The 41,991-nt window shown below is 60.4% G+C and carries 41 protein-coding genes, 1 tRNA gene and 3 pseudogenes (1 of these 45 cut by a window edge); 19 read left to right on the top strand and 26 right to left on the bottom strand.

Annotated features, from left to right (window positions below; translation table 11 throughout):
- Nucleotides 1-380: 380 nt before the first annotated feature.
- From FQ320_RS15335 to FQ320_RS15325, 3 genes are all read right to left on the bottom strand, one after another.
- The gene (locus FQ320_RS15335) at nt 381-1,502 is read right to left on the bottom strand and encodes an ABC transporter permease (protein ID WP_148473780.1); all 1,122 of its coding nucleotides are present in this window, start codon (nt 1,500-1,502) and stop codon (nt 381-383) included.
- A complete protein-coding gene (locus FQ320_RS15330; protein ID WP_370513076.1) occupies nt 1,499-2,626 on the bottom strand; it encodes an ABC transporter permease in 1,128 nt (375 codons plus the stop codon). Before FQ320_RS15330 ends, FQ320_RS15335 begins: the two co-directional genes overlap by 4 nt.
- 91 nt (nt 2,627-2,717) lie before the next feature.
- The gene (locus FQ320_RS15325) at nt 2,718-3,716 is read right to left on the bottom strand and encodes an HlyD family secretion protein (RefSeq protein WP_148473776.1); all 999 of its coding nucleotides are present in this window, start codon (nt 3,714-3,716) and stop codon (nt 2,718-2,720) included.
- A gap of 179 nt (nt 3,717-3,895) precedes the next feature.
- On the opposite strand from FQ320_RS15325, the gene FQ320_RS15320 reads away from it, so the two are divergent.
- Complete coding sequence (locus FQ320_RS15320; RefSeq protein ID WP_148473774.1) at nt 3,896-4,558, top strand: TetR/AcrR family transcriptional regulator; 663 nt, start codon at nt 3,896-3,898, stop codon at nt 4,556-4,558.
- 141 nt (nt 4,559-4,699) lie between these two features.
- Here the strand turns inward: FQ320_RS15320 and FQ320_RS15315 are convergent.
- Nucleotides 4,700-5,706: pseudogene (locus FQ320_RS15315) on the bottom strand (IS5 family transposase).
- Between the two features lie 176 nt (nt 5,707-5,882).
- On the opposite strand from FQ320_RS15315, the gene FQ320_RS26445 reads away from it, so the two are divergent.
- Both FQ320_RS26445 and FQ320_RS26440 read left to right on the top strand, forming a co-directional pair.
- On the top strand, nt 5,883-6,053 hold the full coding sequence (locus tag FQ320_RS26445) for a hypothetical protein (protein ID WP_255509531.1): 171 nt from the start codon (nt 5,883-5,885) through the stop codon (nt 6,051-6,053).
- Nucleotides 6,053-6,248: pseudogene (locus FQ320_RS26440) on the top strand (integrase core domain-containing protein); the annotation flags it as partial. The gene FQ320_RS26445 and the pseudogene FQ320_RS26440, both read left to right, overlap by 1 nt.
- A gap of 233 nt (nt 6,249-6,481) precedes the next feature.
- On the opposite strand, the gene FQ320_RS15305 reads toward FQ320_RS26440, so the two are convergent.
- The 3 genes from FQ320_RS15305 to FQ320_RS15295 all read right to left on the bottom strand — a co-directional run bounded on the left by FQ320_RS15305 (nt 6,482) and on the right by FQ320_RS15295 (nt 8,363).
- Nucleotides 6,482-7,534: a YeeE/YedE family protein gene (locus FQ320_RS15305; RefSeq protein ID WP_148473772.1), complete on the bottom strand. Its 1,053-nt coding sequence runs from the start codon at nt 7,532-7,534 to the stop codon at nt 6,482-6,484.
- Nucleotides 7,535-7,573: 39 nt separating this feature from the next.
- Nucleotides 7,574-7,909 (bottom strand): helix-turn-helix transcriptional regulator, encoded by a 336-nt coding sequence (locus tag FQ320_RS15300; protein WP_148473771.1) that lies wholly within the window; start codon nt 7,907-7,909, stop codon nt 7,574-7,576.
- Between the two features lie 94 nt (nt 7,910-8,003).
- Nucleotides 8,004-8,363 carry a hypothetical protein gene (locus FQ320_RS15295; RefSeq protein ID WP_148473769.1) on the bottom strand — a complete coding sequence of 120 codons (360 nt, stop codon included), beginning with the start codon at nt 8,361-8,363 and terminating at the stop codon, nt 8,004-8,006.
- 76 nt (nt 8,364-8,439) lie between these two features.
- Here FQ320_RS15295 and FQ320_RS15290 point away from each other — a divergent pair, with 76 nt between their 5' ends.
- From FQ320_RS15290 to FQ320_RS15235, 12 genes are all read left to right on the top strand, one after another.
- On the top strand, nt 8,440-9,177 hold the full coding sequence (locus tag FQ320_RS15290) for a cytochrome c biogenesis CcdA family protein (protein ID WP_148473767.1): 738 nt from the start codon (nt 8,440-8,442) through the stop codon (nt 9,175-9,177).
- 12 nt (nt 9,178-9,189) lie between these two features.
- Entirely contained in the window at nt 9,190-9,759 is a 570-nt protein-coding gene (locus tag FQ320_RS15285) for a thioredoxin family protein (RefSeq protein WP_148473765.1), read from the top strand.
- A 95-nt stretch (nt 9,760-9,854) separates the two neighbouring features.
- Nucleotides 9,855-10,328, top strand: a complete 474-nt coding sequence (gene soxX, locus FQ320_RS15280; RefSeq protein WP_148473763.1) for a sulfur oxidation c-type cytochrome SoxX — start codon at nt 9,855-9,857, stop codon at nt 10,326-10,328.
- A gap of 31 nt (nt 10,329-10,359) precedes the next feature.
- On the top strand, nt 10,360-10,779 hold the full coding sequence (gene soxY / locus FQ320_RS15275; protein WP_148473761.1) for a thiosulfate oxidation carrier protein SoxY: 420 nt from the start codon (nt 10,360-10,362) through the stop codon (nt 10,777-10,779).
- A 14-nt stretch (nt 10,780-10,793) separates the two neighbouring features.
- On the top strand, nt 10,794-11,123 hold the full coding sequence (gene soxZ, locus FQ320_RS15270; RefSeq protein ID WP_148473759.1) for a thiosulfate oxidation carrier complex protein SoxZ: 330 nt from the start codon (nt 10,794-10,796) through the stop codon (nt 11,121-11,123).
- Nucleotides 11,124-11,148: 25 nt separating this feature from the next.
- Nucleotides 11,149-11,994: a sulfur oxidation c-type cytochrome SoxA gene (gene soxA, locus FQ320_RS15265; protein ID WP_148473757.1), complete on the top strand. Its 846-nt coding sequence runs from the start codon at nt 11,149-11,151 to the stop codon at nt 11,992-11,994.
- 66 nt (nt 11,995-12,060) lie between these two features.
- On the top strand, nt 12,061-13,758 hold the full coding sequence (gene soxB / locus FQ320_RS15260; RefSeq protein WP_148473755.1) for a thiosulfohydrolase SoxB: 1,698 nt from the start codon (nt 12,061-12,063) through the stop codon (nt 13,756-13,758).
- A gap of 29 nt (nt 13,759-13,787) precedes the next feature.
- Nucleotides 13,788-14,222 carry a DsrE family protein gene (locus tag FQ320_RS15255; protein WP_148473753.1) on the top strand — a complete coding sequence of 145 codons (435 nt, stop codon included), beginning with the start codon at nt 13,788-13,790 and terminating at the stop codon, nt 14,220-14,222.
- Nucleotides 14,223-14,268: 46 nt separating this feature from the next.
- Nucleotides 14,269-15,537: a sulfite dehydrogenase gene (gene soxC / locus FQ320_RS15250; RefSeq protein ID WP_148473751.1), complete on the top strand. Its 1,269-nt coding sequence runs from the start codon at nt 14,269-14,271 to the stop codon at nt 15,535-15,537.
- Nucleotides 15,521-16,567, top strand: a complete 1,047-nt coding sequence (locus FQ320_RS15245; protein ID WP_148473749.1) for a c-type cytochrome — start codon at nt 15,521-15,523, stop codon at nt 16,565-16,567. The genes soxC and FQ320_RS15245 overlap by 17 nt, the downstream gene beginning before the upstream one ends.
- A 177-nt stretch (nt 16,568-16,744) precedes the next feature.
- Nucleotides 16,745-17,176, top strand: coding sequence for a DUF302 domain-containing protein (locus FQ320_RS15240; RefSeq protein WP_148473747.1), 432 nt, complete (start codon nt 16,745-16,747; stop codon nt 17,174-17,176).
- A 277-nt stretch (nt 17,177-17,453) separates the two neighbouring features.
- The gene (locus FQ320_RS15235; RefSeq protein ID WP_148473745.1) at nt 17,454-18,515 is read left to right on the top strand and encodes a YeeE/YedE family protein; all 1,062 of its coding nucleotides are present in this window, start codon (nt 17,454-17,456) and stop codon (nt 18,513-18,515) included.
- An 11-nt stretch (nt 18,516-18,526) separates the two neighbouring features.
- Here the strand turns inward: FQ320_RS15235 and FQ320_RS15230 are convergent, their stop codons facing one another.
- Nucleotides 18,527-19,468, bottom strand: a complete 942-nt coding sequence (locus FQ320_RS15230; RefSeq protein ID WP_148473743.1) for an MBL fold metallo-hydrolase — start codon at nt 19,466-19,468, stop codon at nt 18,527-18,529.
- The gene (locus tag FQ320_RS15225; RefSeq protein ID WP_148473741.1) at nt 19,468-20,385 is read right to left on the bottom strand and encodes an MBL fold metallo-hydrolase; all 918 of its coding nucleotides are present in this window, start codon (nt 20,383-20,385) and stop codon (nt 19,468-19,470) included. The genes FQ320_RS15230 and FQ320_RS15225 overlap by 1 nt, the downstream gene beginning before the upstream one ends.
- A gap of 183 nt (nt 20,386-20,568) precedes the next feature.
- Here FQ320_RS15225 and FQ320_RS15220 point away from each other — a divergent pair, with 183 nt between their 5' ends.
- Nucleotides 20,569-22,344 (top strand): SLC13 family permease, encoded by a 1,776-nt coding sequence (locus FQ320_RS15220; RefSeq protein WP_148473739.1) that lies wholly within the window; start codon nt 20,569-20,571, stop codon nt 22,342-22,344.
- A 77-nt stretch (nt 22,345-22,421) separates the two neighbouring features.
- Here FQ320_RS15220 and FQ320_RS15215 read toward each other — a convergent pair.
- Together FQ320_RS15215 and FQ320_RS15210 are read right to left on the bottom strand one after the other, a co-directional pair.
- A tRNA-Arg gene (locus FQ320_RS15215) sits at nt 22,422-22,498 on the bottom strand.
- 160 nt (nt 22,499-22,658) lie between these two features.
- Nucleotides 22,659-23,345: a fumarylacetoacetate hydrolase family protein gene (locus FQ320_RS15210; protein ID WP_148473737.1), complete on the bottom strand. Its 687-nt coding sequence runs from the start codon at nt 23,343-23,345 to the stop codon at nt 22,659-22,661.
- 266 nt (nt 23,346-23,611) lie between these two features.
- Between FQ320_RS15210 and FQ320_RS15205 the strand changes: the two genes are divergently transcribed.
- Together FQ320_RS15205 and FQ320_RS15200 are read left to right on the top strand one after the other, a co-directional pair.
- Nucleotides 23,612-24,355, top strand: a complete 744-nt coding sequence (locus tag FQ320_RS15205) for a sulfite exporter TauE/SafE family protein (RefSeq protein ID WP_148473735.1) — start codon at nt 23,612-23,614, stop codon at nt 24,353-24,355.
- 533 nt (nt 24,356-24,888) lie between these two features.
- Nucleotides 24,889-25,953 (top strand): patatin-like phospholipase family protein, encoded by a 1,065-nt coding sequence (locus FQ320_RS15200; RefSeq protein ID WP_255509530.1) that lies wholly within the window; start codon nt 24,889-24,891, stop codon nt 25,951-25,953.
- A 35-nt stretch (nt 25,954-25,988) separates the two neighbouring features.
- Here the strand turns inward: FQ320_RS15200 and FQ320_RS15195 are convergent, their stop codons facing one another.
- A complete protein-coding gene (locus FQ320_RS15195) occupies nt 25,989-26,663 on the bottom strand; it encodes a hypothetical protein (protein WP_148473731.1) in 675 nt (224 codons plus the stop codon).
- A 299-nt stretch (nt 26,664-26,962) separates the two neighbouring features.
- On the opposite strand from FQ320_RS15195, the gene FQ320_RS15190 reads away from it, so the two are divergent.
- The gene (locus FQ320_RS15190; RefSeq protein WP_148473729.1) at nt 26,963-27,274 is read left to right on the top strand and encodes a hypothetical protein; all 312 of its coding nucleotides are present in this window, start codon (nt 26,963-26,965) and stop codon (nt 27,272-27,274) included.
- A gap of 56 nt (nt 27,275-27,330) precedes the next feature.
- Here the strand turns inward: FQ320_RS15190 and FQ320_RS15185 are convergent, their stop codons facing one another.
- The 14 genes and pseudogenes from FQ320_RS15185 to FQ320_RS15120 form a co-directional block, all read right to left on the bottom strand.
- Nucleotides 27,331-27,981 carry an ATP-binding cassette domain-containing protein gene (locus tag FQ320_RS15185; RefSeq protein WP_148473727.1) on the bottom strand — a complete coding sequence of 217 codons (651 nt, stop codon included), beginning with the start codon at nt 27,979-27,981 and terminating at the stop codon, nt 27,331-27,333.
- The gene (locus tag FQ320_RS15180; protein WP_148473725.1) at nt 27,978-29,684 is read right to left on the bottom strand and encodes an ABC transporter permease; all 1,707 of its coding nucleotides are present in this window, start codon (nt 29,682-29,684) and stop codon (nt 27,978-27,980) included. Before FQ320_RS15180 ends, FQ320_RS15185 begins: the two co-directional genes overlap by 4 nt.
- Nucleotides 29,681-30,862 carry an ABC transporter substrate-binding protein gene (locus FQ320_RS15175; protein WP_148473723.1) on the bottom strand — a complete coding sequence of 394 codons (1,182 nt, stop codon included), beginning with the start codon at nt 30,860-30,862 and terminating at the stop codon, nt 29,681-29,683. Before FQ320_RS15175 ends, FQ320_RS15180 begins: the two co-directional genes overlap by 4 nt.
- A 72-nt stretch (nt 30,863-30,934) precedes the next feature.
- Nucleotides 30,935-31,549, bottom strand: coding sequence for a CDP-alcohol phosphatidyltransferase family protein (locus FQ320_RS15170; protein WP_148473721.1), 615 nt, complete (start codon nt 31,547-31,549; stop codon nt 30,935-30,937).
- A gap of 630 nt (nt 31,550-32,179) precedes the next feature.
- Nucleotides 32,180-33,124, bottom strand: a complete 945-nt coding sequence (locus FQ320_RS15165; RefSeq protein ID WP_148473719.1) for an ABC transporter permease — start codon at nt 33,122-33,124, stop codon at nt 32,180-32,182.
- A gap of 139 nt (nt 33,125-33,263) precedes the next feature.
- Nucleotides 33,264-34,292 (bottom strand): ABC transporter permease, encoded by a 1,029-nt coding sequence (locus FQ320_RS15160; RefSeq protein ID WP_148473717.1) that lies wholly within the window; start codon nt 34,290-34,292, stop codon nt 33,264-33,266.
- Complete coding sequence (locus FQ320_RS15155; RefSeq protein ID WP_148473715.1) at nt 34,282-35,841, bottom strand: ABC transporter ATP-binding protein; 1,560 nt, start codon at nt 35,839-35,841, stop codon at nt 34,282-34,284. Before FQ320_RS15155 ends, FQ320_RS15160 begins: the two co-directional genes overlap by 11 nt.
- A 58-nt stretch (nt 35,842-35,899) precedes the next feature.
- Complete coding sequence (locus tag FQ320_RS15150; protein WP_148473713.1) at nt 35,900-36,877, bottom strand: BMP family protein; 978 nt, start codon at nt 36,875-36,877, stop codon at nt 35,900-35,902.
- Nucleotides 36,874-38,187 carry an amidohydrolase family protein gene (locus FQ320_RS15145; RefSeq protein WP_148473711.1) on the bottom strand — a complete coding sequence of 438 codons (1,314 nt, stop codon included), beginning with the start codon at nt 38,185-38,187 and terminating at the stop codon, nt 36,874-36,876. Before FQ320_RS15145 ends, FQ320_RS15150 begins: the two co-directional genes overlap by 4 nt.
- 110 nt (nt 38,188-38,297) lie before the next feature.
- Nucleotides 38,298-38,468, bottom strand: a pseudogene (locus FQ320_RS15140) (tetracycline resistance MFS efflux pump); the annotation flags it as partial.
- A gap of 45 nt (nt 38,469-38,513) precedes the next feature.
- A complete protein-coding gene (locus FQ320_RS15135) occupies nt 38,514-39,839 on the bottom strand; it encodes a lyase family protein (protein WP_148473709.1) in 1,326 nt (441 codons plus the stop codon).
- Between the two features lie 171 nt (nt 39,840-40,010).
- The gene (gene pcaD / locus FQ320_RS15130; RefSeq protein WP_148473707.1) at nt 40,011-40,799 is read right to left on the bottom strand and encodes a 3-oxoadipate enol-lactonase; all 789 of its coding nucleotides are present in this window, start codon (nt 40,797-40,799) and stop codon (nt 40,011-40,013) included.
- A gap of 66 nt (nt 40,800-40,865) precedes the next feature.
- Entirely contained in the window at nt 40,866-41,189 is a 324-nt protein-coding gene (locus FQ320_RS15125) for a 5-aminolevulinate synthase (RefSeq protein WP_148473705.1), read from the bottom strand.
- 81 nt (nt 41,190-41,270) lie between these two features.
- Nucleotides 41,271-41,991: the 3' portion of a threonine/serine dehydratase gene (locus FQ320_RS15120; RefSeq protein ID WP_148473703.1), read on the bottom strand. The gene runs 251 nt beyond the window's last position; the window shows 721 of its 972 coding nt (coding positions 252-972); its start codon lies off the right edge, out of view; its stop codon occupies nt 41,271-41,273.

The raw sequence follows: 41,991 nt of genomic DNA, 5'->3' as shown, positions 1-41,991 counted from the left end.
CAGCCTCCTGCTCTTTGATCATCCCGATAATCTGCGCTTCGGTGAAACGGCTTTTCCTCATCTCGTCTGCTCCTTCAGGTTGGGCAGACTCTACATCAGACTGAGGGAACTTCCGGGGGGCAGGTCAGCAGCATAGAGTTTTTTAACAGGATGGGCGGAAAGCGGTCGTTCGCTGCAAGTGCTCGGGTCATACTTCTGTAAGGCGAATGCAGCCGATAAATGACCGAAGCAACTGGCTATTTTCGCCGCTACAAGCACTTAACGAAACATCCAAAATTGAAATTATTGCAGTTCCAAGAGCCTACCATGGTCGCGTAATTCTGAAAAAGCGCGTGGTCGGATCGACTTGTGCTCTCATTCTTTCGTCTGGCAATCAGCTGCTATCGCCTATTGCGGGGCAGTCGCGAAAGGGCGACTGCCAATGTCGAGTAGACGACCACGAGAACTATCTGCGTTTGAATCGCACCGGCCACATCCCGCGCCGAAGCGCCCATCTGATCTACCGCGACAAAGGCGGAAATGGCCGTCGATGATGGAACAAGCAGCGATAGAGTCCGCAGATGGTCAGGTATCATTTCGACTGGCCACGAGATGCCCGAAAGAAAGAACAGTGGCATCCCGATCACCACAAGTAAAAACACAACCCCTTCGCGCCAAGGAATTGCCATCGCGATGGCAAATCCCATTGCGATACAGGCACAGATAAATGGCACGGAGATCAACAGCAGCGTCGCCAAGTCGCCAGTGCGCGGAATACTGTAGAGATAGGGGATCAACATCTGCGTGAATGCAACCCAGACCATATACAGGGAAAAGTAGGCAGTAATCGTGGCCCACAAACGCTCGCCCGTTGGGGGCTTGCGCCCCGCATGCAGCAGTCCGATCCCCATCAATAACGTTTGCTGCAAGATCAGGACAAAAGCCGCCGGAATCACATAGCTGGCATAGCCGCCCTGTGGATTGAAAACGGCCACATTGGTTACAGCTACAGGCGACAGCATCGTGCGCGCCACGCCATCATCGACGCCGAGTCCGGTGAGACGCGCATAATTGACCTGCGCGCCCATTGTCCCTGCAACCGTGGCGACGGCCCGCATTACATTGGAGTAGATCAATAGATAGCTACCGTCACTATAGGCGGCCACGGGCGCGGGACGGCTGGCAAGGAGGTCAGCCTCGAAGCCCGCCGGAATAACGAAGATCCCGTAAACATCGCGCCGGTAAAAGGCATCCCGTGCGGTTTCCATATCCGGCGCGGACATGGTCACATCGACCAAGTCTGTCACGTCAATTGCACGCACAAGGGTCCGACTGGCGGTCGAGTTGTCTTGATCAATCACTACCACAGGAACATCGCGCAGCACCTCGCCCACATAAGGTTGCGGGTAAAGAACGCTGTAAATCAGAATGCCAACGATCATCGTAGACTTAGCACTGTCGTCGGCAAAGAGCGCCCGTATGACCCCGAATACCTCGGCAAGGAAATGGCGCAGCTTTCTCATGACTTACTCTCTTGAGTCTCGACGGTAGCGTTTTCAGAAACCGGTATTTGGGCCATTGTCTTGCGCGTCATGACCCACAACAGGACTGAGAAAACCAAAAGTTGGGCGAAAAGCCACCCCATTGTCGGCAGAGAATACTCTAAGGGCGCCCCACGCAGGGTCTGATCTGTCCGCAATTGCAGGTATGGGGTCAGCGGTATGATCGCACCCCAAATCTGCGAAAAGAGCGTCATCCCGAAACGGGGAAAGCTAACACCGGCAAACCCGAAAGACGGTGCCACGATTAGCCCCATCATCCCAAGGGCACCCGTCGTGTCCTTGGCAATCAGGGCGATAAGCGCACCCATGGCCTGACACGTTAGGATAAACATGAAACCATTGAGGAAAAACACAAAGACGTTGCCACGAAAGCTGGCATCAAAGACGTTAAACAACAACACATCCCCAAGCAGCAAAACGAACGTGCCCACAAAGGTATAGGGGAGCAGTTTTCCCAATATGGCGCGGGTTGGCGATAGTGCAATGCGCTGAAGGCGTGGCATGCCGTTTGGGGAATGGTGTTCGCGTGAAAACGAGAGAACCGCAGTGGCACAGATGAAAATCTGCAAGACGGTTGGCATGATCGCCGAAAGCAGAAACTGGATGTAATCGAGTGAGGGGTTGAACAACGGGCTTTGCTGTACGGGAATTGGCGTGATCAAATCCAGCGCCCGATCGGAACCGACCCCCTGGGCCTCAAGCAGACGCAACGACACACCCGCTGAAAACGTCGAAACTGTCGTGCTTAGGCTGCGCCCGACAATGCCGCCTGCCGTCAAAAACTGGCTGTTGGAAAACACCACAACTTCCGGCCTTTGCCCCAACAAGATATCATGTTCCAGACCGGCGGGGATCATTAAAACCGCATAGGCACGCTGTGCCACGAGCGCCTGTCGCGCCTCGCTAAGCGATGCAAGCTGCTCGACAACCTCAACATCAGCTGCCGCGTCGGCCATTCGCACGATCTGGCGCGACATCGTCGACCCATCAAGATCAACAACAGCCACGGGAAGATCGCGCGGCAAACCCGGCGCAAAAATCACAGCCAGCATAAGAAACAGGATCAGTGGTAGCGGCACCAACATAAAGGCAAGCGAAGGCCGCGTCGCAATCTGGCGGAACTCGCGACGCCAGATCCGTCGAAAACCGGGGGGAAGATGCGAGGGGGTCACAGGATCATTGACCGCTACGCACTGTGGCGGGCCAATCCACCAAAACGCTCATCCCGGGGCGTAATCCCTCGACTGCCGCAACAGGGTCAGCTCGCAGAGAAAAAGTCCGCAAATCAAAGTCCCCCGTCGCTTTGGTGGCGCGCCAATTGGCATAGCTGCCTTGGACATTAATCGATGTGATCGTCGCATCAATCAGGGCGGTATCATCGCCCAAAGCAGGAATACGGACTTTCAAGGGCTGGCCAACCTCCAGCCCCTCTAAAAGGTCTTCGCGCAAGTTAAATGTGAACCATGCGTGGTCCACATCCACGATGGAAATCAGGGGTGCACCTGCACTAAACAGCTTGCCCAATTCTGCAGTACGTGTCGTCACCTCACCGTCGATGGGGGATGCCACGATCATTTCATCCACGCTGGCTGTGGTCTGTAAAACGGATGCTTCAGCTTGCCTTACTTGGGCATCAGCCACGGCCTTTTGTTCGGGGCTCGCGCCATTGCGCGCCTGATCAAGGCTGGCCTGCGCTGCAGCTTGGGCTTGTATTGCAGCAGTCAGGTTGTTGGCCGCCTGATCAAGCGATGCCTGCGACACAACCGAGTCGCCTTGCAGTTTGTTTACTCGGTCGAAGTTGCTTTGCGCCAGCGTAACGCTTGAACGCGCCGATTCTAACTGGGCTTCAGCGGCGGCAATCGTTTCCGGGCGGGTGGAGTAAGTAAGGTCGCGGTTGGCCCGCGAAACGTCAAGCGCCGCGCGTGCTGCGGCAAGTTGCGCATCCAGTATCGCGCTTTCCATCCGTACAACAACATCTTCGGCGACGACACGGTCCCCGATATTGACGGGCGTTTCAGAAACACGCGCCGAAATCATCGCCGACAAATCTATGCGTGTCGCTTCTACTTCGCCCTGCACAAGGTAGGTCGCGGGTTGGCTCAGTATCCAAACCAGATAACCTGCCGCCGCAGCAACGGCGATCACTGAGACAGCCACGGTTTTGTTCAGTTTCATCGGGTATCCTTGACGTCGGCTTTATTTGGAAAATCTCAGTTTTCTAAATTTATTATCGACACTATGTCAATATCGAAATCCGTCATTCAAGACTTCGTGATGCGCGTGCGGAGGAGGCATTGCGCTTCGCTCTTGATTTACGAAAATTTCCGTTTTTATAAAGCGAGCGAGGAGCGGCGATGACAGAACAGAAAACGACCGAAGCAAAGCGGCCTCGCGGCCGTCCCTCTCTGCGTACGGAGCAGGAAACGCGTGCGCTCTTGATCAAGGCGGCGGCCGAAGTGTTCCTTAGCGAAGGATATGCAGGAACCAGTATCGAAGCCGTCGCCCGTAGGGCGGGCATGTCGACCAGAACGATCTATAAAACAGTTTCAAACAAGGCGAGCTTGTTTCGATTGGTCGCAGACGACGCTATCGAGACAGGCATTGCGCATCTCGATACGCCTTCAAACGTGACAACAGTTGAAGGCGCTGTTTTGGCGCTGTCGCGTGCCTATTCCCACCTCGTTCTCAGTAATGGGGGCATTTTGAATGCGCGAGCCGTGTTTGCAGGACAATCCCAATTCCCGGAGTTCCGCGATAACTACCTGTCTTCGATCGACACAGTGGCCGAGGCATTTGACCGCCGTTTCATCGCGATTCTTTCTGACTGCACGTTTCCGGAGGATGTTGATCTTTACGAAGCGGCTACCCTGCTGCGCAGCATGATTAACGGCGCGCAAAGGGAAGCCGTGCTTAACCCCAGTTATGATGGCACGGCCTCTGCTATATCTGCTTGGTCCGACAAATGTACGAACTTCGCCATAAAGGCGATGCGATCTTCGAAAGCGGCGAGCGGTTAGGTTTCCAACGGAAAGAATTTGGTGGCAATCGAGATTGACCGTTACGCGTTTTTCGTCGCGATCTGGTCCCTTCTTACACTGCAATTGGGCTTTGTTGCACAAATCAGTTTGAGGTTGGGCTTCCCCTTCCCCCAGACGGATTTAGTCTACGGCCACGGTGCGTGGTATGCCAAGCGCTGTGAAGGCGTTTAAGATCGCGGCGCGGATTTGTGTCTCCGCAACCTGCCGATCAAAGTCACGGGCTGAGAGGCGCTGCCCGAGTAATTTTATGCAGTGCATCTTGGTTTCGACGCGGCTTCGGCGGTGATATCCAGTCAACTGGCGCCACAGTGCCCGACCCAGATACTTTGATGATCGCCCGGCTTCATTTCGTGCTCTGGCCCCGGGTGTATCTGGCTTCCATAGCTTGGCGTTCTGACGCGGCGGTATGACAGCATGGGCATTTCGGGCTGCGATCGCATCGTGGCATTTTCGGGTGTCGTAAGCACCATCCACTGTCCGGCAGTGCATGTTTACATGCATGAGAGCGGGCAGTGACACTGCCGAGGTCTGGATCCGGTGGGATCTGATTGAGCAAGTCAGGCAACATGAGTGCGTCCCCGATCCCGCTGCTGGTGACCTCGACTGCCCGTATCTCCAGCGTTTCCTCGTCGATCCCTATATGTATCTTGCGCCAAAGGCGGCGTTTGGGACCACCATGTTTGCGCGCGTTCCACTCGCCTTCACCTTCAGCCTTGATGCCCGTGCTGTCCACTGCCCGGCAGTCGCTGCTTGCAGCGACGAGAGGGGATCAAGAGGTGCAGCGGCCCTGCTGACCCCTTGTACGGGATGGCAACAGACAACGTTCTTTGCCGCCGACACAAGGTGCTAAAGTCTGGCACTGACCAATCCAATCCGACAAGCTTCAGAAGACTTTCTACAAATCCAGTCGTCTGCCGGAACGGTAGCCCGAACAGCACTTTGAGGGTCAGGCAGGCTTGTATCGCCGCATCGCTATAGGCCTGCTGGCGACCTCGGCGGCCAGAACGCACTGCCTCCCACACCATCTCAGCATCAAACCAGATCGACAGCGATCCTCGTTGCTTCAGTGAAACGGTATACTCTGCCCCGTTCCGGATCTTATACTTCGTAGGGATCCAGTTGCTCATAAAAGCCGGCTATCACGCTGGATTCAGGCAGTGAATCCCGCCACGTGGCGATTTGTGCAACAAAGCTCAGTGGAGGTCCCGATTTCGGTGCCGCGTGACCGGGACGGCAGCTTCGAGCCCGAACTGATCAAGAAGGGTCAGACCCGGATCGAAGGCATGGATGACAAGAGTTCGCTATGGAAGCCGCCATCGCTCCGAAGCCCGTGGCGGACGGGCTCTGCGCCGCTGGTCTGACGGCGCGCGATATCCGCGACCATCGCGAGGATGTCTATGGGCTTCAGGTCTCGCCTGACCTCCCTCTCATCGCCGCAAGCGGCGGACTGCCGGGCAGTGGATCAGCAGCATGATCGAGCGGCTTTGGCGATCGCTGAAGTATGAATGCGTCTATCTGAACGCCTTTGAGATCGGCTCGGAAGGCCCGCAACGGGATCGGGGCCTGGATCCACTCCTACGTTGAGAACCCGCCGCACTCATCCCATGGGCTGCTGACGCCTGCCGAGGCCTATGATACCCACAACGAACATCTGGAAGCCGCCGTCTGACATGAAATCCATGCTGTAGGTTGGCCAGGCGGAAAGCGGGTCGAAAACCCAGGGCCACCTCTATCCACTTGATCTAAATCGGTGACTTTGAAGCACGTCTTCGATGCGGCCATTGAAAGCGCCACAGGTGGTGGCCCCGACATGGCTCATCCTGCAAACGGAATAAATCTCAATCCCGCAGCTTTGGGGGTTCCGCGCAATTCACGCTTTAACCGCAACGCTTTAGCAGCGGGTCATCCGAAGGACAGGCCTGCGATTAACTGACGCAAGCCAAGAGCAGCGCCGGTGAAAATCGACACAAAAACGATCGGTGCATTGATGGTGAGCAGCGAGAATGCCGAGATGCCCTGCCCGATGGTGCATCCCATCGCCAGGATTGCGCCAAACCCCATAAGAACCGCACCTAGAACCTGTCTCTTCAACTCCCGCGGATCCTCGCAGGCTTCCCAGCGGAAATGCCCCTTGAAAAGGCTACCGATAAACGCCCCGACCAGAACGCCGAAGACCGAGCCGACCCCAAAGGTAAGGCCGCCGCCACTGGACGTCATCAGATACAAAAGCGTTTCACCCAAAGGCGACGTAAATGTGTGGCTGTTGATGGGCGAAGCACTGAACCCGGTGTTGGCGACCCATTGGGTTCCGCCCCAACCACTGACAATCACGCAACCCACCAGCGCGCCCCAGAGGATTGCCTTCGGATTGCGAAGAAATTCGTGTGACCAGAGCGCGAAGCCGGTTATCGCTGCGCTGATCAAAAGTCCCAAGGGTACGATTGATATACCGGTCAGCTCACTCAGAATTTGCGGATAACTGCGGGTCTGGGTGGATATCTCGGTCAGGGCCAGTCCGGCCAGCCGCAGATGCGCCAGGGGGCCCGAAAGCATGACATAGCCGCTGATCCCCATGACGACCACGATCACAAAAGAGCGCAGATCGCCGCCGCCAAACCTTGCAAGAGCGCCGAACCCGCAATTGCCGGCCAGCGACATCCCATAACCAAACATAAGCCCACCGATGATCGCGAACGCAGGCGAAAATGGAGAGAGATGGTAGATCGTCTGGGTCGGATCCATCGCGCCAAGCCCCACAAGGGTGAATGCACCGATCCCGGCTATACCAATGGCCAGCCCCCACATCCGCAAACGCGTGTCGCTGCCCTGATAGAGAAAGTCTTCGATTGCCCCCAGGGTACAGAAACGCCCCAGCCGGGCGGCGAGTCCGAAGATAACGCCGCCACCAAGCCCGATCAGCGCAAGGATTGCGCCATCCGACAAATCATACAGCATATGGGTTCTCCCGCGAATCCACGGGGGTGGATTGTTGCACTACCCGTCCTTGCAGAACAGATCGTAGACAAGATCAAGTATCTGAACGGCACGGGGATCTGTCAAACGGTAATAGATTGCTTTGCCATCGCGTCGCGGTGCCACCAGCCCTTCGGTGCGTAGCCGCGAAAGTTGTTGGGACACGGCGGCCTGTCGTGCAGACAGCAAAGTCTCAAGCTCGGTCACTGATTTCTCGCCGGTTGCCAGATGGCACAGGATCATCAGGCGCCCTTCATGGCTGATCGCCTTGAGAAAGTTCGCTGCATTGCAGGCACTTTCCATCATCCGCTCAATTTCAGCGTCGGACATATCGTTGGTTAAGACTGGCAGTGTCATTTCAAATGACGGACCTCATTTAATCCCGAGTTGACTAGCTTTTGCATCGCCGCGTGGCAACACAGAACAAGGCGATGTCGCCTTCCATGCTTGATCAGGGATCGGTGCCTGCTTCAATTTCGTTGTCGTCCAGCAATTTGCCAAGAATAAACCAGAAGAATTCATCGCCCGCATAACCCTCCATGCGCCCCAACTCCTTGCCGTCTTCGACCAGAACGAATGTGGGTGTAAAAACCGGGCGGGAGGCAAAGTCGATGTCTTCGGGCAGATCATGTAAATCGACACGCAGCAGCGGCGCACGTCGCCCCTCGTCGGTCTTTGGGTAGATGTGCGAAATTTCAGCATTCCATTTCGCACAATAGATGCATCCTGGCTGCTCAACCATGAGAAGGTTGGCCGACAGTGCCGGCAGAGAAACAAGCCAAATGGCTGTGGCGAGGAAGAGACGCTTCATCAGAGTTCCAATTGACGGAATACTCACATAGAATATGTTGAATATGTAGGTTTCACAAGAGTCGGGGCGAAGCAGAGTGTTGGATGTTACCTTTCTTGGGGCTTTTATCGGTGGGCTGATCGTCTTCTTCTCACCGTGTGTCCTGCCGATTGTGCCCTTTTACCTTAGCTACATGGCCGGTGCGTCGATGTCCGAGATCAGTGCCGAAGGCGCCCTCGCACCCGGGGTTCGCAAACGTGCGTTTCTGGCCTCGATCATGTTTTCGCTGGGTATCGTCACGGTGTTTGTCCTGCTGGGCGCAGCGGCTTACGGTCTCAGCCAGACATTTCGCGGGATGCAAACCGAGTTCCGGCTGTTCGCGGCGCTGGTGGTTCTGATCATGGGGCTGCATTTTCTGGGGGTCATCCGGATTGGATTTTTGAACCGCGCCTTCCAGATGGATGCCGGTGATACCAAGAACATGTCTGTTCTTGGCGCCTACGTTGTCGGCTTCGCCTTTGCCGCCGGTTGGACGCCCTGCGTGGGTGGCGTGCTGACCGCGGTCGTGTTTGCCGCCAGCACCGAAGCGACCGCCTTGCGCGGACTGGCCCTTTTGCTTGTCTTCGGCATTGCAATGACCGCCCCTTTCGTCGTGGCGTCGCTGTTCATCGGGCCGTTCCTGAAGTTTGCCTCGCGCTTTCGACGTCACCTGCCCAAGGTCGAAAAGGCCATGGGCGTCCTGATGATCCTCTTTGCCGCGCTTATTGCCACCGACAGCGTCAACTACATTGCGCAGTGGATGCTTGAAGCCTTCCCCGCCTTTCAGAACATCTAGGGAGTTTGCCAAATGAAACGTCTGCTTGTCCTGCTGCTGCTGATATCCATGCCGGCCTATGGCGAATTGGGTGACGACGGGTTGCATAAAGAAGACTGGATGCGCGACACCTTCAAGGATCTGAACGAAGATCTTGCCGAGGCCAACGCGGAAGGGAAACGTCTGGTCGTGATGGTTGAACAGCGCGGCTGCATCTATTGCACCAAGATGCACAACGAAGTGTTTTCGCGCGAGGATGTGGCCGACTACATCCGTGAAAATTTCTTTGTGGTGCAGGTCAATCTGCACGGCGATACAGAGGTGACCGACTTTGATGGCGAAGTCCTGACCGAAAAACAGGCGACGCGCAAATGGGGGCTGCTTTTCACGCCGTCGATTCTTTTCCTGCCCGAAGAGGTCGACGAGGGTGCGACCGCGCAGACCGCATCTGTCGCGCTGATGCCAGGGGCGTTTGGTGCTGGCACCACGCTGGACATGTTCACTTGGGTCAAAGAAAAACGCTACGATCTTGATTCAGAAGAAGATTTTCAGCGTTATCATGCGCGCCGCATCCAAGAGCGGAGCAACGGCAAGACCGACTAGCAAGAATTCATATTCAGATTTCTGAACTTGTCCTTGATTGACACCAGCATCGTATTCTATGGTATGCCAAGACTTGAATGTGTTTGGGAGGACGCATGGAACGCAAATTCCTCATGATTTTAACTCTCGCCGCATCTACGGGTGCCGCGTTTGCAACAGAGATACCGCCATCTGACGTTATCTTTACCGACGGCGCTGTCGAAGCTTCGTTGACCGGCGTTGCTGGCGATCCGGAAAACGGGCGTCTGATTGTCGGTGACAAGGGGGTGGGCAACTGTGTCGCCTGCCACGAGATCAGCGACCTGGCGGACGTTCCCTTTCAGGGGACGGTCGGACCGATGCTTGACGGAACCGGAGCCCGTTGGAGCGAAGCGGAACTGCGCGGCATCGTATCGAATGCCAAGATGATGTTCGACGAAAGCATGATGCCGTCGTTCTACCGGGTCGATGGATTCACGCGCCCCGGCAATGAATATACTGGCGAAGCAGCTGACGATTCATTCGCCCCGCTTCTGGACGCCCAGAAAGTCGAAGATGTGGTGGCCTATCTGACCACCCTGAAAGAATAGCGGTCCTGACAGGATCAAAGGAGACTCTCACATGCAACTGACACGACGAAATGCAATCCTGATGGGGGCCGGCGCGGCGTTGGCGGCAGGCCTTCCCTTCAGCGTTGTTGCGGCAACGGGCGAAGAAGCCATCGCAGCCTTCACCGGCGGAGCCGAAGTCGGCGAAGGCGATATCAAGCTGACGGCGCCGGAAATCGCCGAGAACGGCAATACCGTTCCGATCGAAGTGTCTTCCGATACCGCAACCGAGATCATGGTGCTTGCCCTTGGCAATCCGACACCCGCAGTGGCGACCTTCAAGTACGGCCCGCTTTCCGCATCGCGCACGGCGTCAACGCGCATCCGCCTTGCCGGTACGCAGGACGTGATGGCGATCGCCAAACTTGCCGACGGTACGTTTGTGAAGGCATCTTCGACGGTTAAAGTCACAATCGGCGGCTGCGGCGGCTAATAGGAGTTAAGAAAATGGCAGAAGATGTCAAACCCCGCGTGAAAGTCCCGAAATCCGTTTCGGCGGGCGAAGCAATCACGATCAAGACGCTGATCAGCCACAAGATGGAATCCGGTCAGCGCAAGGATGATGACGGCAATCTCATTCCGCGGTCGATCATCAATCGCTTTACCTGCGATTTCAACGGCGAGAACGTCGTGGACGTGACGCTTGAACCGGCGATCTCGACAAATCCATATCTGGAATTCGAAGCGCTGGTCCCTGAAGCCGGTGAGTTCAAGTTCACTTGGTACGATGACGATGGGTCGGTGTACGAAGAAAGTAAAAAGATCGCCATTGAGTGATCAATGTTTCTTGGGAGGGACAGGGATGAAAAGACTGACAGCCGCTTTGACCGCCGGCCTCATGGCCGCGTCGATGGTCTCGGCAGATCCGGTGGACGATACGCTCGTACTGAACGGAGAGACCACGATTGTGACACGCATCAAAGCGCCGGAGGCCGTGGCGGATGTTTTTGACGAAGTAATCTCTGGCTGGCACTTTCGCGAAGAAGAGACCCGAGCCATGCAAGCGGACGATTTCGACAATCCCGGCATGATCTTCGCGGAGCTGGGTGAAGACCTTTGGAACACTGTCGAGGGGTCCGAAGATAAATCCTGCGCCAGTTGTCACGAGTCGCCCGATAACATGGCGGAGGTACGTCCCGGTTATCCCAAGTGGAACGAAGACGCGGGCGAGGTGCGCACACTCGAAATGCAGATCAATGACTGCCGCGAGAACCGCATGGGTGCAGAAAAGTGGAAATATACCGGTGGCGACATGGTCAACATGACCGCGCTTCTGGCCTCTGTATCTCGTGGTAGACCGGTCAATGTCGCAATCGACGGTCCGGCGCAATCGACTTGGGAGGCGGGCAAAGAACTCTATTACACCCGCTTTGGTCAGCTCGAACTGTCCTGTGCCAACTGTCACGAAGAGAACAATGGCAGAATGATCCGCGCAGACCATCTGAGCCAGGGCCAGATCAACGGTTTCCCGGTCTATCGTCTCAAGAATGCCAAGCTGAACGCGGTACATGACCGGTTCAAAGGGTGCATTCGCGATACCCGTGCCGAAACATTTGAAGCCGGCAGCCCCGAGTTTATTGCTCTCGAGCTCTACGTCGCTTCGCGTGGCAACGGGCTTGACGTCGAAGGCCCCGCCGTCCGTAACTGATGCTTGAAGACCCCGCACCTGAACCGTGCGGGGTTTTCTTTTTTGAATACATTCAGGAATAAGAATATGACATCTCGGCGCGACTTTCTTCAAACCAGCATGGCGGCCAGCGCCCTTCTTGGCGCGTCGGGTTTTGGGCAATGGGGACGCATCGCCGCACAGCAGACCCTGACACAGGATCAACTGTTGCAGTTTGAGACGTTCGGGAATGTCTCGCTGATACATATCACTGACATTCACGCGCAGTTGAAGCCGATCTATTTCCGCGAACCCTCCGTCAACCTTGGTGTTGGCAAGAACAAAGGCGAAGTGCCCCATGTCACCGGGGCCGATTTCCGCCGTCTCTATGGGATCGAGGATGGTTCGCGCTCGCATTATGCCCTGTCTTCCGGAGATTTCACCGCGCTGGCCGAAGGTTATGGCCGCGTCGGAGGCCTCGACAGGGTGGCCACCGTGATCAATCATATCCGGTCCGAGCGGCCCGACGCGCTGCTTCTGGATGGTGGCGACACATGGCATGGCAGCTATACCTGCCATCACACGCAGGGCCAGGACATGGTCGACGTGATGAACAAACTGAAGCCGGACGCGATGACCTTCCATTGGGAATTCACGCTGGGATCCGAAAGAGTGCAGGAGATCGTTGAAGGCCTGCCCTTTGCCGCGCTCGGGCAGAACATCTTTGACGCCGAGTGGGATGAGCCCGCCGAGCTGTTTCCGCCCTATAAGTTCTTCGAGCGTGGCGGCGTAAAGATCGCCGTGATCGGGCAGGCTTTCCCCTATATGCCCATCGCCAATCCCGGCTGGATGTTTCCCGAGTACGCCTTCGGCATTCGTGACGAGAACATGCAGAAGATGGTCGATCAGGCCCGCGCCGAGGGGGCCGAACTCGTGGTCTGCCTCAGCCATAACGGGTTCGACGTGGACAAGAAGATGGCGGGCATCGTCAAGGGGCTCGACGTGATCCTGTCGGGCCACACCCATGACGCCCTGCCCGAGCCTGTGCTTGTGGGCGATACGATCATCGTGGCGTCGGGTTCGAACGGAAAGTTCGTGTCGCGCGTCGATCTGGATGTGCGCGATGGACGCCTGATGGGGTTCCGCCACAAGCTGATCCCGATCTTTTCCGACGTGATCACGCCAGACGCCGAGGTCTCTGCCGCCATCGACGAGGTTCGCGCCCCCTATGAGGACGCCCTGTCCGAGGTGATCGGCAAAACCGACAGCCTTTTGTATCGGCGCGGCAATTTCAACGGCACATGGGACGATGTGATTTGCGACGCGCTGATCTCGGAGCGCGAGGCCGAGATCGCCCTCAGCCCCGGCGTGCGCTGGGGGCCGTCAATCCTGCCCGGTGGCGACATTACGCGCGAAGATCTGTGGAACGTCACTTCGATGTCCTATGGCGAGGCCTACCGCACCGAGATGACAGGCGAATACCTGCATGTCGTGCTGGAGGACGTGGCCGACAACCTGTTCAATCCCGACCCTTACTATCAGCAGGGTGGCGACATGGTGCGCACCGGGGGGCTGGGCTACCGGATCGACATTTCCAAGCCGCAGGGCCAACGTATCTCCGAGATGACGCTGTTGAAAACCGGTGAAAAGATCGATCCGGCCAAAACCTATCAGGTGGCCGGATGGGCGTCGGTCAACGAAGGCACCGAAGGCCCGAAAATATGGGATGTCCTCGAGAGCCACATTCGCAAGCAAGGGACTGTCAGCGCCGATCCCAACACCAGCGTCGAAGTCGTCGGGTATTGAAACAGAATGCATCAAAAGGAACCTGAACAGTGAAACATCTCATCTCAGCCGCCCTGATCGCGAGCGCGTTTTCCACTGCTGCCTTCGGCGAGGGCGTGACCCATCGCGTTGCGGTCCATGTCGATCAGAATGACCCCCAATTGATGAACATGGCTCTGAACAATGTTGAAAACCTGACCAGCTATTACGACGAACAGGGCGATACTGTCATTGTGGAAGTCGTTGCCTACGGGCCAGGCCTGAACATGCTGATCGCAGGCAAAAGCCCCGTGGCCGACCGCATCTCAACCATGTCTTTGGGGATGGAGAACCTGACTTTTGCCGCCTGCGCAAACACGCTGGAAGGGATGGAGAAAAAATCCGGAACCAAGATCAGTTTGCTGGACGAGGCGGAGCAGGTGCCGTCCGGTGTTGTACGTCTCATCACGCTTCAGGAAGAAGGTTTTGCCTATATCCGCCCGTGAGATTCCCCCAATCGTAAACTTTCAAAACAAAATAACGGAGACTGTCATGACGAACCGCACGTCGCGCAGGTCCTTCCTGGCCAAAGGATTGGCGACAGGGGCCGCGGCCACGGTAGCCGGCAGTGCCAACTCGGCCACGTCGGATCCATTGATCACAGAAGTTCAGCCTTGGGCGCAGGGCCTTGGCGATGGTGTTGACGCCACGCCCTATGGCCTGCCGATCGAATACGAGGCGGATGTCATTCGGCGCAATGTCGATTGGCTGACCGCTGATACGATCAGTTCGGTCAACTTCACACCGATCCATGCGCTTGACGGAACGATCACGCCGCAGGGCTGCGCGTTTGAGCGGCACCATTCGGGTGCGATCGAGCTGCGCAAGGAAGACTACCGTCTGATGATCAATGGTCTGGTGGATCGCCCCTTGGTATTCACCTATGCCGACCTTGAGCGATTCCCGCGCCAGAACCACGTCTATTTCTGCGAATGCGCTGCGAATTCGGGCATGGAATGGGCAGGCGCACAGTTGAACGGCGCGCAGTTCACCCACGGTATGATCCACAACATGGAATACACCGGCGTGTCCCTGCGCACGATACTGGAAGAAGCCGGGCTTGGGGCGGCGGGCGATCTGGCCGGCAAATGGGTCTATGTCGAAGGTGCGGATGCATCGTCGAACGGGCGGTCGATCCCGATGGAAAAGGCGTTGGACGACGTTCTGGTTGCATTCAAGGCAAACGGCGAGGCCCTGCGCAAAGAGCACGGATACCCCGTTCGTCTGGTCGTGCCCGGTTGGGAAGGCAACATGTGGATCAAATGGATCCGCCGGATCGAGGTCATGGACGGCCCGGTCGAAAGCCGCGAGGAAACGTCGAAGTACACCGACACTTTGGCCGACGGAATATCGCGCAAATGGACATGGGCAATGGACGCCAAATCCGTCGTCACGTCTCCCAGCCCGCAGTCCCCGATCACCCATGGCAAGGGGCCGCTGGTCATCACCGGGCTTGCATGGTCCGGGCGGGGTGCGATCACGCGTGTCGATGTGTCCAGGGACGGCGGCAAGACGTGGGAGACCGCACGTCTGGCCAAGCCGGGCGAAAGGATGGCCGTGTCGCGCTTCTATCTCGATACGGATTGGGACGGCGAAGAGATGTTTCTGCAAAGCCGCGCCATGGACGAAACAGGCTATGTGCAACCGACCAAGACGCAGTTGCGCGACGTGCGCGGTCTGAATTCGATTTATCACAACAACGGTATCCAGACATGGTGGGTGCGCCCGGACGGGAAGGCGGAAAATGTCGAAGTTTCTTGAGCTTACAACAGCACTGTTGCTGATCAGCACGTTCGCCCACGCTGACGGACTCGGCCTCGGGCGCGACGCATTGCCAGAGGAAATCGCCGCTTGGGACAAGGATGTGAGCCCCGACGGCACCGGCCTGCCTGAGGGATCAGGCGATGCCTTGACCGGAGAAGAAGTCTTCGCCGACAAATGTGCGGCCTGCCATGGCGACTTTGCCGAGGGCATCGGCAACTGGCCCAAGTTGGCGGGCGGCTGGGGCACGCTGGACCGCGAGGATCCAGTCAAGACCGTGGGCAGCTATTGGCCCTATCTTTCGACCACATGGGATTACATCAACCGCTCCATGCCGTTCGGCGATGCGCAATCGCTGGAACCAGACGAGGTTTATGCCATCGTCGCCTACATCCTCTATTCCAACGATCTGGTGGACGACGATTTCGAGCTTTCGCACGAAAACTTCGCCGGTTTCGAGATGCCCAACGCCGAGGGTTTTATCGTCGACGACAGGATCGAAACCGAGTTTCCCAAATGGGTCGGCGAACCCTGCATGGAAAATTGCAAGGACGAGGTAGAGGTCACGATGCGCGCCATGGTGCTCGACGTGACACCCCAAGTTGAGAGCGGCGAAGCGGAATCGCCATCGCCTGCGGCGGCCGATACGGCCGATGAAGCCATGGCAGAACCTGCCGAACCGGTCGAAGAACATATCGCCGCCATCGACCCCGCCCTGATTGCTGCGGGCGAGAAGGTATTCCGCAAGTGCAAGGCCTGCCATCTGGTCGGCGATGGCGCAAAGAACCGGGTCGGACCGGTCCTGACTGACATCATGGGCAAACCGGCAGGCCAGGTCGAAGGCTTCAATTATTCCTCGGCGCTGGCAGACATGGCCGACGAAGGACTGGTCTGGAGCGCGGAAAACCTCAAGGCGTTCCTGACCAATCCAAAAAGTTTCATCGCCGGCACCAAAATGAGCTTTGTCGGACTTAGGAAAGACGCAGAACTCGACGCGATCACCGCCTATCTGACAAGTCTCGCCAGATGATCGCCGGTGCCGTGATCGTACCGCCGACTGGGCAATAATCTATGATGAACGCGCGGACACCTATGCGGAGATTGACGATGACATGCTTGACTGAAGGAACGGCGCGAACCTGACGCAGGTCAAGGTTCGCGCCGCCAGACTGTGCTTGAACACTTCTGAAACCTGAAAGGACATCCGATGAAACGCTACTTCCTTGCCGCACTCCTTGCCATTGCCGCCGGCCCCGGCGCTGCGGCGGATCAGGCCGTCACCTATCCTTTCGACGGCAGCTTTGAAGACGCAACCTTTGCAGTGGAAAACGCGATCGTTGGTCAAGGCCTAGTCATCGATTATGTCAGCCACACCGGCGAAATGCTGAACCGTACCGCCGCCGACGTTGGCAGCACGCAAAAGCTGTTCGAAGAGGCTGATATTTTCCTGTTCTGCTCTGCCCAGATTTCACGCCAGGTGATGGAGGCCGACCCGATGAACATCGCTCACTGCCCCTATGGTATCTTCGTGGCAGATCAGGCTGGCGAGGTGATGATTGGATATCGCGCTTATCCCGAAGGCCCAATGCAGGACGTTCAGGCGCTTTTGGAAGGGATCGTCAAGGATGCGCTGAACTGACAGATTCCGACGGTTGCTTCGGCCAAAGCCTGCAAAGGCTACGGGCCGAAGGCAACTGACGCACCGTCGCCCGGTCAAAGCGGCACTTTGGTGCTTTCCGCCGGACATGGCGCCGAAGATATCGACCGTCTGATTGCAGCGTCGACTCAACTCTGGGCGCGACGCGGGCTGGCCGGGCTTCCTCTGGGCGGTCCAATATTTTCAATCGACGTTGCGGTAAGTCAAATGCGGGCGGGCCAAATCCGTTAAAACTCATGGGCATCGAGGAGGCCGATGGATGCTTGAGACATGGATTGACAGAATCGGCGATGGTGCCGTTCTGGCGATTGCGGGCGCTGCGGTCGGCGTGCTGTTCGGCGCGACGGCACAGCATTCGCGTTTTTGCCTGCGCGCGGCCTCGGTTGAGGTGTCCGAAGGAATATTCGGCCCACGCCTCTATATCTGGCTGATTGCCTTTACGGCCGCAGTGGCCTCGGTGCAGGGGCTTGTGGCAATGGGTTGGCTGGACGTCTCCACATCCCGACAACTGGCGACGACCGGCAGCCTGTCGGGCGCCATCATCGGCGGGCTGATGTTTGGATCCGGCATGATCTTGGCGCGCGGCTGCGCAAGCCGCTTGCTGGTGCTGTCAGCCACCGGAAACTTGCGCGCCCTCGTCACGGGGTTGGTCTTGACGCTGGTCGCGCAGGCGTCATTGCGTGGCGTCCTGACCCCCGCCCGCGAAAGCCTTGCGGCGTTGTGGCTTGTTCCGGGGGGAGACGCGCGTGACATTCTTGCACAGATCGGGCTGTCGTCGGCAGCGGCGGCTGCCGTTGCGGGCATCGCACTGTTGGCATCATTGGCGCTGGCGGGGCGAAATCAGGTCGCGCCCAGCCACGCGATCGCGGCCGTTGGCGTGGGGGTCGCGGTTGCTCTGGGTTGGCTGCTGACCTATGCCATCTCGCAGGCCTCGTTCGAGGTGGTGCCAATCGCATCGATCACCTTTACCGGCCCATCGACAGACACGTTGATGGGGCTGGTCGACAACACCAGCCTGCCTTGGGGGTTCGGCATCGGATTGGTTCCGGGCGTCTTTGCGGGCGCGGGGCTGATGGCGCTGGCGACAAAAGAATTCAAGATCGAACGTTTTGGCGCCGACACGCCGATGGAACGCTATCTGATCGGCGCGGTATTTATGGGGTTTGGCAGCATGCTGGCCGGGGGCTGTGCTGTGGGTGCGGGAATGTCCGGCGGGTCGGTTTTCGCGCTCACCGCTTGGGTGGCGCTATTCTGCATGTGGATCGGCGCGATGGCGACGTACCGATTGCTACACCTGAACCCGAGGGTAAAGCCTGCCTGAGCCACCGGCCGCTATTCAAACTCCATCTGTTCAAACACCCGACCGGCGTTTTTGGTCGCCAGTTCCTCAAACGTGTCGAGACGCGCATAGGGCGACTGGTCGACATAATAAGCCTCGGCCAGACCGCCGCCCGCCTCGAGATGGGCCCCGATCTTTGCGCGCAGGTATTCCAGATATCCTTTCGTATAGAGCCGGACCTGATCCATGTTTGTCGGATGACCGTGACCGGGGATGACATATGTCGCCCCGAGCGGTTCAAATTCGTTATCCCATGTGTCCAGCCAATCGGCGGTATAGGTGTTTTCGAAGATCGGTAACATACGTTCGTGAAACGCCATGTCACCCGCAATGACGAGACTCTGCCTTGGGAGCCAGATCACGATGTCACCCGGCGAATGGGCCGGTCCAAGGTAACGCGCCTCGATCCGAAAATCGCCCATCTCGACGATATATTCGTCCTCGAACGTTTCGGTCGGCGCGACAATGACGGTTCCGTCAGCCTGATCGCGATTGTACCGTTTCATCTCCTCAAGCATTGATCCGCCGGAGGTTTCGACCACTGCTGCGGCTTCGATATGGGCGATGATGGGGACGCCCAATTCGGCCCAATAGTTGTTGCCCAGAACGGCATGCCCCTGACCATTCTCGTTGAAGACAAGCTTCACTTCCTGATCGGTGACGGCCCTGATTTCTTCATGCAGCGCGCGTGCAAGCCCATAGGCCGCACCACCGTTGATAACGACGACGCCGTCTCCGGTGACGATGAAGCTCAGATTGTTGTTGTGCCCGGCATTCTCGTAAGTTGGCGGAGCGGTGGCGCCGATGGCCGAGAAAACGCCGGGGATCACCTCGACAGGTTTGTCGTAGAGCAAGGATGACGGGTACTTATCCGCAATATCCTCGCTGGCATGGCCAGCCGTCGCGGCAAACATTAAAGTCAAAATCCAGCGCATCACGCATCCTCCGGGACAAATCGGTAATTTTCTTCGCTGCGTTCGACCCGGCCCAACCCGCCATGCCGCAGGTGAAAGCCAAGCAACGCAATTCCATCCACCGCAAGCTGATCAAGCAGGCGTTTGCGGGTCTTGGCGCCCATATCCGGGTCCTGATCCGCACCGCTTGCCCAATCGGGACGCTCAAAGGCGATGTGGTCATTGCCGATCGCATCACCGCCGACCATGACCGCATTTGATCCATCGCGGATCTCGAACGACATGTGACCGGGGGTGTGGCCGGGCGTGGCATGTGCCATCACCCCGGGCAGGATTTCTTCACCATCTTTGATAAAACTGATCTGGTCCTCGACCACGGCCAGTCTGCGCGCCGCGCCAACCGCAAAGGAGGCGCGGCCTTCACCGATGGTGTTCACTGTCTCAGGGTCAGTCCAATAGTCCCATTCCGCCTGACCGATCATCAATTGCGCAGCCGGAAAGACCGGATCGTCGAAATCGTCCAAGATCCCCCACAAATGGTCGGGATGTGCATGGGTAAATACGACATGGGTAATGTCTTCGGGGGTCAGGCCTTCGTTCTCGAGGCTATTCAGCAACTCGCCAGCGCTCGGCATGAACGAAGCGCCGGAACCTGCATCGAACAGGACGATCCTGCCTTCCTGACGCAGAAGTGTCAGATTGCAGGGTGGCTTGAGCTGATCGCGTGGAATATCGTGTTTGGCCAGGATCGCGGCCAGTTCATCCTGCGGCAGACCTTCGAAGAAAAATGACCCCGGCAGAACCAGATTGCCGTCACTAAGGCTGATCACTTCGCTCGATCCAAGTTGCATCACGGTTCGCGCAAACAAGGCAGAGGGGGCGGTGCAAACCCCGAGGCTGCCCAGACCTGCGAGGATCTGCCTTCTGTTAAGTTCCATGCAAACTCACCTCCGCGAACAAATTCCAATAATTGAATATCGCATCATCAAAACGGAAATAGCAAGTCACGGAGCGTCTGCCCGCAACCCGGTGGCGGGCAGCAACATCTGGCGTTTGTTGTTGTCGCACGGATCTGGATGAGCCGAGCTTTTACTTCTGAGAACTTGCGCTATGGTTTCGCCATGCAAACTGAATTGATGATGATTTTTGCGTTGCTGGGCATGGTGTTCGCACTTCTTGTCTGGGGCCGCATTCGATACGATCTTATCGCTTTTGGCGCTCTGATAATTGCGGCCGCGCTGGGGCTTGTGCCCAAACAGGAGGTCTTTTCCGGCTTCGGGCATTCGGCTGTGGCGATCATTGCTCTGGTTCTGATCGTCAGTCGGGGGCTGTCTTCTTCCGGTGCAGTCGAAATTGTCGCGTCAAGGCTCATCGATCCCGAAAGACCTCTTCCGCTGCATATCGCCGTTGTCGCGGTTCTGGCCGCAGGTCTTTCTGCAATCATCAACAATGTCGCGGCGTTGGCGCTTTTGATGCCGCTTGATATCGAGGCTGCCAGAAAGGCAAAGCGTGCGGCGGGGCGAACCCTGATGCCACTGTCTTTTGCAACAATTCTTGGGGGCATGATCACGTTGATCGGGACCCCCCCGAACATCGTGATCTCGGAATACCGTCAGGACGTTTTGGGCGAACCGTTCGGGATGTTCGACTTTGCGCCGGTCGGACTCGCCGTTGCGATTGCCGGGATTGCTTTTGTCTCTTTGGTCGGTTGGCGCCTGCTGCCAAACCGAAGCTCCCTTGAAGACACAGAAAGGGACGTCAGCAAGGGTCGGTATGTCGCCGAACTTCGCATCGGCGAGCAATCCAAGACGCAGGATCTCGTCGTCCAGGATCTGTACCCACAGGCGAACGAGGTTGATATTCACATTCTGGGCCTGATCCGGCACGGCAAGCGACTGCGCGGCCTTGGCCGACGTGAAGAATTGCGGCCGGGCGACTTTCTGGTGGTGGAAGGCGAGCCCAAATCCATCGAGGCTTTCATGGGGCAGGCTCTGCTCGAGTTTGCAGGCTCTGAGAAACACGACGGTGATGTCATCGCGCCGGGGCTGACTTTGGCAGAGGCCATCGTCCCGGACGGTTCGCGCATCCAGAACCGAACCTCGCGCAGCCTGAGCCTGTTGCAGCGCCATTCGGTAACGCTTTTGGGTGTCGCGCGCGGTGGAAAAAGCTTTCAGAATCGTGTGCGCCTGCTGCCGATCCGGGCGGGCGACGTCCTTTTGTTGCTGGGAACGCCGGACCGTGTAGCCGAGGCGATAAAGTGGCTTGGCGTACTGCCCTTGGAGGGCCGACGCACCGAGGTTGTCCAGCGCAGCAAGGCAGGGCTGTCCGTCGGAGTTTTCGCGCTCGCGGTCGCCTCGGCCGTTCTTGGGCTCGTACCGCTTTCAGTCGCATTGGGCGCTGCCGTCATCGCCTTTGTTGCACTGGGACTCGTCAGCGGCCGCGAGGTTTACGCGTCGGTGGAATGGAAGGTCATCGTCCTTCTTGCCAGCCTCATCCCACTGGCCGAAGCCTTCGAACATTTCGGGGGTGCTGACCTGATTGCAGGCCAGATCGTTCAGCTGACCTTGGGCTATCCTGCGTGGGTGTCGCTGGTCGCACTGATGATCGTCACGATGACACTGTCGGACTTTTTGAACAATGTGGCGACCACTCTCATCGCTGCGCCGATCTCGCTGTCGATCGCGACCGCCACAGGCAACAATCCCGATACCTATTTGATGACTGTGGCCGTCGCCGCGTCATGCGCTTTCCTCACCCCCATCGGTCACAAGAACAACACGATCATTCTGGGCCCCGGCGGCTATAGCTTTGGCGACTATTGGCGGATTGGCTTGCCATTGGAAGCCATCGTCGTCTGCGTTGCGGTCCCGACCATTCTTCTTGTCTGGCCGCTCTGAGAAATTCAGGCGAGTGCGCACCGCCCAGACCTGCCATTCACTGTCTGAAGCGCCCGTGCGGCTCAAAGTAGATAATATGGCGGCCCCGGAAGGACTTGAACCCTCAACCTCGGACTTAGAAGGTCCTTGCTCTATCCAGTTGAGCTACGGAGCCGCACAATGGTCTGCGGAACATGACTACTTCTTTAAGGGCGATGAATCCAAGTGAAAATTGGACGCGGCCCCCGGGTTTTTGGTCATCGGTCGGTGCCACTGATCCGCATGCCGAAATAGGTTTTGTTGTCACGCCGCGCCCAGATGTGCTGATGCGCGCTCTATGTGACCTCGACGGACAAGGCGCCGATACCGTCGATTGCCGCCTCCATCCGGTCACCGCGCTTGACCGCGGCGACGCCTGCGGGGGTTCCCGACAGGATCACGTCGCCCGCCGCCAGGGTATAGAACCGCGACAACCAGGCAATCATCTGCGGAACCTTCCAGATCATCTGATTGAGGTCACCCGACTGGCGCAAATCGCCGTTCACGTGCAGCGTGATTGCGCCGTTTTCCGGATGGCCGACCCGGTCGGCGGTCACCAGCGCGCCCATGGGGGCCGAACGCTCGAACGCCTTGCCGATCTCCCAGGGGCGGCCGGCCTTCTTCATTTGGCCCTGCAAATCGCGCCGCGTCATGTCCAGTGCTACGCCATATCCGAACACATGGGACAGAGCCGTCGACTCGGGGATGTCTGTGCCCCCCGAACCAAGCGCGACGGCCAGTTCGACCTCATGGTGCACATCGCTGGTTTCTGCGGGATAGGGGAACACGCCGGATGTGTCGGCATTGTCCGGGTTCTTCTGAAAGAAAAACGGCGGTTCTTTGTCGGGGTCGTGGCCCATCTCGATCGCATGATCGGCATAGTTGCGACCGATGCAATAAATCCTGCGAACCGGAAACAGCACGTCCCGATCCTGGATCGGCAATGTGGTCGTCTTCGCAGGCGGAAAAGCAAAATCTGGCATGGCGGGTTCCTGTGGTTTTCATGCACCCTAAGGCCTTGCCGGGGCGGGGGAAAGGCAGGACGGTGAAAAGCAATGCGCCAGTCAGACCGGTGAACATTTCCTGACGCGGGATGGATTTCGCCATCCCGGTGATCGACAGCCCACCTGCCCGGATGGTACAGCGGGCAAGGCTGGCAGAGTGTTGTCCGGGCCGAAGGTAACGACGGGGCAGGGCAAGCCAGAGCCTGTCCGGTAAACTGAAATCGCCGACACTCTGAAAGACCGATATGTCCGAACTTCTGCTTTTCTTTGTTGCCGGGGTCATCGGCGGAATCGTCAACGCGGCTGCCGGCGGGGCCAAGCTGTTTGTGTTTCCGATGCTGTTGGCCGCAGGGCTCCCGCCGCTGGCTGCAAATGCGACCGGTGCGGTTGCCATGTGGCCGGCACAGATTGCTGCCGTCTGGGTCAACCGCAAGGGGTTGTTCGATGCGCCCGGCGCGCTGTTCCGGCAGATGGCGCCTGCCCTTGTCGGAGGATTTGCGGGAGCGGTTGCGCTGATCTTCTCGTCCGAATCGGGTTTTCTGGCGGTCATCCCGCTGTTGCTGCTGATTGCGGTCGGGGCCATCGTTCTGGGGCGGCAGTTGGCCACTCTGATGCAGCGTGCCTTTCCGGGCGACCGGTTGGCGCGGGTGTCAGATGTGCTGATGTTTGCGGTCGGGTTCTATGGCGGCTATTTCGGCGCGGGGCTTGGGTTCATGCTGATCGCGGTTCTGTCGGTGGCAGGGGGGATCACCTTGCAACGCGCGAATACGATGAAGAACCTGATCGCATTTTTTATCTATTCCGTTGCGGTGGTGCCACTGGCCCTGTCTGGTCTTGTTGACTGGCGCGCTGCCTCGACGGTTTTGGTCGGCGGGTTGATCGGCGGATTCATCGGTGGTCACATCACTCGCTATCTGCCCGACAGGCCGATGCGGTATACAGTCGCCGGTCTGGGGCTGGTGCTGGTCGGGACCTATCTTTTACGCTGAAGCGTGACGATTTCCGCTAAAACTATCGCATCGAAATGGGTCCGGTCCCGGGGCGAATTTGGATCCTTCGCACAGCCATCTTGGTCTGGGCGCGGATGCCTCCGGCGGTCATATCGTCAAGGTCTCATCGCTCAGTATTTCTTGCTCCGGGTGTTTGATCCCATGGTTTGATGGTGCGATCCTTTTGACGGAATGGAAGGAAGCGACATGGGACAGGTTCGTCACGGGAGCGCCACGATCCCGTAGACCGGCAGGGTATGTTATACATACGCGAGCGGGGCGCACGCCCTCAGAGCGGCAATACGGTGATCGCAAGCTTCACTCTCGCGGCGAGCCGTGCTGGGCAGCGGGTTTCGCATGATCGTCGCGAAAGCCGGCTCGGCTCTGAAAAGAACACGTAGCGTTCGGGCAGGTACGCCTGCCGCCCGAGCCCTTATCAGGAGACATGCCATGCGTACCAAGAAGCACCGTATCCCCGGCGCGAACCGCGCCACCTCGACCGGCGGCCGGATGGCACACTGATGGAAAACGTCGTGAACCAACCCCGCAAATCACCCGCTGCGAAAACCAAGCGCATCAATCTGGCCCTGCAAGGCGGCGGTGCCCACGGTGCCTTTACCTGGGGCGTGCTGGATTACCTGCTGGAGGACGGACGGTTGGAAATCGCCGCCATTTCGGGCACATCGGCGGGGGCCATGAATGCGGTTGCCTTGGCGGATGGCTTTACCGCTGGTGGGCCGGACGGAGCGCGCGAAAAACTTCATGGCTTCTGGCAAGCCATGAGCGCGGCCGCCAAAGGCAGTCCGATCAAACGCGCGCCCATCGACGTGATGATGGGATATTGGAGCCTCGATCGGTCTTGGGGCTATCAGATGATGAACGCGATGAGCAGGGTGTTCTCGCCCTATCAGCTGAACCCGATGAGCATGAACCCGCTGAAAGATGTGCTGGAAGCCTGCGTGGATTTCACCTGCGTTCGACACTGCGACAGCATTCAACTCTACATTTCTGCCACCAATGTGGAAACCGGCAAGGTTCAGGTTTTCGACAGTCACCTGCTGACGGCAGATATGGTCATGGCCTCGGCCTGCCTGCCAAACGTTTTCAAGTCGGTGATGATCGATGGCGTGCCCTATTGGGACGGCGGGTATATCGGCAACCCGGCGCTGTTTCCGTTCCATGCGGGATCGGACACCGGCGATATCGTCGTGGTGCAGATCAACCCGATCGAACGCAAAGGTGTGCCGCGAACCGCACAGGAAATTCAGAACCGCGTCAACGAGATCAGCTTCAACTCCAGCCTTCTCAAGGAGTTGCGGGCTATCGATTTCGTCGCGCGGCTGATCGAAGAGGGCAAGCTCGACGAGGCACACTATCGGCTGGAGCGGATCCACATCATCGAGAATGAAACCGCTCTGATGAAGCTGGGGGCGTCGTCAAAGATGAATGCGGAATGGGAATTCCTGACCCACCTGCGCGATCTCGGGCGTGAAACGGCCGCGTCCTGGCTGGACCGGAACCATGCCGATATCGGCACGCGCAGCACTGTGGATCTGCGCCGGATGTTTCAGGGGATCGGGCCGCAGCATCAGGGATAGCGGGTGGACAAGGAAATTGTCGCCTGAGCAATCCGTCATGGGATTATCTCGATACCGAAAACCCAGACCGCCAGCGGCACCGGCATCACCGCCAACGCAACCGTCAGGGCCACGGCGGCTGGCTTGAAGAGTCGGCTAAGGCCGGTCAGGAACAGGAGGCCACCCCCGCCGCCGATCACGGCATTGCCCGGCAGATTGATGACTGTCGCCACGACGAAATAGCGATAGCGGGAAATGAAGGGGCGCAGCCATTTCGGCGCGCGGTCGCGCAGCAGCATGACCCGCTCCTCGCGGCTGAGCGGGTGAATATGTGCAAGCAAGGCGCAGGCGCGGCGCATGTGCATATCGGCCAGGATCTGGTGCAGCCGCGCATAGGGCATCCATTCGCCCGCCGCATAGGCAACCATCAGGCCGGTCATCATAGTAAGATAGATCCAAGGGGCGATCCATGCCCCCTCCATTGCAAGCAGCATCAAGCCGATTTCGATCCCCGGCGCGAAGGGAATGGCCAGAAGTAGCGCATAGACCAGCAACATCGCGACCAACATGCCAAGCTGCACACCGGGATGGATGTCCGCAGACCGCGCGGAAAACCAGCCGAGCAACAGATGGACGCCATAGGCGAGGATCAGCAAGAAGGTCAGACGCCCGACGACCCGGAGTACGCGGGCTATCGCGGAACCTTTTGGCTCGTCTGGGAACTCATTCATGCGGTCCCCAAATGCCGAGGCAACACGCGGCGACCGCGCTTGACCTGTTGTTTGGGTCACGTTCCATGCAATGCCTTACAGAGTCTCCGGCGGTGAAAGGTGCCTGACCCGAGGCGGCGTTGCAGGTTCAAAATACATGCGGGACCGACCCGAATTGTGAAAACCGGCAGAATCCGGGCACAGGACGAAATACTTCAAAGTGTGTCCCTTTTCGCAATCAGTGTCCGTCGACTTTATCGGAAGTAAAGAGAAAGCCCCCGGTATCCCGGCAATGTGAGCGCGCTTGGCAAGATTTTCTGATGCCTTGCAGTTCCTCTCGGGGCGACCCGACGCGGGCAATCTGTTCATCGCTGATCGTGCGGGCGCCTCCTCCCGTCCGCTTTCCGATCCTGCCCGATACGCTCGCGATCAAGGCGCGGAACGGATCGAAATTCGCACGGCTGGAAATCCTGCACATATGCCACCACTCGCTGTTTGCGCCGCGCGATTTCGACCTGTCACCCTATTTCCAGATCGTGACGCCGCATCTTGCCAAGGGCTTCGGCCGCAATGTGCTGGAATGGTCGGAACCTGCGCCATATCCCGAACGGGTGAGCCTATCAGCGGCGTAACGCGCGGGCCGCCATCAGGCTGGCGGAGCCGGTCAACGCGGCTACGCTTTCAGTGTTCATGGCGCCATGAGTCCTTTCAGGGCAATGACGGGCCCGCCGGCGGCTGCGGCATCGTCGGGATCATGCGTGACCATCAGTGTCGGAACGGCGCGGGATTTTACACGCGCAAAGGTGAACTCCCTCATTTCATCCCGCAACCCGGCGTCGAGTTTCGAGAAGGGTTCGTCCAGAAGCAGCGCTGCAGGGTCCGCCAGCAGGGTGCGCATCAGCGCCGCGCGGGCGCGCTGCCCGCCTGACAGCGTCGCGGGGTCGCGTTCGTAAAGCCCGGCCAACCCGGCCTGTGACAGCGCTTCCTCTACCGCCGCACGTCGTGGCGCGCGCCCACGCAAGTTGGCTGGCAGGCCGAAGGACAGATTGTCACCGACCGATAGATGCGGGAACAGCAGCGCGTCCTGAAACATCAATCCGATCCGCCGCGCCTCGGCGGGCAGGTCCGTCACGTCGCGCCCGTTCAGGTGCACTGTGCCCGACAGGTGAAACCCATGCGTCAGATGCCCGCCGATGGCGTCGAGCAGCGTCGATTTGCCCACCCCAGACGGCCCCATGACCGTGACCACATCGCCCGCAGGGATATGCAGGGTCAGCGGCTGGAACAGCGCGGTGCCATTGACCGACCGGATGGAGAGTGCGTCAAGATCAAGGCTCATGTGGCGGAGGCTCCGGAAAGGGCGCGACGGTTGCGGTGCAGGATCGCAGGAATCAGGAAGGCTGCAAGGTAGGCGGCAAAGGGCAGCCCGGCCTGCAATGTCGCATAGACCCCCGTCACCCGGCGGTCGGACCCCGATGACAGGGTCACTGCCTCGGTGGTCAGTGTCGCGATGCGGCCCGCGCCCATGAACAGGGTCGGCAGATATTGTGCTACCGATACGGCCACGCCGATGGCGGCGGCGGTCAGGATCGGGCGGATCAGCACCGGCAGCTTGACCGCCCAGAGCCTGCGCCCGGGCCCGGCGCCAAGGGCGGCGGCGGCGCGGATCATGCGCGGGTCCAGCGCCCGCCAGGGGTCTGACAGTGCAATCATCACATAGGGAAACACGAACAGCGCCTGTGCCCAGATCACGGCGGTGATCCCGCCGGACAGGCCGATCTGCAAAAACCCCACATTCAGACCATAGAGAAACCCGATCTGCGGAATCAGCAGCGGCAGATAGATCAGTGCCTCGGCCCAGGGCGCGCGGCTGCGACGGGCACGATCCTCACCCTCGAGCCAGGCAATCGCCAGTCCCAGCGACAGACCGACCGTCGCGCCGGCCAGGAGCAACGTATTGGACAGCGCTCGCATCCAGCCGTCCTGTGCGCTGCTCCACGGGTTCAGCGACCAGCTTTCCGGCAAGAGCTGCGGAAACGACCACCGCCACGCCATCGACCAGACGACAAGCGACACCATCGCCAACGCCCCCACCGCCATCAGCGCCATCACGAGTGCACTGGCCGCCCACAGCCCCGGCTCGGCTGACGACCCGCGCCCGCCACGCCTGATCCACCAGCGGCCCAGCCTCTTGACGGCTGCCTCGGCGACCATCAGCATTGCCACCGCAAGACCCACGATCACCGCCTGCAGAATGGCCCCCGCCGAAGCGGGCAGGATCATCAATGGGTCAGGGTCGCTGAACCAACGCGTCACCGCGACCGCCAGCGTCGGCGGGTTCGACGGGCCAAGGATGATCGCCATGTCCACCACCGACAGCCCATAGGCCAGCACGACCCAGACCGGCAGCCGGATCAATGGCCAGACCTGCGGCATGATCATCTTGATCCAGACGATCCCGCGGCCATAGCCAAGTGCGCGCCCCGCCGCCATGTGGCGCGCCACGGGGATCTGGCTGAGCGCTGACAGGATCACCAGCAACAGGAATGGCACCTCCTTGATCATCAACCCAAGCGTCAGGGCAAGGCCCCAGCCGTCACTGACTGTGGCGATGTCCGGCGGGCGGTCCCACCCGGCATGGGGTGCGATCATCCGTGCGATCCAGCCCGAGGGCGCCAGCACAAACGCCAGTCCCACCGCCATTGCCGCATGGGGAATGGCCAGAAACGGCGTCAGCATCCGCGCCCCCGCCGACGTGTTCATCCGGGCGTGAACTGTCGCGCAGAAACCGGTTGCCAGCACCAGCGACAGCAGGGTGGAGCCAATCCCGGTGACAAGCGTCAGACGCAGACTGGTGGCAAAGCCCGGCAGGTCAGCCAGTTCGTGCCATGGGCCAAGCGATACCATGTCCTGCCCCAGAGCGGGCAGGATGCCAAAGGCTGCGCGCCCGGTTTGCCACAGGCCAATGGCAATCGGCGCGATCAGGCCAAGCCCGACCACCACCAGAACGGCGGTACGCAGCAGGCGGCCGTCATGGCTCATTTGACGTAACGCCGCGCCCATTCCTCGGTCAGCCGGGTCATCCAGCTGGCGTGGGGTTCAAGCAGCGTCGGGCCAAGCTCGGCCAGGGTCGGCAGCGCCGGGGCAGTGGGCAGGGCGGCGAATGCCGTGTTTGCGGCATCATCCAAACGCGCCGGGTCAAGCACCGAGAACGACCCCAGTACCTCGATATTTTGCATATGCGCCTGTGTTTCCGGATCGAGCAGGAAATTCGCCACGACTTCAGCGCCTTCGGCATTGGCAGCATTATAGGGAATGGCGACAAAGCTGATATTGCCGATGCTGCCGTCTTCGGGCACGAACACCCGCGCACTGTCGGGCAACAGGCCATCCGCAATGGCGGCGGCGGTCGAGGCCGGATCAAAGGACATCGCGATATCCAGTTCGCCGTCGTTCAGCAACTGCTGCTGGACGGATTCGTTCGCCGGATAGGTTTCACCGCCGCGCCACAGGTTCGGGCGCAGCGCATCGTACCACACCCAGAGCGGCGCGGTCGCCGCGTCAAAGGCGGCATCGGTGACCGGTTGTTGCAGCGCGCTTGCATCGGGTGTCAGCTCGATCAACGCCTGCTTCAAAAAGGTCGCCCCCATGAAATTCGACGGATCGGGGTGGGTGACGCGCCCCGGATTGGCCGCCGCCCAGTCCACAAAACCTGCCATTGTGCGCGGCGGTTCGGCCACGCGGGCGGAATCATAGCTGAAGACGAACCGCGCCAGCCGCCATGGGCTTTCCATACCATCCACCGTCACGGTGAAATCGACCGAGGCGGGCGATGTCGGCCCGAGATCCAGATATCGCGCATTGGGCAAGTCGGCCACGAAGGGCCCGTGCAGCAATCCCTGTTCCTTCATCGCCAGAAAGTTCGGCCCGTTGATCCAGATCAGATCCACGCTGCCGCCCTCATCCTGACCGGCAGCCTTTTCGGAAATCACCCGGGTCACGGCCTCGGCGGTGTCGCTCAGCTTGGCCTGTACGACACTGACCCCATAGTGCGCCTTAGTCTGTTCGCCCACCCAGGCAATAAAGGCGTTGGTGCGCGCATCGCCGCCCCAGGCGTTCCAATAGACGGTCTGGCCACGCGCGGCGTCCAGGGTTTGCTGCCAGTCAGCCAGCGCCGGGGTTGCGAGCAAAGACAGAGCAAAGACGAGGGAAAGTTTCATGGGTTCTCCGGAATGTGGCACAGGGTCTTCTGTCAATGACAGCCCAACCGCCAATCTGTTACAGCATCTTGATCAATTTCGCGGAGAAAATGCGCGCCAGCCCTGATGCCAGCGCAGCGCGGTGGTCAGGGCGCAGGCGGCGGCATAGCCATAGGCCAGTACCGGGAAGACATTCGGAAACAGACACATCGCCACGAAGACGGCAATGGTTTCCAAGCCTTCCGTCAGGCCACCAAGGTAATAGATGCCCTTTGCCGGATAGTCCGCGGCGCTTTCCCCGCGCTTGGCCGCGATGGCGGCGAAGGCTAGGAACGATGACCCGGTGCCCACGAAGGCCGCGATCAGCACCGCTGCAGGCAGTGCATTCGCTGCCGGGTCGGCAAGCGCAAAGCCCAGCGGAAACAGCGCGTAAAAGACAAAATCGAGCGCGATATCCAGAAACGCTCCGCGATCTGTGGGGCTTGTCAGGCGCGCCACTGTTCCGTCCAGACCATCGGCCAGACGATTCAGGCCCAGAAGCGCCAGCGCCAGACCATAGGCACCGAAGGCCAGGGCCGGGACCGCCATCAGGCCCACGACAAAGCCCGCAAGTGTCAGCTGGTCGGCGTGGATGCCGCGGGCCGTCAGCCACCGGGCGGGCGGGGTCAGCACCTGCCGCTGCAAGGGGAGGAGTGCCGCATCGATCATCCGAGTCTCCAATCGTGGAAGAGATTCACCAGCGCTGGAACCCTTGGGTTCACATGCGCGCCCCGCCCTTCGCCTGCCGCGTATGTATTCACTTTAGCCCAGATGCGACACCCAGCATCTGCGCATCCCGGCGGCTGCGGCACGAAGGGCACCGGACCGGTGGCGATTATCATCGAGCCTGTGATCCGGCGTTGTCTCTCGCCATTGGCCAGCGCACCCTCGACCTTCCAGAGGTCGATCAGCTTTGCATGACCTTGCAGCACCTCGACTCCCGCATCGGTATAGCGCTCTGCGCTTTAATCCGGTGCGATGTCGGCGATCACACCATGCATCCGCTCCAATGACATTCGCAAAGGAAAACTTCGGTGCAATGCCGTCCAGCCCATACTGCCCAGCACGTGAAGAATTCTGATTTTGCGATATGCCCCCCTCCGAAATATCTACAGTCTCAACTGGCACCACCCGGAAGCTACCGAGCCGCTGTGAGACGCTGCCTCGCTAAGATCAAAGCCAGATATGGAATCTTAGGCTCCTGTGAGATCGCGCGATACCGAAGCGATACCTCTCCGGCGGGCCTTTTCTTATGGAAAAAGCCGAATTCCGGAGGATGCGGTTGTCGGGGGCTGCCAATCAACGCTCGCCCCGGCGATAGGGTTTCATCAATGCCTGCGGCACCCGTGCCCGTCGGGCCATGACCACAAGCGCGACGATGGACAGGACATAGGGCAACATCAGGAAGAGCTGATAGGGCAGCGCCTTGCCGAATGCAGTTTGCAGCCGGAGTTGCCAGGCGTCGAACAGCGCGAAGAGCACCGCCCCCAGCAGGGCGCGCATCGGACGCCATGTGGAGAAGACCACCAGCGCGATACAGACCCAGCCACGTCCCTGCACCATGGTCGGGAAAAAGCTGTTAAAGGCGGCCAGCGTCAGGAAAGAGCCACCCACCGCCATCAGCGCCGATCCGGCGATTATCGCACAGATGCGGATCGCGAGCGGGTTCAGCCCCTGAGCATCCGCCGCATGCGGGTTTTCGCCGGTGATCCGGATCGCCAGCCCCAGTGGCGTTCTGGCCAGCACATAGGCCAGAACCAGCGCACAGGCGATGGCCAGATAGGTCAGCGGTGTCTGGTTGAACAGCGCTGGACCGATGCCCGGCAGGTCTGACAGCACAGGCACGACCCAGTTGGCAAAGGGTTCGACCGTCGGCGGCGTGCCCTGTACCGGCAGGGCAAGTCGGAACACATAATACGACAGTGACGAAGCGAACAGGGTGATCCCCAGCCCCGTCACATGCTGCGACAGTCCCAGCGTCACCGTCATCAGCCCGTGCAGCAACCCGAACATCGCCCCTGATCCGGCTGCTGCTGCGACCCCCAGCCACAGATCGCCGGTGTGGAACACTGTCAGCCAGCCGATCATTGCGCCGAAGGTCATGATGCCTTCGATGCCCAGATTCAGCACCCCCGCCCGTTCGCACAACAACGCGCCCAACGTCCCGAAGATCAACGGCGTGGCGATGCGAAAGGTCGAAGACCACAGCCCGGCCGACATCAGGATATCCAGAAGTTCGTTCATCTTGCGGCTTCCATTCGTCCGCTGTTCGCGAGGTTTCGACGGCTGGCAGCCATCGCGTGGCTCCTTTTCCGCGTTGTACGTGCGGTCATCGCGAACTCTTTTTTGCGCGCGGTCATAGCGAGGTTCCTATTGCGCGCGGTCACCGCGCGACCCTGTAATTGGTGAAGAACAACGCCACCAGCATCGCCAGCAGGGCAAGCGACGTGGTCACATCGGCGATGAAGCTCGGAACCTCCAGCGCGCGCGACATCCCGTCGGCGCCGACAAACATCGCAGCGACGAACAGCGCGGCAAAGATCACGCCGATGGCCGACAGGTTGGCCAGCATCGCGACGACGATCCCGGTGTATCCAAATCCCGGCGACAGCGCGGTCGACACATGGCCCTTGACGCCCAGAACCTCAATCGCGCCGGCCAGTCCTGCCAGCCCGCCCGACAGGCAGGCCACCCCGATCAGGGTGCGCGATATCGGCACCCCGGCGAACCGGGCGGCATCGGCATTGGCACCGGCGGCTTGGGATTGCAGGCCGAACACCGTGAACCGGTTGACCGCAAACACCGCCAGCGCAACGCCTACGGCAATCACCAACCCCCAGTGCAGTCGGGTCTTTTCGATCAGTTTGCCCAATCGCGCCTCGCTTGGGACAGGCACGGATTGCGGCCAGCCAAAGGCAAGGGGATCGCGCAGGAATCCCTCGATTGCCAGCGAAACGAACAGCAGCACGATGAAGTTGAGGAGCAGCGTCGTGACAACCTCGTCCACGCCGAACCGCAGGCGCAACAATACCGGCACGACCAGCAGAACCGCCCCGGCCAGCGCTCCGCCCAGCAGTAACCCCGCAGAGAACGGCAGTACGTTCCCCAAAGCGGCGACGGCCAGCGCGCCGATATAGAATTGCCCCTCGGCGCCGATGTTCCAGACCCGGGCGCGGAACGCCACGGCGGCGGCCAACCCGGTCAGGATCAACGGCGTGGCCCGGGTCAGCGTCTCGGTAATCGCCAGGCGCGACCCGAAGGCGCCGATGGCGATCCGCTTGTAGGCCTCGATCACCGGAGCCCCTGACAGGGCAATCAGCCCCCCTGCCACGGCCAGCGCAAAGGCCAGTGCCAGCAGCGGCGCCCCAAGGGTCAGCAGGGCAGGGCGGTGCACCCGCCGTTCAAGCCGCATCTGTCACGTCCCATTCCCCTGCCATCATCAACCCCAACCGTCGGGCATCCAGCGTATCGGTGGCCACCGGGGGCGACAGACGTCCGCCGACGATGGCTTGCGCCCGGTCGGCCAGCGCCAGCACCTCGTCCAGATCCTCGGAAATCAGCAACACGGCACAGCCCGCCGCCCGCGCCGCAAGGATTTCGCCATGAACGGCAGCAATTGCGCCCTCGTCCAGCCCCCGCGTCGGCTGGGCGGCAATCAGAACTTTGGGCGCGTCGATCAGGTTGCGCCCGAAAATCAGCTTTTGCATGTTACCGCCTGAAAGCAGCCGGGTGGCGGTATCGGGCGTGCCACCGCGCACGTCGAAGCGTTCGATCACCTGCGCGCAGAATTCCCGCGCCGCACCGGCACGCACGATCCCCCATTTTGCGAAACGAGATTCGCCCAGCCGCTCCAGAATGGCACTCTGCCAAAGGGAGAAATCGCCGATGGCGCCTTCGGTGTTGCGATCTTCGGGGATGCGCGCGACGCCCTTTGCGATCAGATCGCGGGGGGACAGGCGACCGGAATTCTGTCCGGCGATGGTCAGCGTGCCCGCGCTGGGGCTGACCAGCCCGCTCAGCAGATGGGCCAGCGTGGTCTGGCCGTTGCCCGACACGCCGATGATGCCCAGAACCTCGCCCCGGTGGATGCTGAAATCGACCGCGTTCAGCCGGGTCACACCCGCCGTCACCACACTCACGCCTTCGGCGCGGACCATGGCCGCGCCGCGCATCGCTTCGGTCCGACGGGGGCGTTCCACCCGCCGTCCGACCATCAGCTCGGCCAACTCATCCTTGGTCGTCTCCGAGGTTGCGCGTTCCGCCGTCACCCGGCCCTGACGCAGGACGACGACGCGGTCCGCACCCTCGATCACTTCGTTCAGCTTGTGGGAAATGAAAATGACCGACAACCCGTCCGCCGCCATGCCACGCAGAACTGTAAACAGCCGCTCGGCCTCGGGGCGGGTCAGAACCGCGGTGGGTTCATCCAGAATCAGTACCGTGGCATCATTGTACAGCGCCTTGAGGATTTCGGCCCGCTGTTGCTGCCCCACCGACAGATCGCCGACCCGCGCGTCGGGGTCCACCGTCAGCCCGAAACGCTCGGCCAGATCGGTCAGCCGCCGCCGCGCCGCCCGGGTGTGCGAGGCAGGCGCGAACAGCGGTTCGGTGCCGGTCATGACGTTCTCAAGTACTGTCAGATTGCCCGCCAGCGTGAAATGTTGATGCACCATGCCCACCCCGGCGCGGATTGCATCGCGGGGACGGCCCAGCACCAGATCACGCCCATTCACGCTGACCCGGCCCGTGTCGGGCATGTAATGGCCGAACAGGATGTTCATCAGCGTCGTCTTGCCCGCGCCGTTCTCCCCGAGCAGCGCCAGAACCTCGCCCCTGGCCAACTGGATCGATATATCCTCGTTCGCGGCGACCGTGCCAAAACGCTTGGTGATCCCGCTCATCTCCAGAACGGGGCCGGGGGCGGGCGCGACATCCGGTTTCTTCTTTGTATAAATACTCATTACCCCGTCACTGCCCGTGCCCCGCGGAAAAAAGGGGGCGCAACGCCCCCCACCGTGTTTATACCGGTTCGCTCTGGTCCACCGGCACTTCAAAGGTGCCGGCCTTGATCGCGGCGCGGACTTCCTCCATCGGGCCGATGGCCTCGGCGGGGACCATGGATTCGGAAAAGACGATGTCGTTGCCGCCTTCTTTCATCAGGCAATAGGGGGTGTAATCCCGCCCCGTCGCATTGCCCGCCAGTTTGTCGGCCACGGCAGCGGCAAGAAGCGGTGAAAAATACCACATTGCGTTGGCGAACACCGTTTCGGGATAGCGGGGGGTATAGTCGATCAGCGATCCGATCGCGCCCACGCCCCGCTCTTTCGCCGCGTCCGCCGTGCCGATCCTTTCGCCAAACAGGATGTCAGCACCTGCGTCGATCTGAGCCAGTCCGGCCTCGCGCGCCTTAGGTGGGTCAAAGAACGTGCCGATGAACCCGATCAGGTGTTCGGCATCGGGGCGAACGGCGCTTACACCAGCGCGGTAGCCGTTGATCAGCATGTTCACCTCGGGGATCGGAATTGCCCCGACCGCGCCAAAGATGCCTGATTTGCTCATCGGTGCGGCAAGCATGCCAGAGAGATAGGCCGCTTCGTGGTTCCAGGTGCCGAAGGTGCCGAAATTTTCGCCCGAGGGGCCGCCGGAACTGCCCATGAGATAGGCCATGTCAGGGTAATCGGCGGCGATCTCGCGGGCTTCCTGTTCGACGGCATAGGATTCACCGACGATCATGTCGACACCCTGTTCGGCATATTCGCGCATGGCGCGGCCATAGTCGGTGGCGCTGACGCCTTCCGAAAAGACATAGTCGATGCTGCCTTCGCTGGCGGCGTCCAGAAGGGCGCTGTGCAACCGGCTGTTCCAGGCGTTTTCAACCGGGCTGGCGTGAATGCCGGCCACCTTGATCTTGGCCTGACCGATCGCGGCCGGGGCGTAAAGTCCGGCCGCAGTCAAGGCCGATGCGGTTTGCAGGAACCTGCGTCTCTTGAGTCTCATCTTGTTTCCTTCCCTGTTTTATTCTTGGTTTGCGGGGCGTAATCGGCTGAATTCACCGCGTCCGGGCGCCCGTTCAGGCTCAGCGTGCTGATTTGCGGCGCGCTTTGGGCGATCACCTTGCCTGCCTTGATCACCGCCAGACGTGTGGGGCGCAGGCGCAAGGCCTCGATCGTGTTTCGGGCCTGCAACAGAACCATATCGGCGGGATTTCCCACAGCGATGCCATAATCGGGCAACCCAAGGGCACGCGCCGGGTTGATCGTGACCGCATCAAAGGCCTGCCGGATCGCCTTGCGCGAGGTCATCTGTGCCACGTGCAGACCCATCCCCGCGACTTCAAGCATGTCGCCCGAACCCATGGAATACCATGGGTCCATCACGCAATCATGGCCGAACGACACGTTCAGCCCCGCCGCCATCAGTTCCGGCACCCGGGTCAGTCCCCGTCGTTTGGGATAGGTGTCGTGGCGCCCCTGTAGCGTGATATTGATCAACGGGTTGGAAATCACCTGAATGTCGGCCTCGGCCATCAGGGCGATCAGTTTGCTGACGTAATAGTTGTCCATCGAATGCATCGAGGTCAGATGCGACCCCGCCACGCGCCCCTGCAACCCAAAGCGCACGGTCTGTTGTGCCAGAGTCTCGATGTGGCGCGACATCGGATCATCGGATTCGTCGCAATGCATGTCGACCGGCAGCCCCCGGTCGGCGGCGATGCGGCACAGAAGTTCAACGCTTTGCGTTCCTTCCGCCATGGTGCGCTCGAAATGCGGGATGCCGCCGACGATGTTCAGCCCCATGTCCAGACTGCGGTTCAGCAGATCGACTGCGCCGGGGCTGCGCAGATATCCATCCTGTGGAAAGGCGACCAGTTGCAGGTCGATATAGGGTTTCACCAGGCGCTGCACCTCCAGCATCGCCTCGGCGGTGCGCAGGGTCGGGTCCGAGACATCCACATGGCTGCGGATCGCCAAAAGTCCGCGCGACACGGCCAGATCGCAATAGCGCAGTGCGCGCTCGACCATCGCCTCGACTGTCAACTGTGGTTTCAGCTCGCCCCACAGAGCGATGCCTTCCAGCAGGGTGCCCGACTGGTTCATCCGCGGCATCCCAAGCGACAGCGTCGCGTCCATATGGAAATGCGCGTCGATGAAGGGCGGTGAAACAAGATAGCCGGAACAATCGATCGCGGTGCCCGCATCGCCGGGGATACCGGGTTCGATGGCGGTGATCTTGCCGCTGGTCACGGCGATATCCAGTCCGGTACGGCCGTCGGGCAGGGTTGCGTTCTTCAACAGCAGGTCGGTCATCGGCAGCCTTTGGGATTCGGTCGGTCAACAGGGGCGACAATACAGGCAAATCCCGGGGGTGCGAGAGGCGGGTTGCCCGGACGTGGAATTTTCCGCAACGAACTCGGTAACCTGTCGGGCAGGCCGCCGATCACCGGGCCGAACAGAAACTGCATCACCGCGAATGAAAACGGCAGGATCGCGCCCCAGACGGCAGCCTGAGCCAGGGTTCCGCCGCCGACTTCACGGATCAGATCCGGCATGACTGGCAAGATCAACCCGATGCCCATGGCATCGATCATCACCGTGATCAGGATGAAAGCCAGCGGCAGCCCGTCGCGCAAGGCTCAGCACCGGGCGCGTCGCGCAAAGCTGCGGGCCTCGGCGGGGGCGGTGCCCCACTGTGCCTGCGGTGTGCAAAGCGCGCGCCAGTCGATGCCGGGATGATCGCGCGCCATCAGGTCGGGCAGGGGGGTGCCGCTGCCTTGGGTTTCGGCGCAGAGCGCTTTCAGCACCGCTTGCGCCTCGGGCCGGGGCAGCTGGTCTGACAGGGCAAAGCTCAGCGCCTCGGCCCAGATCAACCCGCTGCCATCGTCGATGTGGCGGGCCATGTTGGGTATGTCGGGGCTGATGCTGGCGGTCAGGGTGCGGGCCAGCGCGGTGGCACGGCCCATGGCCATGCACAGGGTCGGCAAGGTCAGCCATTCGGTGAACCAGGGCGCGCCATCGCGTTGTTGCGCGTGAACCTGCGCGGCCTGCATGCCGGTGTTCAGCACCGCGCAGTGGGACGCCAGCGCGATCAGCAGTTCGGGGTCCACCGGGTTCTGTTTCTGCGGCATGGTCGAGGATCCGCCGGTGCGGCCCAGCGTGATTTCGCGCCGCTCCGATTGCGTCATCAGCGACAGATCACGCCCCATCTTGCCAAATGTGCCGGTGACCAGCGTGATCCAGCCCGACAGTTCGGCCATTGTGTCGCGCATGGTGTGACGGCTTTCGCCCGGGTCGGCCAGCCCGAGATCCTCGGCCAGCGCGGCGCGCAGAGCAGCCGGATCGTCGCCAAGGGCCGAACTGGTGCCCGCCGCGCCCGACAGCGACACCGCGAGAAGACGCGGGCGCATCTCCTCCAGTCGTTCCAGATGACGCAGCAGCGGCGCACCCCAGGCCGCCACCACCGCGCCAAAAGTGGTCGGGCTGGCGACCTGCCCCCAGGTGCGCCCGGCCATCGGTGTTTCGGCGTGGCTCTCTGCCAGCGCGGCAAGGGCTGCAAGGATGGCGCGCAGCCGCTCTTCCCACAGGGTCAGCATCTGGCGCAGGCGCAGAGCCAGCGCGGTATCGATGATATCCTGACTTGTGGCGCCCCAATGGGCGTATCGGGCATAATCGGGCGCCTGCATCGCCTTGCGGAAGGCGGCGACCAGAGCCGGGACCGGCACGCCACTTCGCCCGGTTTCGGCAGCCAGCGCGGCAGGATCGATCTGCACCTCCATGGCGGAACGGGCGATAAAGGCAGCGGCGGTGTCGGGGATCAGCCCCGCAGCGCCCTGCACCCGTGCAAGGGCCCCTTCGACCAACAGCATCGCGCGCACCTCGGCACTGTCCGAGATCAGCCGGGAGGTGCCGGCATCATGCAACAGATCGCGGTACATTGCGCTGTCAAAGGGACTGGCGGGCATTGGGCATCCTTATATTCCGTTCGGGGGATTTTCGGGGGATTGTTGTGCGGATCAACGTATCAAAGGCGCCGGACGAGCGCGAGAGCGCGGTTGGCAGTCGGCCAGACGCGGTTCCCGGGGCAAGGCTGGATGCCTCCGGCGGGAGTATTTGGGCAAAGAAGAAACCGCGGGTCAGCAATGGCCGATCCGGGTGAGGAAGGTGGTGAGAACGGCGGCGAACTCTTCGGGTTTTTCGACGCAGGGCAGGTGGCCCGCGCCCCGGATCAGGTGGAAGTCGCTGCTGTGAATCAGAGCGGCGGTTTCGCGCACCAGATCGGGCGGCGTCGATCCGTCTTCGCTGCCGGCGATGGCGAGGGTCGGGAGTTGCAGCGTTGATGTGGTGGCGATGAAATCGGTGCCCGAGATCGCCGCGGAACAGCCCACGTATCCGGCGGCGGGGGTGCGGGTCAGCATGTTGCGCCACTGGACCAGATCGGGTGTGTCGCGGAAAGCGCGGGAGAACCACCGCTCCATCACCGCGTTGGCCAGTGATTCGATGCCGCCCTGTTCGACGGCTGTGATGCGGTCGGCCCAGATGGCGGGCGTGCCGATCTTTGCCCCGGTGTTGGAAATTACCATGGCGCGGACGAGATCCAGACGCTTGGCCGTCAGCCCCTGGGCGATCATGCCCCCGATGGACAGGCCGACAAAGACACAATCGCGGACGTCCAGATGGTCAAGCAGGCGTTCGGCGTCGGTGACCAGCTGGCCCATGGAATAGGGGGCGGGCGGGCAGTCGGTCAGTCCGTGACCGCGCATATCGTACCGGATCAGTTTTAGCCCCTCGGGCAGCAGCGGCAGGATCGCATCCCAGAGGCGCATGTCGGTGCCGAGCGAATTGGCAAACACCACGGGCAAACCGTCGGGCGGACCGTCGATGCGATAGTGGACGTTCAGACCGGGCAGGGGGGCAATGGGCATGGCGGGCTCCGAAAATGGCGGTTGGCCCGAGTTTGGACGCGATCCGCCCTGCGGCGCAAGAGTGGTTCAGGTCGACAGCACCAGCGTGCCCAGCAAAACGAAGGCGCCCCCGGCCAGCTGGCGCGGCGACACCCCGTCGCCCAGCAGCCAGGCGACACCCAGCACCGCCAGCGACTCCAGCGCCAGGATCATCACATAGGTCACCCCCAGGGCGAGCCGACGCAGGGCGAGGATCTCGGCCAGGACCGCCGCGCCGAGGAGCAGCGCGACCAGTCCGATCAATGGCACGCTGGCCGCCTGTGATGTGAGTTTCATTGCGATTTTGGCAGCGGCATAGGCGAGGGCAGACAGGATCACCAGAATCAGCGGTCTTTCCAGCAGCAGTGTCACGGCTCGGTCCCCCTGGGATGCACCCTTGATATGGTGCGCCCTGGGGGGCGAACCGCCAAGGCGGGAATTCCTTACCGCTGGTCAGGCAAAACGATCCAGTGCCATGGCGAAGACGGCAGCATCCACATTGCCCCCCGACGCGACGGCGATCACCGCGTCGCCTGTTACATCGGCGGGGCGGAACAGGGCTGCGGCCAATGCCACCGCGCCGCCGGGTTCCAACACCAGTTTCAGCCGGGAAAACGCCAGTGCCATGGCGTGCAGCGCCTGATCGTCGGATACGGTCAGGCCGGGACCGCAGAGGCCGGCCATGATCGGAAAGGTCATGTCGCCCGGTTGCGGCGTGACGATGGCGTCGCACAGTGACCCGGTGGTGCGCTGGTTCCTCTGGATCGTTCCGGTGGCCAGCGACCGGGCGACATCGTCGAAACCTTCGGGCTCGACCGGACGGGGGCGCAGGCCCGGCGCGCGGGCCTCAAGCGCCAGCGCGATCCCCGAGGTCAGGCCGCCTCCGCCGCAGCAAACCAGCACATCGGCGGTGTCGATTCCCACCTCGGCTGCCTGCGCGGCGATTTCCAGACCGCAGGTGCCCTGACCGGCGATCACGTATGGATTGTCGAACGGTTTGATCAGGGTCAGGCCGCGTTCCGATGCCATCCGCGTGCCGATGGCGTCGCGGTCTTCGGTCGCCCGGTCGTATGTCACGACTTCGGCCCCCAATGCCTTTGTGTTTTCGATCTTCATCACCGGTGCGTCGGCGGGCATGATGATGACAGCCGGGATGCCGTGTTCGCGGGCCGCC

It is taken from the genome of Oceaniovalibus sp. ACAM 378 (genome assembly GCF_008085915.1).
Lineage (GTDB): Bacteria > Pseudomonadota > Alphaproteobacteria > Rhodobacterales > Rhodobacteraceae > Oceaniglobus.
The sequence above is the reverse complement of the archived record's forward strand: the minus strand, read 5'-3'. Positions and strand labels throughout refer to the sequence as shown.

Excerpts from the sequence above, each read along its gene's own strand:
- FQ320_RS15335 (WP_148473780.1), bottom strand. The coding sequence starts at position 1,502 with ATGAGAAAGCTGCGCCATTTCCTTGCCGAGGTATTCGGGGTCATACGG.
- FQ320_RS15330 (WP_370513076.1), bottom strand. The coding sequence starts at position 2,626 with ATGTTGGTGCCGCTACCACTGATCCTGTTTCTTATGCTGGCTGTGATT.
- FQ320_RS15325 (WP_148473776.1), bottom strand. The coding sequence starts at position 3,716 with ATGAAACTGAACAAAACCGTGGCTGTCTCAGTGATCGCCGTTGCTGCG.
- FQ320_RS15320 (WP_148473774.1), top strand. The coding sequence starts at position 3,896 with ATGACAGAACAGAAAACGACCGAAGCAAAGCGGCCTCGCGGCCGTCCC.
- FQ320_RS26445 (WP_255509531.1), top strand. The coding sequence starts at position 5,883 with ATGGAAGCCGCCATCGCTCCGAAGCCCGTGGCGGACGGGCTCTGCGCC.
- FQ320_RS15305 (WP_148473772.1), bottom strand. The coding sequence starts at position 7,534 with ATGCTGTATGATTTGTCGGATGGCGCAATCCTTGCGCTGATCGGGCTT.
- FQ320_RS15300 (WP_148473771.1), bottom strand. The coding sequence starts at position 7,909 with ATGACACTGCCAGTCTTAACCAACGATATGTCCGACGCTGAAATTGAG.
- FQ320_RS15295 (WP_148473769.1), bottom strand. The coding sequence starts at position 8,363 with ATGAAGCGTCTCTTCCTCGCCACAGCCATTTGGCTTGTTTCTCTGCCG.
- FQ320_RS15285 (WP_148473765.1), top strand. The coding sequence starts at position 9,190 with ATGAAACGTCTGCTTGTCCTGCTGCTGCTGATATCCATGCCGGCCTAT.
- soxX (WP_148473763.1), top strand. The coding sequence starts at position 9,855 with ATGGAACGCAAATTCCTCATGATTTTAACTCTCGCCGCATCTACGGGT.
- soxY (WP_148473761.1), top strand. The coding sequence starts at position 10,360 with ATGCAACTGACACGACGAAATGCAATCCTGATGGGGGCCGGCGCGGCG.
- soxZ (WP_148473759.1), top strand. The coding sequence starts at position 10,794 with ATGGCAGAAGATGTCAAACCCCGCGTGAAAGTCCCGAAATCCGTTTCG.
- soxA (WP_148473757.1), top strand. The coding sequence starts at position 11,149 with ATGAAAAGACTGACAGCCGCTTTGACCGCCGGCCTCATGGCCGCGTCG.
- soxB (WP_148473755.1), top strand. The coding sequence starts at position 12,061 with ATGACATCTCGGCGCGACTTTCTTCAAACCAGCATGGCGGCCAGCGCC.
- soxC (WP_148473751.1), top strand. The coding sequence starts at position 14,269 with ATGACGAACCGCACGTCGCGCAGGTCCTTCCTGGCCAAAGGATTGGCG.
- FQ320_RS15245 (WP_148473749.1), top strand. The coding sequence starts at position 15,521 with ATGTCGAAGTTTCTTGAGCTTACAACAGCACTGTTGCTGATCAGCACG.
- FQ320_RS15240 (WP_148473747.1), top strand. The coding sequence starts at position 16,745 with ATGAAACGCTACTTCCTTGCCGCACTCCTTGCCATTGCCGCCGGCCCC.
- FQ320_RS15235 (WP_148473745.1), top strand. The coding sequence starts at position 17,454 with ATGCTTGAGACATGGATTGACAGAATCGGCGATGGTGCCGTTCTGGCG.
- FQ320_RS15230 (WP_148473743.1), bottom strand. The coding sequence starts at position 19,468 with ATGCGCTGGATTTTGACTTTAATGTTTGCCGCGACGGCTGGCCATGCC.
- FQ320_RS15225 (WP_148473741.1), bottom strand. The coding sequence starts at position 20,385 with ATGGAACTTAACAGAAGGCAGATCCTCGCAGGTCTGGGCAGCCTCGGG.
- FQ320_RS15220 (WP_148473739.1), top strand. The coding sequence starts at position 20,569 with ATGCAAACTGAATTGATGATGATTTTTGCGTTGCTGGGCATGGTGTTC.
- FQ320_RS15210 (WP_148473737.1), bottom strand. The coding sequence starts at position 23,345 with ATGCCAGATTTTGCTTTTCCGCCTGCGAAGACGACCACATTGCCGATC.
- FQ320_RS15205 (WP_148473735.1), top strand. The coding sequence starts at position 23,612 with ATGTCCGAACTTCTGCTTTTCTTTGTTGCCGGGGTCATCGGCGGAATC.
- FQ320_RS15195 (WP_148473731.1), bottom strand. The coding sequence starts at position 26,663 with ATGAATGAGTTCCCAGACGAGCCAAAAGGTTCCGCGATAGCCCGCGTA.
- FQ320_RS15190 (WP_148473729.1), top strand. The coding sequence starts at position 26,963 with ATGCCTTGCAGTTCCTCTCGGGGCGACCCGACGCGGGCAATCTGTTCA.
- FQ320_RS15185 (WP_148473727.1), bottom strand. The coding sequence starts at position 27,981 with ATGAGCCTTGATCTTGACGCACTCTCCATCCGGTCGGTCAATGGCACC.
- FQ320_RS15180 (WP_148473725.1), bottom strand. The coding sequence starts at position 29,684 with ATGAGCCATGACGGCCGCCTGCTGCGTACCGCCGTTCTGGTGGTGGTC.
- FQ320_RS15175 (WP_148473723.1), bottom strand. The coding sequence starts at position 30,862 with ATGAAACTTTCCCTCGTCTTTGCTCTGTCTTTGCTCGCAACCCCGGCG.
- FQ320_RS15170 (WP_148473721.1), bottom strand. The coding sequence starts at position 31,549 with ATGATCGATGCGGCACTCCTCCCCTTGCAGCGGCAGGTGCTGACCCCG.
- FQ320_RS15165 (WP_148473719.1), bottom strand. The coding sequence starts at position 33,124 with ATGAACGAACTTCTGGATATCCTGATGTCGGCCGGGCTGTGGTCTTCG.
- FQ320_RS15160 (WP_148473717.1), bottom strand. The coding sequence starts at position 34,292 with ATGCGGCTTGAACGGCGGGTGCACCGCCCTGCCCTGCTGACCCTTGGG.
- FQ320_RS15155 (WP_148473715.1), bottom strand. The coding sequence starts at position 35,841 with ATGAGTATTTATACAAAGAAGAAACCGGATGTCGCGCCCGCCCCCGGC.
- FQ320_RS15150 (WP_148473713.1), bottom strand. The coding sequence starts at position 36,877 with ATGAGACTCAAGAGACGCAGGTTCCTGCAAACCGCATCGGCCTTGACT.
- FQ320_RS15145 (WP_148473711.1), bottom strand. The coding sequence starts at position 38,187 with ATGACCGACCTGCTGTTGAAGAACGCAACCCTGCCCGACGGCCGTACC.
- FQ320_RS15135 (WP_148473709.1), bottom strand. The coding sequence starts at position 39,839 with ATGCCCGCCAGTCCCTTTGACAGCGCAATGTACCGCGATCTGTTGCAT.
- pcaD (WP_148473707.1), bottom strand. The coding sequence starts at position 40,799 with ATGCCCATTGCCCCCCTGCCCGGTCTGAACGTCCACTATCGCATCGAC.